This window comes from Desulfovibrio litoralis DSM 11393, from assembly GCF_900143255.1.
Taxonomy (GTDB): Bacteria; Desulfobacterota; Desulfovibrionia; order Desulfovibrionales; family Desulfovibrionaceae; genus Frigididesulfovibrio_A; species Frigididesulfovibrio_A litoralis.
Genome location: NZ_FRDI01000011.1, coordinates 1 through 49,844, shown reverse-complemented (window position 1 = coordinate 49,844; position 49,844 = coordinate 1). Strand labels below are relative to the sequence as shown.

At 37.1% G+C, this 49,844-nt stretch carries 45 protein-coding genes and 3 tRNA genes; 18 read left to right on the top strand and 30 right to left on the bottom strand.

The window, feature by feature from the left end:
• The 4 genes from BT999_RS09870 to BT999_RS09855 all read right to left on the bottom strand — a co-directional run.
• Positions 1 to 629 (bottom strand): flagellar basal body L-ring protein FlgH (locus tag BT999_RS09870; RefSeq protein ID WP_072697629.1); only part of this gene is annotated, 629 nt, incomplete at its 3' end.
• 29 nt (positions 630 to 658) lie between these two features.
• Positions 659 to 1,606, bottom strand: coding sequence for a flagellar basal body P-ring formation chaperone FlgA (gene flgA / locus BT999_RS09865; RefSeq protein ID WP_178139341.1), 948 nt, complete (start codon positions 1,604 to 1,606; stop codon positions 659 to 661).
• Between the two features lie 119 nt (positions 1,607 to 1,725).
• A complete protein-coding gene (gene flgG / locus BT999_RS09860) occupies positions 1,726 to 2,514 on the bottom strand; it encodes a flagellar basal-body rod protein FlgG (protein WP_072697628.1) in 789 nt (262 codons plus the stop codon).
• 78 nt (positions 2,515 to 2,592) lie between these two features.
• Entirely contained in the window at positions 2,593 to 3,405 is an 813-nt protein-coding gene (locus BT999_RS09855) for a flagellar hook-basal body protein (RefSeq protein WP_072697627.1), read from the bottom strand.
• A gap of 366 nt (positions 3,406 to 3,771) precedes the next feature.
• Between BT999_RS09855 and panC the strand changes: the two genes are divergently transcribed.
• Both panC and metK read left to right on the top strand, forming a co-directional pair.
• Complete coding sequence (gene panC, locus BT999_RS09850; RefSeq protein ID WP_072697626.1) at positions 3,772 to 4,620, top strand: pantoate--beta-alanine ligase; 849 nt, start codon at positions 3,772 to 3,774, stop codon at positions 4,618 to 4,620.
• A 58-nt stretch (positions 4,621 to 4,678) separates the two neighbouring features.
• Positions 4,679 to 5,851: a methionine adenosyltransferase gene (gene metK / locus BT999_RS09845; RefSeq protein ID WP_072697625.1), complete on the top strand. Its 1,173-nt coding sequence runs from the start codon at positions 4,679 to 4,681 to the stop codon at positions 5,849 to 5,851.
• Between the two features lie 444 nt (positions 5,852 to 6,295).
• Here the strand turns inward: metK and BT999_RS09840 are convergent, their stop codons facing one another.
• From BT999_RS09840 to BT999_RS09785, 11 genes are all read right to left on the bottom strand, one after another.
• Entirely contained in the window at positions 6,296 to 6,778 is a 483-nt protein-coding gene (locus tag BT999_RS09840) for a DUF2628 domain-containing protein (protein WP_072697624.1), read from the bottom strand.
• A gap of 217 nt (positions 6,779 to 6,995) precedes the next feature.
• Positions 6,996 to 7,490 (bottom strand): DUF2628 domain-containing protein, encoded by a 495-nt coding sequence (locus BT999_RS09835; protein WP_072697623.1) that lies wholly within the window; start codon positions 7,488 to 7,490, stop codon positions 6,996 to 6,998.
• A gap of 84 nt (positions 7,491 to 7,574) precedes the next feature.
• Positions 7,575 to 8,087, bottom strand: a complete 513-nt coding sequence (locus BT999_RS09830; RefSeq protein ID WP_072697622.1) for a DUF2628 domain-containing protein — start codon at positions 8,085 to 8,087, stop codon at positions 7,575 to 7,577.
• Positions 8,088 to 8,166: 79 nt separating this feature from the next.
• Complete coding sequence (locus tag BT999_RS09825; protein ID WP_072697621.1) at positions 8,167 to 8,814, bottom strand: DUF2628 domain-containing protein; 648 nt, start codon at positions 8,812 to 8,814, stop codon at positions 8,167 to 8,169.
• 103 nt (positions 8,815 to 8,917) lie between these two features.
• Complete coding sequence (locus BT999_RS09820; RefSeq protein WP_143145542.1) at positions 8,918 to 9,247, bottom strand: hypothetical protein; 330 nt, start codon at positions 9,245 to 9,247, stop codon at positions 8,918 to 8,920.
• 46 nt (positions 9,248 to 9,293) lie between these two features.
• Positions 9,294 to 9,815 carry a DUF2628 domain-containing protein gene (locus BT999_RS09815; protein ID WP_072697619.1) on the bottom strand — a complete coding sequence of 174 codons (522 nt, stop codon included), beginning with the start codon at positions 9,813 to 9,815 and terminating at the stop codon, positions 9,294 to 9,296.
• 22 nt (positions 9,816 to 9,837) lie between these two features.
• Entirely contained in the window at positions 9,838 to 10,386 is a 549-nt protein-coding gene (locus BT999_RS09810; protein WP_072697618.1) for a hypothetical protein, read from the bottom strand.
• Between the two features lie 40 nt (positions 10,387 to 10,426).
• On the bottom strand, positions 10,427 to 10,669 hold the full coding sequence (locus BT999_RS12425; RefSeq protein WP_143145541.1) for a hypothetical protein: 243 nt from the start codon (positions 10,667 to 10,669) through the stop codon (positions 10,427 to 10,429).
• 221 nt (positions 10,670 to 10,890) lie between these two features.
• Entirely contained in the window at positions 10,891 to 11,244 is a 354-nt protein-coding gene (locus BT999_RS09800; RefSeq protein WP_072697616.1) for a hypothetical protein, read from the bottom strand.
• Positions 11,245 to 11,613: 369 nt separating this feature from the next.
• On the bottom strand, positions 11,614 to 12,540 hold the full coding sequence (locus tag BT999_RS09790) for a pyridoxamine kinase (RefSeq protein ID WP_072697614.1): 927 nt from the start codon (positions 12,538 to 12,540) through the stop codon (positions 11,614 to 11,616).
• 68 nt (positions 12,541 to 12,608) lie between these two features.
• A complete protein-coding gene (locus tag BT999_RS09785; RefSeq protein WP_072697613.1) occupies positions 12,609 to 13,475 on the bottom strand; it encodes a YitT family protein in 867 nt (288 codons plus the stop codon).
• A gap of 217 nt (positions 13,476 to 13,692) precedes the next feature.
• Between BT999_RS09785 and BT999_RS09780 the strand changes: the two genes are divergently transcribed.
• Positions 13,693 to 14,373 carry a CBS and ACT domain-containing protein gene (locus BT999_RS09780; RefSeq protein WP_072697612.1) on the top strand — a complete coding sequence of 227 codons (681 nt, stop codon included), beginning with the start codon at positions 13,693 to 13,695 and terminating at the stop codon, positions 14,371 to 14,373.
• Between the two features lie 351 nt (positions 14,374 to 14,724).
• Complete coding sequence (locus BT999_RS09775) at positions 14,725 to 15,042, top strand: TusE/DsrC/DsvC family sulfur relay protein (protein WP_072697611.1); 318 nt, start codon at positions 14,725 to 14,727, stop codon at positions 15,040 to 15,042.
• A 109-nt stretch (positions 15,043 to 15,151) separates the two neighbouring features.
• On the opposite strand, the gene BT999_RS09770 is transcribed toward BT999_RS09775, so the two are convergent.
• Positions 15,152 to 16,552: a sensor histidine kinase gene (locus BT999_RS09770; RefSeq protein WP_072697610.1), complete on the bottom strand. Its 1,401-nt coding sequence runs from the start codon at positions 16,550 to 16,552 to the stop codon at positions 15,152 to 15,154.
• Between the two features lie 1,169 nt (positions 16,553 to 17,721).
• Here BT999_RS09770 and BT999_RS09765 point away from each other — a divergent pair.
• The 3 genes from BT999_RS09765 to BT999_RS09755 all read left to right on the top strand — a co-directional run bounded on the left by BT999_RS09765 (position 17,722) and on the right by BT999_RS09755 (position 19,931).
• Positions 17,722 to 18,576, top strand: a complete 855-nt coding sequence (locus BT999_RS09765) for a 1,4-dihydroxy-6-naphtoate synthase (protein WP_084650678.1) — start codon at positions 17,722 to 17,724, stop codon at positions 18,574 to 18,576.
• 206 nt (positions 18,577 to 18,782) lie between these two features.
• Positions 18,783 to 19,073 carry a late competence development ComFB family protein gene (locus tag BT999_RS09760; protein WP_072697608.1) on the top strand — a complete coding sequence of 97 codons (291 nt, stop codon included), beginning with the start codon at positions 18,783 to 18,785 and terminating at the stop codon, positions 19,071 to 19,073.
• Positions 19,074 to 19,109: 36 nt separating this feature from the next.
• A complete protein-coding gene (locus BT999_RS09755; protein ID WP_072697607.1) occupies positions 19,110 to 19,931 on the top strand; it encodes a histidinol-phosphatase in 822 nt (273 codons plus the stop codon).
• A 67-nt stretch (positions 19,932 to 19,998) separates the two neighbouring features.
• Here the strand turns inward: BT999_RS09755 and BT999_RS09750 are convergent, their stop codons facing one another.
• From BT999_RS09750 to BT999_RS09720, 7 genes are all read right to left on the bottom strand, one after another.
• The gene (locus tag BT999_RS09750) at positions 19,999 to 20,415 is read right to left on the bottom strand and encodes a sugar 3,4-ketoisomerase (RefSeq protein ID WP_072697606.1); all 417 of its coding nucleotides are present in this window, start codon (positions 20,413 to 20,415) and stop codon (positions 19,999 to 20,001) included.
• Between the two features lie 109 nt (positions 20,416 to 20,524).
• Positions 20,525 to 21,049: a hypothetical protein gene (locus BT999_RS09745; RefSeq protein WP_072697605.1), complete on the bottom strand. Its 525-nt coding sequence runs from the start codon at positions 21,047 to 21,049 to the stop codon at positions 20,525 to 20,527.
• 381 nt (positions 21,050 to 21,430) lie between these two features.
• Positions 21,431 to 23,158 (bottom strand): alginate export family protein, encoded by a 1,728-nt coding sequence (locus tag BT999_RS09740; protein ID WP_072697604.1) that lies wholly within the window; start codon positions 23,156 to 23,158, stop codon positions 21,431 to 21,433.
• Positions 23,159 to 23,476: 318 nt separating this feature from the next.
• The gene (gene greA / locus BT999_RS09735) at positions 23,477 to 23,974 is read right to left on the bottom strand and encodes a transcription elongation factor GreA (protein ID WP_072697603.1); all 498 of its coding nucleotides are present in this window, start codon (positions 23,972 to 23,974) and stop codon (positions 23,477 to 23,479) included.
• 365 nt (positions 23,975 to 24,339) lie between these two features.
• Positions 24,340 to 24,414: transfer RNA gene (locus BT999_RS09730), tRNA-Gly, on the bottom strand.
• Between the two features lie 98 nt (positions 24,415 to 24,512).
• Positions 24,513 to 24,587, bottom strand: a tRNA-Cys gene (locus BT999_RS09725).
• Between the two features lie 12 nt (positions 24,588 to 24,599).
• A tRNA-Gly gene (locus BT999_RS09720) sits at positions 24,600 to 24,674 on the bottom strand.
• A 222-nt stretch (positions 24,675 to 24,896) separates the two neighbouring features.
• Here BT999_RS09720 and BT999_RS09715 point away from each other — a divergent pair.
• Both BT999_RS09715 and pbpC read left to right on the top strand, forming a co-directional pair.
• Complete coding sequence (locus BT999_RS09715) at positions 24,897 to 26,135, top strand: sensor domain-containing diguanylate cyclase (protein WP_072697602.1); 1,239 nt, start codon at positions 24,897 to 24,899, stop codon at positions 26,133 to 26,135.
• Positions 26,136 to 26,165: 30 nt separating this feature from the next.
• Entirely contained in the window at positions 26,166 to 28,586 is a 2,421-nt protein-coding gene (gene pbpC / locus BT999_RS09710) for a penicillin-binding protein 1C (protein ID WP_072697601.1), read from the top strand.
• Between the two features lie 232 nt (positions 28,587 to 28,818).
• On the opposite strand, the gene gdhA is transcribed toward pbpC, so the two are convergent.
• A complete protein-coding gene (gene gdhA / locus BT999_RS09705; RefSeq protein WP_072697600.1) occupies positions 28,819 to 30,174 on the bottom strand; it encodes an NADP-specific glutamate dehydrogenase in 1,356 nt (451 codons plus the stop codon).
• Positions 30,175 to 30,817: 643 nt separating this feature from the next.
• Between gdhA and pyk the strand changes: the two genes are divergently transcribed.
• The 5 genes from pyk to rsmI all read left to right on the top strand — a co-directional run bounded on the left by pyk (position 30,818) and on the right by rsmI (position 35,917).
• Positions 30,818 to 32,269, top strand: a complete 1,452-nt coding sequence (gene pyk / locus BT999_RS09700) for a pyruvate kinase (protein WP_072697599.1) — start codon at positions 30,818 to 30,820, stop codon at positions 32,267 to 32,269.
• A gap of 406 nt (positions 32,270 to 32,675) precedes the next feature.
• Positions 32,676 to 33,701 (top strand): HD-GYP domain-containing protein, encoded by a 1,026-nt coding sequence (locus BT999_RS09690; protein WP_072697656.1) that lies wholly within the window; start codon positions 32,676 to 32,678, stop codon positions 33,699 to 33,701.
• 57 nt (positions 33,702 to 33,758) lie between these two features.
• Positions 33,759 to 34,478, top strand: coding sequence for a ribonuclease HII (locus tag BT999_RS09685; protein WP_072697597.1), 720 nt, complete (start codon positions 33,759 to 33,761; stop codon positions 34,476 to 34,478).
• A 55-nt stretch (positions 34,479 to 34,533) separates the two neighbouring features.
• The gene (locus BT999_RS09680; protein ID WP_072697596.1) at positions 34,534 to 35,133 is read left to right on the top strand and encodes a YraN family protein; all 600 of its coding nucleotides are present in this window, start codon (positions 34,534 to 34,536) and stop codon (positions 35,131 to 35,133) included.
• Positions 35,093 to 35,917: a 16S rRNA (cytidine(1402)-2'-O)-methyltransferase gene (gene rsmI / locus BT999_RS09675; protein ID WP_072697595.1), complete on the top strand. Its 825-nt coding sequence runs from the start codon at positions 35,093 to 35,095 to the stop codon at positions 35,915 to 35,917. The genes BT999_RS09680 and rsmI overlap by 41 nt, the downstream gene beginning before the upstream one ends.
• A 25-nt stretch (positions 35,918 to 35,942) precedes the next feature.
• Here rsmI and dut read toward each other — a convergent pair whose 3' ends face one another.
• Positions 35,943 to 36,434, bottom strand: coding sequence for a dUTP diphosphatase (dut, locus tag BT999_RS09670; RefSeq protein WP_072697594.1), 492 nt, complete (start codon positions 36,432 to 36,434; stop codon positions 35,943 to 35,945).
• Positions 36,435 to 36,698: 264 nt separating this feature from the next.
• Between dut and glgP the strand changes: the two genes are divergently transcribed.
• From glgP to folD, 3 genes are all read left to right on the top strand, one after another.
• Positions 36,699 to 39,269 carry an alpha-glucan family phosphorylase gene (gene glgP / locus BT999_RS09665; protein ID WP_072697593.1) on the top strand — a complete coding sequence of 857 codons (2,571 nt, stop codon included), beginning with the start codon at positions 36,699 to 36,701 and terminating at the stop codon, positions 39,267 to 39,269.
• Positions 39,270 to 39,504: 235 nt separating this feature from the next.
• On the top strand, positions 39,505 to 40,806 hold the full coding sequence (gene eno, locus BT999_RS09660) for a phosphopyruvate hydratase (RefSeq protein WP_072697592.1): 1,302 nt from the start codon (positions 39,505 to 39,507) through the stop codon (positions 40,804 to 40,806).
• Between the two features lie 154 nt (positions 40,807 to 40,960).
• Positions 40,961 to 41,815 carry a bifunctional methylenetetrahydrofolate dehydrogenase/methenyltetrahydrofolate cyclohydrolase FolD gene (folD, locus tag BT999_RS09655; RefSeq protein ID WP_072697591.1) on the top strand — a complete coding sequence of 285 codons (855 nt, stop codon included), beginning with the start codon at positions 40,961 to 40,963 and terminating at the stop codon, positions 41,813 to 41,815.
• A 123-nt stretch (positions 41,816 to 41,938) separates the two neighbouring features.
• On the opposite strand, the gene BT999_RS09650 is transcribed toward folD, so the two are convergent.
• The 4 genes from BT999_RS09650 to BT999_RS09635 form a co-directional block, all read right to left on the bottom strand.
• Positions 41,939 to 42,448: a peptidylprolyl isomerase gene (locus tag BT999_RS09650; protein ID WP_072697590.1), complete on the bottom strand. Its 510-nt coding sequence runs from the start codon at positions 42,446 to 42,448 to the stop codon at positions 41,939 to 41,941.
• Between the two features lie 261 nt (positions 42,449 to 42,709).
• Complete coding sequence (gene ldhH / locus BT999_RS09645) at positions 42,710 to 44,863, bottom strand: L-lactate dehydrogenase (quinone) large subunit LdhH (protein WP_072697589.1); 2,154 nt, start codon at positions 44,861 to 44,863, stop codon at positions 42,710 to 42,712.
• A gap of 3 nt (positions 44,864 to 44,866) precedes the next feature.
• A complete protein-coding gene (locus tag BT999_RS09640; protein ID WP_072697588.1) occupies positions 44,867 to 45,502 on the bottom strand; it encodes a LutC/YkgG family protein in 636 nt (211 codons plus the stop codon).
• A 10-nt stretch (positions 45,503 to 45,512) separates the two neighbouring features.
• The gene (locus tag BT999_RS09635) at positions 45,513 to 46,577 is read right to left on the bottom strand and encodes a DRTGG domain-containing protein (RefSeq protein ID WP_072697587.1); all 1,065 of its coding nucleotides are present in this window, start codon (positions 46,575 to 46,577) and stop codon (positions 45,513 to 45,515) included.
• A 372-nt stretch (positions 46,578 to 46,949) separates the two neighbouring features.
• Between BT999_RS09635 and BT999_RS09630 the strand changes: the two genes are divergently transcribed.
• On the top strand, positions 46,950 to 47,765 hold the full coding sequence (locus BT999_RS09630; protein WP_072697586.1) for a hypothetical protein: 816 nt from the start codon (positions 46,950 to 46,952) through the stop codon (positions 47,763 to 47,765).
• A 183-nt stretch (positions 47,766 to 47,948) separates the two neighbouring features.
• Here the strand turns inward: BT999_RS09630 and BT999_RS09625 are convergent, their stop codons facing one another.
• Complete coding sequence (locus tag BT999_RS09625; RefSeq protein ID WP_072697585.1) at positions 47,949 to 49,007, bottom strand: glycosyltransferase family 4 protein; 1,059 nt, start codon at positions 49,005 to 49,007, stop codon at positions 47,949 to 47,951.
• Positions 49,008 to 49,844 lie beyond the last annotated feature (837 nt).

The following is a 49,844-nucleotide window of genomic DNA, read 5'->3' as shown; positions in this document are numbered from 1 at the left end:
GAGAGAATAGAGTTGTCTGAGGCAACGTCGTTTGATCTTGCCATTCCCGTAACGACCATATATTGAGTTTCGGCGTTAACTTTAACTTCTCTCGCCCCTTCAAGTTGTAATAAGCCGTTTGGCATTACGTTAAGAATACGCACGGCCAAAACAGTAGTTACATAGTTTTCGCTTTTTGTTTCACCGGTGGCACTAAAATCACTAGCAGAATTGGCACTCACCATAGCGTTTGGACCGACACGACCTGAAAAACGGTCGCCTATACTAAAGCCGGGAATAAAGCTCGAAGAACCTGCTCCGAATAAAGCCCCGATACCAAAGTTTGAATCAGATTCTTTATTTGATGAAGTATCTGATTTATTTTTTGCCTTGGTTTGTTCCACTAACTTAACTAGAACAATATCTCCGATTCTGCGGGCTCTGTTGTCGGCAAAAAGACCGTCGCCGCCTGATTCTGAAAACATAGAACCCGGGTTGTTATAACGTTGTTCCGGTTCGGTATAAACCTGAGCCGGTGTAACGGGGGGCATTGGCGTTGGGCTTTGGTGTGCCGCATTACAGCCACAAAGACTAAGTAGCGTAAGCACGCTTAAGCCTTTTGTGAGTTGAGTATGTTTTTTTGTTTTCATGATGTCCTCTTTTGCGGTTAAGATAAAGGTTATCTAACCACTACTGTTTGCCTGTCTTTTACGGTTGCGATTACCTGTTTATTGCTTTGTGTGTTTTTAACGGGGATACTTTCACCCGGAAAACCGTCGCTTAAGGCTTCGCCTCTGATTGAGAGTTCAAACGATTTTCCTTCATACAATAGAGTAATTAACTCACCCTTACGAATAAAAGGAATTTGTGCCACATCGCTTTGATAAATTACTTGGTTGGTTCCAACAGGGCGTATCAATCTTAAAGGGGCGTTTTTTCCGTCCCAAGGTTCTTCTTTTAAGTGTGCTAAATTTTTACGAATAAAAGTAACACGGCTTAAATCGAGAAGCTCTTCTTTGTTTAAAGGTTGACTTGCACAAGGCACTTCCTTCCAAAGATTTAAAAAGACATTACCTGAGATTTTTTTTACAATAGTATTATCAGGTTCTTTTACCAAAAAGCGTAAGATTAAACGTCCGCCACTTAGCTTTTGTGGAATTTCAAGCTCAATTCGTTGTGCGGGGTGGCTTAAAAAAATAAATGACGGAATTTTATAATCTTCAAGTGAACCATCGCTTCCCATACTTGCCAAAAGCGGAGTCAAGGTTTTGACCGTTAGGCTGATAAGATCTTGTTCAAGGATAATAGTTCCACCAAGTTGAAGAGCTAAATTGTTTGGATAAATAAAACTACTTTTTAATTGGGGGAATTTTTTTTCTATTTCTTGTTGCAAACGCTGTTTGTTTATCGCCATGGGCTTATTCGGTGCTGTCGGTGCGTCCCAAAGAGCGGTGTTTGCTATTTGTTCCCAAGCTTTTTGGTCATAACTTCCGATAGGGTAAGCTATTTCACCGAGAAGAACTTGTTGCCCCGAGACTATCGCCGCTTCTACAATCCGAATACGCCCGTTTTGTTCGATATTTGTTTGTTGTGTTTGTGCTGAGACGGTCAAAGGTTTTATTTGCAAAAAAAGACAAAAGAAGAGGCAAAAGATTATTAAACAATCTAAAACACTCTTTTGTTTTTTTTGTATATAAATAAAACTTAATTTACGCATAAGAATCATTGAATTGTTAAAAATTATGGTTAACGTTTAAGCTGAACGGCTGTTTGTAACATGCTGTCAGAAGTTTGAATTGCCTTTGAGTTCATTTCATAAGCTCTTTGTCCAACGATCATGTTAACCATTTCGTCAACAACTTCTACGTTAGACATTTCTAAAAAGCCTTGTGCGATGGTTCCAACGTTATCAACGCCCGGAGTTCCTTCGTTTTCATCACCTGACGCTTGGGTCGTGGCATAAAGGTTACGTCCTTTTGCTTCTAAACCAGCGGGGTTTATAAAGGTAAAAAGAGGAATATCAGCGGCGGCAATTTCGTTTCCGGCGGCGTCTAAAGCCGACATATGACCATTTTCGGTAACAACAAAGTTTTTAGTTTCCGGTGGAACGCTAAACTCAGGCTCTAAAACATAGCCGTTAGATGTTGTTACTGTTCCATCTTGGTTGAGTTTAAAAGCTCCGGCTCTGGTATAAAGTTCTTCGCCGTTGACAGTTACTTTAAAAAATCCGTCGCCTTCAATCGCAAGATCGAACGGGTTTCCCGTATTTTGGTAATCACCTTGAGTAAAAAACTTATGTACGGCAGTCGGGCGAACACCCATACCTACTTGAATTCCAACGGGAAGTCGTTGGTCGCCACCCTCACCGGTAGTAACTCCGGCGATTTTGGTGTTTTGATACATTAAATCTTCAAATTCGGCACGGCTCTTTTTAAAACCGGTTGTGTTTACGTTAGCTAAGTTGTGAGAGATAACGTCAATATTAAGTTGTTGGGCAACCATACCTGTGGCGGCTGTCCAGAGAGAACGCATCATAAATATTTTCTCCTTATTTGTTAATTTGTTAATTTGTTTTTAAAACTTTTTTGTGTAACAATAATAAAACATATAAAATTATGCTCTTTGTCGACCTACTTTTGAAATTGCTTCACGATCTATAGCATCAGTGGTCTGCATTACTTTTTGGTAGGCTTCAAATTGACGCTGAACCTCAATCATGTTGACCATTTCGTAAACTGCATCAACGTTGGCAGCCTCAAGATAGCCTTGAGCGATAAAAGGTCTTTGACCGGGGTCTCCCGGTTCTCCTAGTCCTGCGGTTTCTCCCGGATCCATTCCTTCGCGTACTTTGTAAAGATTGTTTCCTAGTTTTTCTAGGGCGTTAGGGTTTTCTACTCTGAAAACGCCTATTTGTCCGACTTCGGCATTGTCTACTAAAACACGTCCGTCTTCGGCGACGACAACAGGAGAAGAAGTTTGCGGAATTGTGACGGAAGCACCGCCCAGACCGCTAACGGGTAGCCCTTGTTCATTTACGACAACACCTTCTTCGGTTGTTTTAAAATGACCGTTTTTAGTATAAAATTCACCGTCGGGAGTAATGATTTTAAAAAAACCGTCTCCGGCTAAAGCAAAGTCAAATTGTCCACCAGTAAATTGCATTCCGCCCATATTAAAATCAGTATGGCTCATGGCTATTCTTGGTTTGGCTATATTTATAGGATCGGGGAACAGTTTGTCCGCACGAATGTTTGAAACCGGTTCCATTACGACATCATGAGCAAAAGCGGCGAAAGTATCTTTAAAAGAAGTTAAGTCTCGTTTATATGCGGTTGTATTGATGTTTGCCAAATTGTTGGCGATGCTGTTCATTCTAAACTCAGCGCTTAAAGCTCCGAAAAGTGCACTATACATACTATCTTGCATCTTTTTCTCCTTGTTTGGCGAATAGTTGCCAAAGTTTAGACAGCTTTGGCAAAGACATTAATGCAATATGTAAGCCAATATGAATAAATGTTAAATAATTATAGAGGGTAAGCTTAATAATATTGTATTTTATTTTAATTTTTTATGATACTTCGCCATATCTTTGGCATTATTTTTAAGCCATCAGAATAGAGACTCTTGGACAATAGTCTCTAAGTGGCTTCCGCTAGAAAGGTACTAGAAAAAAGCACGCAAAACAGAGTGTTGCAATGGTCTTGAATATGAATAATTTTTATAACTGGACAAAGTATAATAAACTTAGTATGTATTATTTTTTAAATTCAAACTATATTCGTATAACTTGATATGCAGATAATAACCAACCCAAATGAAATGCAAAGCTTGGCTTTAAGCTTAAGGTCTCAAAATAAAAAGATTTCTCTTGTTCCGACTATGGGTTTTTTACATGCCGGACATGCAGAATTAATTAAACAAGGCAGGCAAAAAGGCGATATTTTGATTGTTAGTCTTTTTGTGAACCCGACTCAATTTGGGGTAAACGAAGATTTAAGTGCTTATCCTCAAGATTTAGATAAAGATATGGCGTTGGCAAAAAGTTTGGGTGTTGATATTTTATTTGCCCCCAAGGCTTCTGATGTTTACGCCAATGACCATGCTACTTGGGTTGAAGTGCCTGATTTGGCAAAAAATCTTTGTGCTAAAAGTCGCCCGACTCATTTTAGAGGGGTGGCGACTGTGGTTTGTAAGCTTCTTATGTTGACTCAAGCGAATGTTGCGACCTTTGGCGAGAAAGATTGGCAACAATTGGCGATTATTCGCCGTTTGGTCAGAGACTTAAATATTCCCGTTGAAATTGCTGCTTGTCCGATAGTTAGAGAGGCAGACGGGTTGGCGTTAAGCTCTCGTAATGTTTATCTAAAAACAGAAGAACGCAAACAAGCCCCGGAAATTCAAAAAGCTTTGCTGATGGCTAAGGAGCATATTTTGTCAGGTGAGCGAAATGTTGAAAAACTTAAAGGTGAAATACGCAAACATTGGCAAGATAATTTGACTTTGGGGCAAGAAGATTATTTGGAATTTGTCGAGCCTGATACACTTATTCCCGTTTCAGAGGTTAAAAGCTTTGTTTTAATGGCGGTTGCTGTGCGTTTAGGTAAAGCCCGTTTAATAGATAATATTTTAGTAGCGTTGTAGAATGTTAATTCTTTTAATATAACCAATAACTCATGTATCTAAAAATTAAGGAGTACTTATGATTCCTGTTAAAGGCAAATATTATTTTACTTCAGAATCAGTAACTGAAGGACACCCTGATAAGGTGGCAGACCAAATTTCCGATGCAATTCTTGATAGTTTAATCGGCGAAGACCCTAACTCTCGTGTAGCGTGTGAAACTTTAGTAACCACGGGTATGGCGGTTATTGCCGGCGAAATTACGACTTCAGCTTATGCTGATATGCCGAGTATTGTGCGTAATACCATTAAAGAGATTGGTTATAACAGCTCTGATATGGGTTTTGACTGGCAAACTTGTGCCGTTATTTCTTCTATAGACAAACAATCACCTGATATTGCTCAAGGTGTTGACCGTGAAGCTAACGAAGATCAAGGTGCGGGCGACCAAGGTATGATGTTTGGTTTTGCTTGTGATGATACTCCTACTTTAATGCCTGCTCCTATTTATTGGGCTCATCGCTTGTCCGAGCGTTTAACTTATGTGCGTAAACAAGGTATTGTTGATTTTTTACGCCCAGACGGAAAGACTCAAGTATCTTTTGAATATGTTGACGGAAAGCCACACCGCATTAAAAACGTTGTTGTTTCAAGCCAGCATAAAGACCATGTTTCTCAAGCGGATATAGAAGACGCCATTAGAAACGAAGTTATTTATCCTGTATTGCCTGAAAGTATTTTTAACCCTAAAGATTGCGAAATTTTTATTAATACTACCGGGCGTTTTGTTGTTGGTGGTCCTATGGGCGATTGTGGTTTAACCGGTCGTAAGATTATTCAAGATACCTACGGCGGAATGGGACATCACGGCGGTGGTGCTTTTTCCGGCAAAGACCCATCTAAAGTAGACCGTTCAGCCGCTTATATGGGGCGTTATATCGCTAAAAACGTAGTTGCTTCCGGGCTTGCTCCTAAGTGTGAAGTTCAGGTAGCTTATTGTATCGGTGTTGCCGAGCCTGTTTCCGTGCTTTGTTCTTCTTTAGGAACAGGAGAAGTACCTGATGAAGTTTTAACCAAGGCTGTGCGTTCAGTTTTTGACTTACGCCCTTATCATATCACTAAGCGTCTTGATTTAAAACGTCCTATCTATTTAAAAACATCTTGTTACGGACATTTTGGACGTGAAGATGCTGACTTTAACTGGGAAAAAACAGATGCTGTGGCTGATTTGCGTACAGCGGCAAAAGTTTAATTATTTAAGGAACCGCTCAGTTATTCCGTTTGGCGGCGTTACTTCGCTTTTTTTGAAACAGTCATGGACGGAAGAGTCCACTCCTGCTTCAAAAAAGCTTGTGCCTTGCCAAACGAAATAACTGAGCGGTTCCAGAAAGCCATTTAATCAGTGTATCCTTAAATATGTCGAGACTATTGTACAATAGGCTCAAAAGAGGCTTTCGCGAGAAAGACACTCCAAAAAACACGAATAAGGACACTAGTCTGGCTTTGCCTGCCAGTGGACTTGGGGCTTCGGGGGTATCCCCGAAACAAAGGGAGAATTTAATTTTCCTGTAAAATGAGTGGTTTTTGCAATGGTCTTATGTCAGTTAAAAAATAGTTAATAAAAAAGCACTCTTGTTTTTAAGAGTGCTTTTTTTGTTAACTTGTTGGCAATATTTATATCAAATTGTTTATGATTTTACCACCAGAAGTTGTTTTCACCTTTAATAATAGTACGATAGCGGTCATAAAAAGCGGTTGAGCCATAGATATAAGCTACCATGAAGCCTGCGGCACCGTTTCCGAGTTCACCCATGTCGAACATGCCAAATATTAGGTCAATCAACAGCCCCGCAACGATAGATAAGCCTAAAAAACTTAAGCCCTTACGCCACATACCGGTAAAGAAATAATAAAATGGACCAAAGAAAAAAGCGAGCCAAGAAAACAATTGTAAGTTTTCAGAAAAGGTTCTTTTGTCTTTAGCGTCGGCAGGAGTGTCCATAGACATGCCGAAAGATGTTAACTTATACTTTTCAATCAGTGCAAAAGCACGTTTTAAGCGAAAAGATACACCGAGGTTATCTATATGTGGTGGAAAATCCGTGGTTGTTGAGTTTGCTTGTGTTGCTCCTGCTTGCGGGGCGGCTTGTTCTTGGTTTTGTTCTGTAGGTTCTTGCATGGGTAGCTCCTGTTAACGGGGTTGTCATAGTTTATAGGGTTTAGTAAAAAAACAATATACACCGAAAGTTTTCTATTTCAAAAAAAACAGAAAACTTATTTTAAAACTAAAATAAGATTAAAAATATCTAATTATTTGTATATATTATCTAAATATATTGTGTAAGGATATTACTATTTGTTACGTTACACCATGACAAATATCTTGTCAACGAGGTTTACCACCAAAAGACTTCTTTTTTCACAACTTGTCTATAGCGGTCATAAAAGGCTGTTTTTGCCCAGATAACAGCATTCGTAATAGTGAATGGACTATAAAATGGATCTGGTATCTCTCTGTTGAATAATGTCAAAAATATCATTTCTAAAGCGAACATAAATAAAACAGTTCCAGCTAATATAACTAAACCTTTACGCCACATGCCGGTAAAAATATAATAAAATGGTGTAAAGAAAAAAGTAAGCCATGAAACCATTTTTCTGTTGTCGGAAGCGGGTGGAGCGTTGTTTTTGTCTTGGGGACTCATCATTATTCCGCTTGGAGAATGCATTTTATATTTTTCAATCAACATAAAAGCATTTTTTAAACGAAGTGAAACATCAAGATTAGCTATATGTGGTGGAAATTCGCCATTTGGGTCTTGGTCTGTTTGGCTTGCTTGAGTGTATTGTTGTGTGCTTGGTTCTTGGCTTTGTTCTGTTGGGTTTTGCATGGGTAGTTCCTGTTAATAGGTTTTACATATATGGTAAGGTTTTAATGTAAAAGGGCTATCCGTCTATACTTTGTTAACGTTGTTTTACCACCAAAAAACTTCTTTTTTAACAATAGTACGATAGCGGTCATAAAAAGCGGTTTTTGCCCAAAGAATATTGAAAGCTATACTGATTAGAGCGTAGATGCACGTTGCTATAAAATATTTTTCTACCATATATTTAGATGGAGTAAAACTTTCAAAAGCTATTGCGAGAAAAACACCAACACCCATTATCACTAAGCCCTTACGCCACATACCGGTAAAAAGATAATACCAAAATGTAAAGAAAAGCGTTAACCATGAGAACATTGCCATCTTTTCAGAAAAAGTCGGAGCGTTGTTTTTGTCTTGGGGACTCATCATTATTCCTTCTGGAGAGTGCATCTTATATTTTTCAATTAACATAAAGGCTTTTTGTACACGAAGCGAAACATCAAGATAAGCTATATGTGGTGGAAACTCGCCATTTGGGTTTTGGTCTGTTTGCGTGATTTTTGCCTGTTGCTCCGTTTGTGGGTGAGCTTGTTCTTGGCTTTGTTCTGTTGGGTTTTGCATGGGTAGTTCCTGTTAAGGTTTTACATCTTGTAAGGTTTTAATAGAAAAGGGTTATTTGTCTATGCCTTGTCAATGTGGTTTACCACCAAAAGACTTCTTTTCTAACAATAGTACGATAGCGGTCATAAAAAGCTGTTTTTGCCCAAATAATATTTAAAGCTATGTTGATCACAGCATTAATCAAGTTTGCAAATAAAAGTTCTTCTTCCGTGTACATAGCTGCGGTAAAAATTTCAAAAACTATCGCTATTGCAATGCTAATTCCAAAGATACTCAAACCTTTACGCCACATACCGGTAAAAATATAATACCATGCCGTAAAGAAAAAGGTCAGCCATGAAAACATTTCCATTTTCTCAGAAAAGGTCGGAGCTTTGTTTGTGTCTTGCGGACTCATCATTATTCCGTTTGGAGAATGCATCTTATATTTTTCAATTAATAAAAAAGCTAACTTTAAACGAAAGGGTAAACCGAGGTTGTCAATATGAGGCGGGAAAAAAGCTCGTAGTGTTTGGTTTTGTTGAGCGGAATTGTTTTGCCCTTGGGTATTTTGGTTTGGATCGTTGTTTGGGTAGGGATTATCTGAGTTTTGGGTGTTTTGATTTTGTATGTTTTGGGGTTGAGGCGTTTGTCTTGCTGAAGGTGGAGTTGTGGTAAGGTTAAGCCCACATTGAGGGCAAACTCCGTTTAAGGCGGCAACGTCTTTTTGACACTTTGTGCAATACATAAATGCTCCTTTTTATTGTTTCAATGTTAAAATGTTAAATTAAAAATTTACCGCTCAAAACTTCTTTCTTACAAATTTTAATCGTTGTAATATCTTGTTTTCATTAGTGTTTGTATAAATATTGCAAAATAAAAAATACTGTAACAGATAAAATTATAAAAAGTAAAACAGTTATGCCAGTATGTTTGTTATTGTTTTGAGTTGTTTGAGATTCTGGGGTTGAGGTTGTAAGGTTTTCATGACATTGAGAACAAGCACCATTTGATTCAATCACATATTTTTGGCAATGAGGACAGTATATAGCCTTATTTTTAGGTATTGTCGCTGTTTGATTGATTGGTTTTCTGTTTTTTAATATTGTCAGGTCTTGCCCACATTGAGGGCAAACTCCGTTTAAGGCGGCAACGTCTTTTTGGCACTTTGTGCAGTACATAAATGCTTCTTTTTCTTGTTTCAATGTTAAAATGTAAATTAAAAATCTACCACCAAAAAGCTTCTTTTTTGATAATTGTTCTGTAACGGTCATAAAAGGCGGTTTTTGCAAAGATAATGTGAAGCGTAATAAGGAATGCAATGTTGGTGAAATAAAAGATTTGTATTATTAATAATATGTCAATTCCCATTATTGATAAAATATATATGGTCCATAGTTCGAAAGCACTTCCCAGTATGATGTTAATTGCAAGTAAAACTAATCCCTTACGCCACATTCCGAGAAATAGATAATACAATGGTCCAAAGAAAAAAGTCATCCAAGAAAACAGTTCCATTTTCTCAGAGAAAGTCGGCGCGTTGTTTTTGTCTTGCGGACGCATCATGATCCCTTTTGGGGAATACATCTTATATTTTTCAATCAACAAAAAAGCGTTCTTTAAACGCAAGGACACATCTAAATAAGGAATATATGGTGCAGGTTCTTTTTTAATTTTTTGAGATAGTCCACATTCTGGACAAACTCCGTTAGAGTTAACACTATTGTTTTGACAATTACGGCAGTACACAAAGGCTCCTTAGTTTTTATGTTTACGATTCAACAGTTATCGCAACAAATATTAATAATATGGAAAAAATAATTAGAATAAGATTAAGAATTAAGCCGATTAAAGAGAGTATTCTTCCGTTACTGAATTTGTCTCGCCCGTATAATGCAGGAACTATCCCTATTACCGGTCCGAATATACCTAGAGAGAGATAAGATTGGTAAAAAAACTTGCTCGTAAAGTCGCTACCTTCTATATAAAAAATCCAAAACATCATATCCGGCAATATTTCCATATAGTACAAATGTGCAAAAAGAAGATAACAGCCAAAGATAATTGAAAAAATTCCTAAAAAATAGCCCAGATTACTTTGATTACTTTGATTACTTTGTCTACTTTGGTTACTTTGGTTACTTTCTGTTTTGCCTTTTGCTTTATAGTTTGTTTCAGATACTTCTATAGAACCAGTTGAAATATTGTTTGGTGTAGAATTTGGTATTGCTAAGGTCGGAGCATGGCTAAGATTAACCCCACATTGAGGACAAACTCCGTTTAAGGCTGCAACGTCTTTTTGACATTTTGTGCAATACATAAATATTCCTGAATTTTTATTTTGAAAATATTATGGAGTTCTATTGAACCGGACATTCAAACATTGTCGCAACAAATATTAATAATACGGAAAGAATCATTAGAATAAGATTAAAAATTAAGCCGATTAAAGAGAGTATTCTTCCGTTACTGAATTTGTCTCGCCCGTATAATGCGGGAATTATTCCTATGCTCGGTCCCAATATGCCTAGTGCGAGATAAGATCGCTCAAGAAGGTTGCTTAAAAAAGCGTTGTTATCTATGTAAGAGACCCAAAAAGTCATATTAAGATATAAGTCCGAATAGTAAAGCGTTCGAGCCACTATATAATATAGATGGAGGAATAGTAAATAACACCCGAATATAATTGAAAAAATACCTAAAAAATAAGCTGTGTTGCTTTTTACTCTGACTTTTGCTGGTTTGGTTGGGTTAGACATTTTAACTTGCCCTTGATTGTGATTTTGGTTTAAAAGTTAATGTTATTGTAATTAATAAGTTTATACTAAACGATATGGCTCGTTGAAAGCAAGATTAAAAAGAAGAAACTTGAACCAAAAATAAACATTATTGTATTTAAAACAACAGATAACCCGCTAATCCACCTATATTTTGTATTTATTCTCAAAACAGCGATACTTATAATTAAAACAATAATATTCACCAGATAGGGGTTAATATTAAAAATCGGTAAATCTTGGATATTTGATAAAAGGGGCAGTTGGCGTTCTTTAACAAAAACAATAGCATAAACAAAAAAAGTATAGACTGTCAGTGTGTTGGAAATAAGAGCAAACACACAACTTCTCATAGCGTGTTTTTGTTCTGTGTCTGTCAGTTCTTGGGGGATATTTGTCATTAAAATTAACTCCTGATTGCGGTTTGTTAACGGAATTTTAGGGCTATAGAAAATCCTATTAATGGATAAGTAAATAGCATATATAAATTTAGCCATGTCAGCCATCTATGGGTTTTTAAAATAATAAGACCAGAGATGAATGCCATTATATTTAATATATATGGATTGAAATTAAATATATCCCAGAGTCTTATTTTTGATGCTAACATGCCTAACTCTGTGTGAGTTATGGATAAGATAAGAATACTCCAGGTTATAGTAGCATAGCTTGTTAAAAACAGTGAAACAGCAAGGAAAAGACTGTTTATCCCTTGCTGTTTGTTATTTGTTTTTACTATCGCTTTAATGTTGTTAGGCTGGTGCATCTTACTAAAACAACTCATAATTGCTGTTTGTTACAGGGGTTGAAAGGGCGTGTAAAACTCGTTCGAGCATAATACCATCTCTTGGTGGTGTCCCGTGTCCAAAAGTTGCCCTAATTCCTAAACCCACAAATTGAACAGCTCGTTCAATCGCAAGCGGCAAGTTATCACCTTGCAATAAACTTCCAAGTAAAACACTGGCAAAGGTGTCTCCCGTTCCGGGATAGTGTGCAGGCACATATTTACAAGGTATTTTCCAACCAAGTTTGTTGGCTTTGTCATAAGCGAAAACGAAATCGTGTGCCTGATTATTGTCTTTTAAGCGAGGATTAAAAACGCTGTTTTGTAAAGGCGTACTTGTAATAACGGCGACTCTCGGTCCTAATTCGGTTAGGCGAATAAGCCAGTTTTTTAAAAGGTTTTCATTTATATTTTCTGTATATTCTTCGTTTAAAAGCAAGGCGGCTTCGGTAAAGTTAGGCGTGATAATATCCGCTTTGGTAACAAGCCAACGCATACTTTCCACAATTTCAGGGGTCATTGTCGGATCTAAAACGCCGTTATCGCCCAAAACAGGGTCAACGAGAGCTAAGCCGTCTTGTTTAAGACAATGTTCAAAACATTCGGCAACGGCATTTACTTGGTCGGCCGAGCCTAAAAAACCACTGTAAACGGCTTCAAACTTGAGATTTAAACTACGCCAATGTTTTAAAGATGCGAACATGGTTTCGGTTAAGTCAATAAAGCTAAAGTTTTCAAAACCTGCGGTATGCGTAGATAAAACAGCAGTAGGCAGGGGGCAAACTTGAATGCCCATACTTGCCAAAATAGGTATAACAACGGTTAAAGAAGTGCGTCCAAAGCCGGATAAATCGTGAATGGCGGCTACTCTTGAAATTACATTTTCTTCAGGATTTAAAATAGGTATAAACATAGTATCTTTTTTTAGTATAGTTTTTAGTAAACACTCTTTTTAATAACTATGTTTAAAAGATAATAAAATCAATATTTTTTTACCTTAGAAAAGCCTGTTCCAAGAACGTTAAAAGTATTTTCAATAATTACAAAAGCTTTTTGATCTATTTGAAAAATTAAGCTTTCTATCTGTTTTATTTGATGGTTATGAATTACAACCATTAGTATATCTTTTTTGGCACCGGAAAAGGCGCCGTGTCCTTGAATAAAGGTGGCTCCTCTGTTAAGCTGTTTTAAAACAGCGTCAGCAATGGCGTGGTTGTGTTCTGAGATGATAAAAACCAATTTGCGCTGGTTAAACATAGATAAAACAGAATCAGTTACATAACTTGTAACATAAATAAAAACAACAGAATACATAATCTTATCAAAATCAAGATAAAATAAAGCCAGTGCGAAAATAAATAAATTCATAACAAGGTTTAGCGTACCTATTTTTATTCCATATTTATCATGAACTATACTGGCGATTACCGAAGTTCCGCCGTCGCAACCTTTAGAGTGAAAAATTATTCCAAGCCCAACCCCACAGATACAACCGGCGGTTATAGCCGAAATTAAAGGGTCTTTAAGGGGCATAACATAAGTAATATACTCTGCGGCGACTGTTGTTATCGCCATTCCGTAAAGGCTATAGAAAAAAAACCTGCGACTTAAAAAAGCCCAACCGGCAATAAAAAGTGGAATATTTAACAAGCCATATAAAATAGCGGGGCTTAAAATTCCGGAAGCATAATAGATTAACATACCAAGTCCGAAAATTCCGCCACTGATGAATTCTTGAGGTACGAGTATACTCTTAACGCCAAAGGCATAAATAGAACAACCAACAGTTAATAATGTAATTTGTAATAAAACGTCTCGGCTATTTACAAAAAATGTATCTTTTGTCATATTAGAGTCCTACTTAGTATTGTATATACATATAGAAAATTATGTTTCAAGGGGTTATATATCGCTTTAAAGTTGTTGCAATAGAATAATTTTTTTGAAATATTAAAAATTGCTGTTTCCTTATAACAATTGTTGTATGATTTTACTATAATTTTTTGTGAGTTTGTAAAATAATTCTTTTTAACTTTTTTATCTTGTTTATGAAGAGGTGCTGACAATGCTTATTAAAGAGTGGATGACAACAGATGTAATAACTGTTACCCCCGATACCTCAATGATGAAAGCCAAGCGTTTAATGCAGGAAAAAAACGTTGGGCGTTTGCCTGTTATTGATGAAGCTTCGCGTAAAGTTGTCGGAATTATTTCAGACAGGGATATTAAACAAGCATCGCCGTCTAAAGCAACAACCCTTGATATGCACGAGTTGCATTATTTGTTGTCTGAGTTAAAAATTAAAGATATTATGACCAAAAAGCCTTTTTGTGTGCGGGCTGAGGACTCTGTTGAGATGGTTGCCCTTAAACTTGTTGAGCTTAATATCGGCGGAATGCCCGTTGTTGATGATTTAGGGCGAATAGAGGGAATAATTACAGACAGCGACCTATTTAAAGTTTTTATTGCCATTACCGGAATTCAACAAGGCGGTCTGCAATTGGCTTTTGATTTGGAAAATGCCCCGGGAACTTTAAAGCCGATAGTCGACTTGTTAAGAAGTAAGGGGGCAAGAATCGTTTCTATTTTGACGTCTATCGAAGCAGAAGACGCACCTGTTCGCAGGGTTTATATTCGCATAAGAGATATAACTTGCGAAGCGGAAATAATAGAAGAAGTTAAAGCTAATTTCCCTTTGGTTTATGCCCAAAAATCAAGCGTTGTAACGAACGCCTTTAAGTCGTAATTTTATTGATAAATATCCTTCATCATTAACTTGTTGGTTTGATTTATCTATTTAATCTTATCTCTTTTTTGAAACTGACTTGATTTAATTTTTATTTTGTGGCATTATCTTAAACGAGATAGTTGATTTGTTTTATGTCTTTTGCTTTTAAAAAAATTGACAAAAATAAATATTCCGTTTAAGAAAATATTTCTAATTTCACAACAAAGTTTTTTTATAATATCGTTTGATGTAGTCAGGCAGTTTATATGTCTATTAGTTAAGGCTTTTTAGCGTAAACCAATTTTTAATATAAACAAATCTGTGTTAGGTTGTTTAAATAAAAAACATTGAGTCCAAGGAGGACGAATTATGGCAAGTATTACTTATAAAGGTCATGAGTTTGAAGTTGACGAAGATGGTTTCCTCTTACGTTTTGATGATTGGAACCCAGATTGGATGGAGTATGTAAAAGACTCAGAAGGTATCACCGACATTACTCCTGATCACCAAAAGATTCTTGACTTCTTGCAAGATTACTACAGAAAGAATGGTATCGCTCCTATGGTTCGTATTCTTTCTAAAAACACCGGTTTCAAATTGAAAGAAGTTTATGAATTGTTCCCTTCAGGTCCTGGTAAAGGTGCCTGTAAAATGAGTGGATTACCTAAACCAACAGGTTGTGTATAATACTCTTTTGGCTGTCGGTTAAAACCACAGATGTTTAAAGACGGGCTTTTTGCCCGTCTTTTTTTTATGGTGTTTTCTTTATGATAAAGTAGTTTTTAGTCGTTTTGTATTATAAATCTGCGGTGCATGTTGTTGTAGAACAAGGCAAAATAAAATAGAATGAATTTGAGTTATCTATAACTTCATACCCGATTTCGCCACTGTGTTGTGCAATCATTTCTTTTACAAAATGCAATCCGTGTCCGGTTCCGTTTTCATTTTTTGAGTTTGAGGCTCGAAAGTTATCTTCAAAAAGATGGACTGCATCTTCTTGGTCAATTAAAGGACCGCTTGAGATAAGCGAAACCTTAACACCGCTTTCTTGATCTTTAAAGTGGTTGGGTAAAATTTCGACAGTGCAACGTACTTTTTTTACGTTTGAAGTTGGTGTTGGTTGAGTATATTTTACTGCGTTAGATAAAAAATTTGCCATAACTTGGCTTAAAAGACCAATATCAGCAGAGACTATAATGTCTTGATCCGTTGCAAGATCATATTCGGGTAAGGTCAAAAGAATATTTCTTTCTTTCATGCGAGAGGTATAGCGTTCGAGTTGGGGCAGAATAATTTTTTCCATTAAACTGACTTGGCTACAGTTTAAGACATAACGTCCTTGATCAAAATGGCTTTGGCGCAACAAGGCTTCTAAGAACAAGCTGGTTTGTTGAAAGTGGTGATATATTTCGGTATATTGTTCTTCCAAACTTTGATGTAAGGCGTGTATATCGCCTGTTATTTCATCATACGAAGGTTTTTCTCGCAGTATGGAATATTTTAAGTGAGAAAGGTTTTCTATTTTGCTGTATAGTTGTTGAATTAAGAGTTTGAAATACATATTAGGCACAATAACGTTATGCCCAATATCGTGGACGAGTTTTTTGACAAAGCTGATGTGCATCAAGTTTTGAGTTGATAAAATCCTGTTGTGAAGCTGAACACCGACTCTGTTTGTATATTTTTCACAATAAAGTTTGTTTAGCTTGTCTGTGTTATTTTTAGGTTTAAAGGCAAAGATACCAATTTTTGCCTCACAACTTGTTTTGTCTGAGCTTCCTTCGATACAGTTTTTTCCGATTATTGGGCAACAAAAATATTCTTTAAACCAATTTGGTTTTTGGTGCATGAGTTCGATTAGCTCATCAGCTTTTAAATCATCGGAATTTTGGGTTACTGTAGAGGCTTTTAGAATTAAAGAGGGTGTTGTGGTTGTGCCTATATTGTGTTGAAAAATTGAGTCAAGCACAAAAAGTTGAGATTCAAGATCGAAAAAAATATCGGCGACCAAAACGGCTAAGGTGTAAAGCCTGTCTGTAGAATTAAATTCTTGGGCTAAATCGAAAAAAATATTGAGAGCATAAGATTGTTCTTTAGAAAACGCATAATTATTAAAATCATTTATTTTATCTTTAATGCGTAAAGAGACAAATTCTTCATCTACCAATAGTTTTTCTTTTACTTTATCGGTCTTCATAAAAGCCCCCGCTTATTTCAAAGCGATAAGAAACACTGAATTTTTGTTTACCCGTTAAACAGAAAAAAGATATTTTAGTTTAACTAGCTGTGATAATTCACTCAGATAAAAGTTTAATGTGTGCCTTGCTTGATTGTATAGCTTTTTGTTTTTTAGACGTAATCGTTTTACAAATACATTGATTTTAAATTATTATCCAGTAAAAAAGTTAAATATTACTTTTTTATGTATATTTTTATAGTGTGAACGGTTTTATCGCTTTATAATTTAATCTCAAAGTGCAAGCGTTTTGCACTTTGAATATTTATGTGCATTTTTTTGCAGTTTTGCACAAAATATATTTTGCACTTTTCTTATAATGTCTTGTTTTAATTGTATGTTTTATTTGGCATGGTCTATGCTTATACTAAATTAACAAAGAGATGAAGTTCTTAATTTATATAAATTTAGAACACTTTTATTAAGTTGCCTTGTTCTTTCCTCAGGTCTGTTCAGACTTTCTTCCTCTTAATCATCAGGTTACAGAGTAAGATTAACAAGGCAACTTGTAAAAATATATAAAGATACAAAATTCAATTAATTTGGTGCGGCAACACCAAACTTAAACACTTTAACCCCTTCGCTTTAGTCCTTTTTTAGTTTAGCAACACCAAAAAAACACACACAAACACACACAGGTTTAAGACCTTATGATAAGATAACTTAAATATTTCCTCCTTGTTGAGTTATTTTATCAAAAAATATACCCGCTATAACAATTGTTAAGGCGGGTTTATTTGTTTTTATAACAGATATTTTTTCGTCTTTATATAACAAGAATTTGTAAAAATAAGAAAACAAAAGATATTTTTACTTTTTTTGTTGCTTGAAACAAATATAAAAACAACTTATTGTGTTGATTCAGGAATGTTGATTTGAGACTATTGTGCAATAGGCTCAAAGTGGCTTTCATTAGAAAGACACTCCAAATCACGAATAAGGAAAATTTAATTTCCCTGTAAAATTAGTGGTTTTTGTGTCTTAAAACGTTTTATGTTATGTGCATACAGAGCATCAAACGATAATAAAAGCACGCAAAACAGAGTTTTGCAATGATCTTGATGTTATTTTTCTTGATTTTTACGTTCGTTTTTTAGGTTATAAAACTTACTTCTTTGTGTGGTGTGTTGATGCAGAGCTTAACTGTTGGAATTTCTCCTTGTCCGAATGATACTTATATCTTTCATGCTCTAATTAAAAATTTAGTTGCTTCTCCCGCTTCCTGTCGTTGGTTTTTGGAAGATGTAGAAACTTTAAATTTGGCTTTGATTAATAAAGATTTTATTGCCGATTTTGATGTGTGTAAGGTATCTATCGGAGCTTTACCCTATATTTTAGATGAATATGTTGTTTTGCGATCAGGTGGTGCTTTAGGTTTGGGCTGTGGTCCTGTTCTTTTAGCTGAAAAAGGTACAACGCTTGAAGCGTTAAAAGATATTTCTTTAGCTGTTCCCGGTTTATATACAACGGCAAACAACCTGTTGTCTGTATATGGACGTATGAACAATACTTTTTATGGCGAGAGAGTTCCTTTGCGTTTTGATTTAATCATGCCGGCTATTCAAGAAAAGCGTTTTAAGGCGGGCGTTGTGATTCACGAGGGGCGTTTTACTTATCAAGACTATGGCTTGGAATGTTTGCTCGATTTAGGTCAATGGTGGGAAGGGACGTTTAATTTACCTCTGCCTTTAGGGGTGATTGTTGCGAAAAGAAGTTTAGGATACAAGAACCTTTTAGCTTTGGAAGAAGCGATTCGCCGGAGTATAAAATATGCCGAGGCTAATCCGCTTGTAACCCTTTCATATATAAAAGAACATGCACAAGAACTGAATGATGCTGTTATTGCCTCACATATCAACACTTTTGTTACAAAGTGGAGCTATAATTATGATAAAAGCGGTGAAGAGGCGATTTTAACTTTTTTAAAGCACCACTCAAACTCAGAAAATAAAAAAATTGATTTTCATACTGTTTTTGTTGAATAATCGAGAGTTGTGTTTTTTTATGTAATTGTATTAAGAATATGAAAATTTTGTCGAAAAGTATTTGAAATTTACTGGTTTATCTATTTGCATATAGTTCTAAATGGTTATAGTAAATATTTTGTTGCGTTAGAGATGTGATTGGTGTAGTTATATAAGAGTTCTTTTAGGTTTTCAAACCCTTTGTTCTTGTGTTGTAGGAGGCTTGAGTGTCAAAAAACCGTGATAAATATGAATTTGGTGATGCCAATTTATACGATATTAGAAATCGTAATGAATTGCGAGTAATTAAAGCTATTGAAGAATACCTGCAAGACAACCAGTTTTTAGGTTTTAACGCAAAAGATATTCAAGACATTTATGCTTTGGCTCTTAATAACCTTCCGGCACGTTATACTCAAGTTGGAACTATTGTTTTAAGAGATCCGGTTAAAGATTATGAGGTCTCCGAAGCAGTTGAGCGTTCGGCTCTTCAGGTTCAAAAAGTTCCTAAACATTAATTGCTTGTTTGATAGAATATCTTTTAGGAGACTTTTTTGATTACTGTTGACCTACACTCACACACAAAATATTCGCACGCTCAGGCAAGCTCTCAAGAAATGTATAACGCCGCTTTAATAAAAGGGCTTAAAATATTTGGATTTTCAGAACATTCACCACGCCCTTCGGCTTATATTTATCCTCAGGATTATCAAGAACGTTTAAACGCAAATTTTAAAAATTATCATAACGAAGTAAAAGCGTTACAAAATAACTCTGATGGAATTTTGGTTCTCCATGGTTTAGAGCTTGATTATATTAGAGAAGAAGAGTCTTATGTCAAAACTTTGTGTCAGGCAGAGGCTTATGATTATGTCATTGCCGGGTTACATTTTTTAGGTAAGTGGGGCTTTGACTCTTCGGCAAAAGATTGGGAAGTTCTTAGTGAAGAACAAGCCTTTAAATATTATGAAGAATATTATAACGATCTTTATCGCCTAACTCAAACTGGCTTATTTAATATTGTCGCTCACCCTGATTTGATTAAGATCTTTTCTGTACATATTTTCAAACGCTGGCTTAATATGCCAAGCTCACAAGCTCTTGTTTATAAAGCCTTAAAAGGTATAAAAGAGAGTGGAATGGCTATGGAAATTTCTTCTGCGGGCTTACGCAAACCTTGTAATGAAATTTACCCTTGCGATGTGTTAATGCAGATGGCTGCCGAATTAAAGTTGCCGATTAGCTTTGGCTCTGATGCTCATTGTGTGAATACGGTGGCTTTTGGTTTTGATTTACTTGAAACTTATGCGAAAAAATTTGGCTTTACCCAAAGCGTTTACTTTAAAGAAAGAAAGATGATTAGCCAAGCGTTTTAAAAAGCTAACTTTTTATATTATTCTGTGAGCTGTTTTGGGTTTTGTTAATATAAAAGTTTATTCATATTTATTTAGACGATGAAGAGTTTTCAAGTTCTTGTAAAAAAACATCATAATCTCTGATATAATCGCTTTCGTCATAGTGTTCTGAGGCTAAAACCATTACAACACAATCAGGGCTGAAATTTGTGAATTCACGCCAAATATTATGTTTAATATATAAGCCTTGTGTGGGAGAATTGAGATGAACGGTTACTTTTTCTTTCCCATTATCCAAAATAAAATCGCACGAACCAGATGTACAGATTATAGCTTGCTCTAGTTTGCGATGTGCATGTTTGCCACGCACGGCATTGGCGGCTGTTCCCCAGATATAATAAACTCTTTTGATCTCAAAAGGGAAATGTTTTCCTTTTTCTAAGGCGATAAGGTTACCCGTGTGGTCGCCTGCTACCTGAAAGTTTAAGAGAGAATAATCTACCATGTTGTCAATTCCTGTTTTTTGGGGTTTTATAGAAAAGAGGTTGCGATTATTAGTCGTAACCTCTTTAAGTTTTTACCTAATTATTTAGGTAAATAAAAACGGCAGGTTTTTAAAGATAATCGCCACGATTAAATTTAAAACGTTCTGTTGTTGCCAAGACATCAAGTTCGTTCAAAATATTTTCCATACTTGGATTTTTGGTTGAAAGGTTTTGAGTGTCAAGGCGTAGAGTTTTAACTCCGTTAGACAGGTCTTGCAATAGTGAGTGTGCGTTTTTTAAGCTTTCTGAGTTGTTGTTTAAGCTGTTAGTATAGCGTTCAAAGCCGTCAATAAGGTCGTTTACACCTTTTGTCATATTGCTTAATAAAAGCTTTTCTTGTTCAGCCTCAGCATCAACCGGTGAAAGTGTTTTTAACACAGCCTCTGTTTGCAGGGGAATTCCGGACGCATCAGTTGCAAGCCCTAATCCTGAACCCGGTGGCGGAGCTAACAAAGTAGAAGCTTTAGTATTTTTAACATCTAATTTAGACGCCAATAAATTGCTAAATTCTTCGCTCTGTTGAAGAACAGGCTTCTTTTGTGTGTCTGCCTGACCTGCTTGAATAATTTGTATTTGTTCTAGACTAATACTCATAGCGCCCCCAAAATGACTATTGTGAACTATTTATTTAATTCACATTAAAACTAAAGCAAAAAGCGTGCCTGTTGATTTGTTTATATAAGTCGTTGTTTTATTTGTGTTTTTTTATAATTGTTCAAGAAAAAATTGCCTCGTTGTTTTAAACGTATTTATAAAGGCAAAAAATTCCCAAGTTTTTTTTAATTCTTGTGTTTTATTTTCAAGGTTAATTATATCTGAAAATTATTTTTATGCAACTTGAGATTATTGGAGGCTTTGGCGACTATTGTACAATGGTTTTCATTTTGGTTTTACAAGATAAATTTTATATAAAAAAAGACCCCTAAGAAAATCTCAGGGGTCTTTATATTAATTAAACTAATTTAACTTTTAAGACTAGAAGTCGTACTTAAATCCAACTTGAGCCTTCCAAGCGTCTTCTACGTTAGAACCGCTAACTGAAGTGAAACGAGTGTTAGGAGCTGCAACACCATCAGTATAGTTAACGTTACGAGCTGAACTTAAATCAAGATTGATATAAGCTAAGTCAACCATGAAAGTTAAGTTTTCATAGATTTTGTAGCTGTGGTCAAAGTTAACTTCCCAAGCGCCTTCGCCTTCTACTAAGTAGAGGTCATCAGGATTTCCGCCCATTGAACCTTGTACAGGAACAGCACCGGAAAAGCTTCTACGTAAATCTCTGATTATGCCTTTGTCGTTAGTACCACCGTAGTAGTAAACGCCTAAGCTGTGCTTGAGGTCTTCGATAAAGCTTACGTCTTTAACATAGAGACCAACTCCCCACATACCAATACCGGAAGTAGTTAACTGAGTATCAGTCATAACACCGCTTTGTGATCTATCAGTACCGAAAGAACCTACGCCGTAGCTAGCAGAAACTGTAGGCATACGACCCATTTCGCCTTTACGCCAGTCGCTACGATCATCACCGGTTGAGTACCAACCCATGATTCCAGGAGTACCCCACTCAGCTTTGTAATCAACAGAAAGGTCTACTAACCAACCTTTTGTTTTAAAATCGCTGATGCTAGTAGTATAAGTGTCGGTTGCAGCATGATAGTTGTAACGACGAACAGCATTGTCAGTAGAAGAAGAACCATACATGATGTCAGCTTTTACTACGAATGGGTCAAAAAGATCCATTTCAAATGCAGTTCCTACCCACCATGCATCAGTGCCACCAATGCTTGGATCAAGACGATTGTCGATAGGGTTAGCCTGACCAGGAACAGCCATATCAAAGAAGCTGTATCCATGTGCATAAGGGTTACGTACGAACCAATCACCAGCAGGTTGTAATCCACCATTGTTATTCAAGATACGACGATTGTCAATAGAACCATCAGCTCTTAAGTTTGCAGGAAATAAGAAGTTGGTTTCTGGATCTTGTAAGGCTGGAGTATCAGCACCGGCTGTCAAGTAAGAAGCCCAAGGAGTGATTTTAAAACCATCAAGGGTAACAGGAGCGATCAAAGCAAACATATCCATTTCATCAGATTCGTCAGCACCCCAACCGTCTCTTTCTTGACCGTCCCAAGGACGAGCCCAAAGAGCGGTAAGAGCGAAGTTATCGTTTACTTTATAAGAAGTAACGAAAGCAGCACCGTCGTCATCTAATACAGGAGATCCTGCAACAGCACCAGGCAACAAGAGACCTTGAAGACCGATACGGAAGTTAAGTTTTTGATCAGTACCAGGAGCATACCAGTCAATATAAGCACGACGAGTTTCGATGTTAACACCGTCAGTACCTAAAGCACCACCACTGTTAGCACCGCTTCTGTCAGCAGCACCGCCAAACGCAGAACCGTTACCTTGACCCCAGTCAATATCGCCGATTTCAAAGAATAAAACACCTTTGAGTGATTCAGAAGCGATAATATCGATTTGGGTGCGGAAGCGTTGGATAGCTTTAAAGTTATCAGAATCAGCTTCTTGATAAAAAGACTCGCCTCTAAAATCAGTTGAACCTTTGGCAGCTTGTACTTGCCAACCAAAAGCCATGTCATAGTTACCGGAAGCTTTGATTTCTACTGCTGAAGCAGAAGTAGCACAACCTAAGCCTAACAATCCGGCAAGAACTAATGAAGTAATACGTTTCATTGTTACCTTCCTTTTAAAAAGTCTTAAATTTATAAGATGTTTAGAACACTTCGTTTACTCTTGTAAACAAACTATGGCTTCGTTATATAGTAGTTTAAAAAATTTGACAAGCTTTTTTTTTAAAAAATGTAAAAAAAATTAAACTTTTTATAAAAAATCTATAATTTGTCTAGAATAATTCTAAAATAGTCATAAAAATTATAACCTTATATAATTCAGCCTGTAAAAAATATTTTTAATTTTTTTTCGCCTATATATAAGGTTATAGTTTTTATTTTTTAAAAAAGCGTTTTTTCGCCCGCTCATTTATTATACGGCTTAGTCTAAGTCTTTAAATTTAGGAACGCCGTTATAAGCTAAAGAGATAATCTCATAGTTAATACGTCCGCGAGGGGCATCAACAATAACCTCGTCGCCTTCATATTTTCCTAAAAGAGCTAAACCAACGGGGGAAAATACAGAAATAGAACCCGAAACATAATCGGTTTCATCAGGGCCTAAAAGTAAATATTCTTTGACTTCGCCCGAGTCTAAGTCTTCGATCTTAATCGTTGCACCGTAAATAACCTGATCGCTTTGGATATTGGCAAGGTCAAGAACATTAAACTGGGGCATGCGAGATTCGATATAACGAATTTTTGCTTCCAGCATACCCTGACGCTCTCTGGCGGCGTCATATCCTGCGTTTTCGCTAAGGTCGCCTTCTTCTTTGGCTTCTTTAATTGCCTGAATAACGCCGGGGCGTTCGGCTTTAAGGCGTTCAAGCTCAATTTTGGTACGCTCAAAGCCTTGAATTGAAATAGGAATAGAACTCATAATCTTCACCTCTGAAAATAAATAAAAAATGTGTTAACATTATATAATAAAAAAACGCTAACTCGCTTTAGTTTAAATGTGAGTTAAACGTGGAATATGAAAATTAAACAATATTATTTTTATAAAACAACAAAATATATTAAAAAATTTACTAAGTTTGAAAGTTGTAAAAATAAAAACTGTCCGCATAAAGTATCGGCTTGATATTTATACGGGCAGTGATTTTTTTCAGGATAGTTTTATTTATATATACGCTTACAATTGTTTTGGCAAGCAGTAAAAAAAACTTAGCCTTATATTAGCTAAATGATTAAAATAGAGAAAAGCTGAACGTTGACATTCAGCTTAAATTTAATAAATTTTATTGGAGCGGGAGACGGGATTTGAACCCGCGACTTCAACCTTGGCAAGGTTGCACTCTACCGCTGAGTTACTCCCGCGGTATTTGAAAAGCAATTTTTTTTTAAATAATTTATGAAAATAAATCAAGCAATATTTTACAATATTCCGATTTTATAAAGAGATTTTTATTGAAAACTGGAGGCGGCATCCAGATTTGAACTGGAGGATAAAGGTTTTGCAGACCTCTGCCTTACCACTTGGCTATGCCGCCTAAGAAACAATTTGGAGCGGGAGACGGGATTTGAACCCGCGACTTCAACCTTGGCAAGGTTGCACTCTACCGCTGAGTTACTCCCGCTCAACGAGTTTTTGTTTTTATACAATTGACGATAAACTGTCAAGTTATTTGTTTTGAGAAAATAAGAGATTTTTTAATATTTGTCTTTTATATTTTGGGAAAAACGTTTATTGTCAGTTTAGATAGAACAATAAAATATTTTTTGGGTTCAAAATAATTTGTTTCAATTAATAAATTAGCGTGATTTTCTTTAACTTTCTTAAGGTAGGAAACCTTTAAATAATGTCAAATGTTTTAGATGAAAGTACCGTACAGGCAATAGAACTGGTTAAAAATGTTCAAACCATTATGAATACCGGTTTTTTTGAAGGCTTTTTCTACGGAACCGTGTTTGTAATGCTTTTAATTTTACGCTTTTTTATAAAGTTTAAACATAAAACCATTGCTGACCTTTATTTTTTTATTTATATATTCATGCTTTGTTTTTTAAGTCTGGTCTCGGCCGGAGAGTGGCGCTTAGAAGCGTTTAACTCTGTTGAGTATCCGTCTCTTGCTCTTAGTTTTTCGATATTAACGGTTTTTTCCGCTTATATGCTTGGCGTAAAAGAACTTTTAAAACGCTATGTATTGCCTTTTTTTAATAGTTTTTTTGAAGTTGCGATTTTGATTGTCGGGCTGGTTTTGTTTATTCCGCCTTTAGTTAAAATTAATATTGCATATATTAACTATTATATCATTATATTTCAAAACCTTTTTGTTATCTCAATTACTTTGTTTTTGTGGAATAAAAAAATATTTATTCGAAAAGAAGTTTTGTTAAGTCGCTTGGTTCTTATTGTTTGGAGTGTTTTAATTTTATTTGGCGACCCGACAAACCTTGCGGTAACGCCTTATAGAGCAGATGTGCTTTATAAAGGGATTTTATTGTTTGAACTTGTTTTTATGCTTTGGATAGGAAACAAGTTTATTCTTCAACTTTCAAGAGAACATATTGAACTTACGGTTGCTAAAGAAAATTTAGAGGCTTTATCTTATTCTGATGGTTTAACATCTTTATATAACAGGCGTTTTTTTGATGAAACTTTAAGTACGGTTTTAACCCGAATGAATAAAACACATCAAGACGGTGTTTGTCTGATTATGCTTGATGTTGATCATTTTAAAAATTTTAACGATACTTACGGACACCCGGCTGGTGATGTTGCCCTTATTGATTTAGCAAACACAATTAAAGAAAATATCCGTTTAGCTAGTGATTTTCCTTGTCGTTATGGCGGTGAAGAGTTTATTATTATCTTTAGCGGTCCTTTAAGTGCCGCTTTAAGAGTTTCGGAAAAAATCCGTGTTATGTATTCTCAAAAGGCTCAAAAAGTTAATGATCAAGAAGTATTTATTACTGTTTCTTTGGGTGTGGCTTTGGCCCGTGAGAACGAAGAGTCAAAAGAATTAATCGCCAGAGTCGATGCGGCGTTATATAATGCTAAACAAAGCGGGCGAAATCGTGTTTGTGTTGCAAATTAGTCTTGAGAGTGAGAGTTTGTTGATTTTTTTATGATTCACAAAATAAGTTTTTTTAACCCGTTGTTTAAAATATTTTTGTTGTTGTTTTCGGCTTTGGCTGTTTGGTTTGCCTATCTTTTTTTACTTTTGTTTTTATTGCCGTCTCAGCGTGAGTTGGTTGAAGATTTTTATATTTCACCAACGGTATATGACCGCAATAATACTTTGTTTGCTGCCAGATTATCGGTAAAAGAAGAGTGGCTTTTTCCAATTCCTTTAAAAGATATGGGAAAATGGCTTCCGAAAATTTGTATTGCTGTTGAAGACAGGCGTTTTTATGAACATAACGGGGTTGACCCTTTGGCTTTGTTGCGTGCTATTGGGCAAAATATAAAGGCAAAACGAGTTATTTCCGGGGCTTCGACTGTTTCCTCACAACTTATTCGTCTTTCTCACCCAAGAGAAAGAAATTTAAAGTCAAAACTATTTGAGTTTATACAGGCTGTTAAGTTAGAGCTTGAATTGAGCAAAGATGAAATTTTAGAACTTTATCTAAACAGGGCACCTTTTGGCGGAACTTTAAGAGGGGTTGAAGCGGCGTCGAGACAATATTTTGGTAAAAGAGCCAAAGAGTTATCGCTTTCAGAATCAGCTATGCTGATCGCTTTATTGAGAGGTCCGACTTATTATCGCCCTGATAGAAATGAAACTGCCTTAAGAGAACGTCGAGATCAAATTTTAAATTTGTTGTTTCAAAAAGGCATTATTTCAGAAGCTGATTTTAATTTGGCAAAAGAAGAAACTATTCCTCTTTCTAAGTATCAAATGCCTGCCGAGGCGAGACATTATTTCGACTTGTTGCTTGAAACTTTGTCGAAAGAGGAATTTAAGTGGTTTAGAAATAAAGAACGGTTTGGAATAATAAGTTCTTTGGATTTAAAGAAACAAAAACAGGTTGAAGCTTTTTTAAAAAATTATTTGGCTTCTTATAGCCCTGATTTAACGGCGTCTTTAATTGCTTTGGATAATCACAGCGGTGAAATTTTGGTTTATGTCGGTAATGCGCGCTATGAACACGGAACGGATAAAAACTGGGTTGATTGTGTGCGTGCAAGGCGTTCTCCCGGGTCTATTTTAAAACCTTTTCTTTATTTAACGGCTTTTGAGCGTGGTTTTTTTATTCCAAAATCTTTGATAGCAGACAGTCCCTTGGCTTTTTCCGGCATTGCCCCAAGAAACTTTGATGAAAAATATCGAGGGCCGGTAACGGTTGGATTTGCTTTGTCAGAGTCTTTAAACGCCCCTGCGATCAGGGTATTAAGGCGTATTGGTTATGAAGACAGCTTAATTGCGTTAAGGCGTTTGGGCTTTTCTTTTTTAACCCAAAAAAGTGGTTTTTATGGCGACTCCTTAATTTTGGGCGGTTGCGAAGTGAACGCATTGCAAGTGGCGAATGCTTATTCCGTTTTGGCTCGTTTGGGTATTCCAAAGCCAATGAGTTTAGTGAAACAGCAAGGTTTAAATAAAAATACGGAAAAAGCAGACGAAAGCCTTAAGCTTTTTGTAAAAGGTAGTGAACTGGGAAAAGATCCGCTTTTTTCAGAGAGTGCGGCGTGGTTTGTTGCCGATACTTTAAACAACAGGCGTAAAGTGGCTTCTCTTGTGAGTGGAACAGGTAACGAAATTTTGCCGAATATTGCTTTTAAAACCGGAACTTCGTTTGGTTTGCGTGATGCGTGGTGTGCCGCATATACTCCAAGGTATACGGTTGTTACTTGGGTGGGAAATATGAACGGAACTTCCGACAAAGATTTGGTCGGTTTACGCATTGCGGCACCGATAGCTTTAAGAATTTTAAATGACTTTATGAAAACTTATATGGGAACAAGAAGCTCAGATCTCAATAAATATTGGTATAAGATGCCTGATGATATTGAAGAATTTCAAGCTTGTTCGGTTTCTGGACAAGGCCTTACGCCGCAGTGTCCTTCGAGCATTCCCGCTTTACGCATTAAAAATGTCAGCAGTACAAAACCTTGCAGTTTGCATAAATCAGTTGGCTCAGTGGTGCAAACTATTTGGCCGTCTGAGTTGGCAGATTTTGCTCTTAAATTTAAGGCACAGGTAAGACACTCGCCAAAAATCCAGATTACCTCACCTTTACCAAAAAGTAAGATATTTATTCGACAAAATGTAAAAGATCAAAAAATATCTTTAGTTAGTGAGGGCGGAGCAGGTAAAATTTATTGGTATATCGACAAAACCTTTTTTGCCGTTCAACAGTCAGGCGAACAATTATTGTGGGAAATGAGCGAAGGTCGACACAGTATCAGCGTTGTAGATGAAGCAGGTAAGACAGATAAAATCGAAATAAATATTTTTGGAATAGGAAGCAAGGCCGCCCCCTCGAGTTTATTACCTGTTTTGAATCTTGAGCTGAACACTACTAACAGCACAACTCAGTCTAATTAAGGGCATTGTAAAATTTGGTTTTGCGTAGTTTTTTCATCGTGTTATGCTTTGTATGCATATATGAATAAAAGAATAAACACTCATTTTACAGAAAAATTTAATTTTTCTTTGTTTCGGTGATGTTTGGAGTATCTTTCTGGCGAAAGGCTCTTCTTTGTTTTTTAGACAGACTATAAAAAAATAACCGTCATATCCAAAGACATAACGGTTATTTTAATTATTTCAGTATATTTTAATAAACGCCAAGGTCTATCATAGCATCGGCAACTTTACGGAAACCGGCGATATTTCCGCCGAGAACCAAGTTGTGTGGCTCGCCAAATTCTTTGGCTGTGCGACTTGCGCCATCAAAAATTCCACTCATAATGCCTTTGAGTTTTGCGTCTACTTCATCAAAGCTCCACTGCATCATGACTGCGTTTTGAGACATTTCCAATAAAGAGGTGGAAACTCCGCCCGCATTGGAACACTTAGCCGGAGCATAAGAGATTTTTGCGGCTAAAAATGCGTTAACAGCATCAGCTGTGCTTGGCATGTTTGCACCTTCGGAAACGCAGATACAACCATTTTTCAATAGTTCTGTAGCGTCTTCAAGGTTTAATTCGTTTTGGGTCGCACTCGGAAATGCAGCCTGACAAGGAACCGACCAAACAGCGTTACGCCCTTTAGGGTAAGCAGATACGGGAGTAAACACGGCATCTGGGCAAAGTTCGGCATAACGAGAGATTCTGGCTTGTTCTTTCTCTTTTACTTGTTTTAAAACATCAAGTTTTATACCTGATTTGTGGTAAATCATACCGCTTGAGTCAGAAACGGTAACAGGGGTTGCACCGAGTTGATATAATTTTTCAATGGTATAGATAGCTACGTTACCTGAACCTGAAACGGTACAAATTTTACCTTCGAGGCCTTGGTTGCGACTTTTTAACATTTCGTCGGCAAAGTATACAGAACCATAGCCTGTTGCTTCTTTACGAGCCAAAGAACCGCCCCAAAGCAGACCCTTTCCGGTAAGAACGCCTTCGTGAGCATGAGTAAGACGTTTATATTGACCATACATATAGCCGATTTCTCTTGCTCCTACGCCAATATCTCCGGCAGGAACGTCAATGGTCGGCCCTAAATGACGATAGAGTTCGGTCATAAAGGCTTGACAAAAACGCATTATTTCGTTGTCTGACTTGCCTTTAGGGTCAAAGTTTGCACCGCCCTTTGCTCCGCCGATGGCAAGACCTGAAAGGGAGTTTTTGAGAATTTGTTCAAACCCGAGAAATTTGATAATTCCGCTATATACGCTTGGGTGAAAGCGTATTCCGCCTTTATAAGGCCCGATTGCGGAGTTATATTGAACACGGAACCCGCGGTTAACTTGAACTTCGCCTTTATCGTCAATCCAAGCGACTCTAAAAATAATTTGACGCTCAGGTTCAACCAAGCGTTCAACTATTTTATGTTTTTGATATTTGGGTTCTTTATTGAAAAGAGGAGCAAGAGAGTGAAGAACTTCTTCAACTGCTTGATAAAACTCAGGCTCACCCGGGTTATTTTTTCTGACTTTTTCAGAAACTTCTTGTAAATACTGGGACACTGTAATTCTCCTAAGATTTAAAAAAATAATAATATTCCTTGCAGTTATGATAAATACAGGGAAAGGAGCCAACTAAAACGTGATTTAATTTAACTTGTAGCCTTGTTCTTGTCTATTTTTTTTTATAAAAAATCAAAAAAATTTGATAATTCTATTGGTTGCAAGAAAAAAGTAAATTATTTAAGATACCTTTTGTTTGTCTTAACCTCTTTTTTTTCTTAGTTAGAGACTATTACACAATAGTCTCAAAGTGGCTTTCGCCATAAAGACAGTCCGGAAAGACACTCCAAAAACCACGAATAAAGCCAATAGGCTGGCTTTGCCTGCCAGTGGACTTAAAACTCTTGCGGGGTGTTTCGGGGGTATCCCTCGAAACAAAGGGGAAATTTAATTTTCCTGTAAAATGAGTGGTTTTTGTGGCTTAATACGTTTTATGATATGTGTATACAGAACATAAAACGATGATAAAAGCACGCAAAACGAAGTTTTGCAATGGTCTTAGTTAATAAGTAGAGTTGTAAATGACAAAATAAAATATATAATGTATAAAAAGACATATGACGCTAGAAGCTTGTTAAAGATTGCGTTTCTTAATATAAAAAATATGTTTTATTTAACTACCTTATAATTTTCAGGAGACAAAATGAGAACTAAAATAATCGCAACAATCGGGCCGGCTTCAAGTTCGCCGGAAGTTTTATCAAAGCTTATTCAAGCCGGCGTAAGAATTTTTCGTTTAAATTTTTCGCATGGTGATGCCTCAATGTTTGTTGAGCTGATTGACAATATCAGAAAACAAGAAATGAAACACAATATTCCAATTACCATTATGCAGGATTTATCAGGTCCAAAAGTGCGTATCGGCAATCTTGATGTCCCTTCAATTACTTTTAGTGCCGGATCTAAGGCTTATTTAGGTTTAAAAAAACCGGAAAATGCCGATTTGCCTTTTATGCCTTTTGACAATCATATGATGCTTGCCGACCTTGACGTTAAAGATCATATTGTTTTAAGCGACGGTGGGTTACAGTTTGATGTTGTTAAAAAAATAAATAACGAGCTTGTTGTATTGCAGGCGAATAATAGCGGCATAGTAACGTCTCGTAAGGGTCTTGCCATGCCGGGTAAGTCGTTTAAAGTTCCGGCTTTGACTGAAAAAGATAAAAAAGATTTAGCTGATGGCTTACGACTTGGAGTTGATGCGGTTGCTTTATCTTTTGTGCAAACTCCCGAAGATATTTTGGAAGCTAAAGCGATTATTATAAGCCATGGACGTAAAGTCCCTGTGGTTGCCAAGCTTGAAAGACAAAATGCCGTTGATCGTCTTGATGAAATTTTGGCGGTAACCGATGTTGTTATGGTTGCACGAGGCGATTTGGGAATAGAGTGTCCTTTGCCTAAGTTGCCGACTATGCAAAAACGTATTATCGCAGCTTGCAACAGGGCGGCTAAACCGGTTATTGTCGCAACCCAGATGTTGCTTTCAATGGTTAATAACCCTGTTCCAACTCGGGCTGAAACAACTGACGTTGCCAACGCCGTTATTGACGGGGCTGATTGTGTTATGCTTTCCGAAGAAACGGCGATGGGTGCATATCCTGTTGAAGCTGTTAAATTTATGGCACAAATTACCGAAGAGGCAGAGGCCGTTTTACATGAGCGCCAACCTGTAAGTAATGTCAGTAGAGAACATCTTTTATTTAAAAAACATTATACGGCGGCTCAAAAAGAGGCAACTCCGTCGGAATTTTTAACTTTGGCGGCTTGTCAGTTAGCGGAAGTTTCTCACGCCAGAGCCTTGGTTTGTCATAGTGTAAGCGGTTCATCAGGTCGCCAAACCGCCTCTTATCGCCCGAAACAAGAACTTTATGTTTTAACCCCTGATCATGTTTCGCTTAAGAGCTTAAATTTTTCTTGGGGGGTTAACCCGATCTTGGTTGATGAAAATATGCCGGGACATTTAGAAAGAGCGGAATATTTTATTGACACCAATAAAGAGTTTTCCGCAGGAGACCGAATAGTCATTACTGCCGGACAAACAAATAACGTTGCGGCAAATAAAGGTACTAACTTGGTTAAAATTTATGCAAAATAACTGAATAAAGACCATTCAAAACTTTGGTTTGCGTGCTTTTTTTATCGTTTTATGCTCTGTAACACATAACATAAAAAGTCTTAAACCACAAAAACCACTAATTTTACAGAACAATTAAATTTTCCCTGTACTTTCGAGGGTTTCACCCCCGAAGCCCCCAAGCCCACTGGCAGGCAAAGCCAGCCTAGCGTTCTTTATTTTCGAGGGTTTCACCCCCGAAGCTCTCCGCAAGAGCTTTAAGCCCACTGGCAGGCAAAGCCAGCCTAGTGTGATTATTCGTGGTTTTTGGAGTATCTTTTTGGCGAAAGCTGCTAGGATACTATTGTACAATAGTCTCTAATAACTTATTGTTAAGGTCTGATATTAATTACCTGCATATTTTAACCGGCTTAATCATGGAGTGTTTATTTTGAGTAAGGCAAAAAATAGAACAACGATACCCGATAATATCAATGAAGAATATTACCAAATTGGCTTGGCGATTATTGAAAGTTTTCCAAAATATCGCCCCCCTGTCGATTTGTTTGTTTTTAAAGAAGAGCTTGGAGTTTTAGAGCCACTTTTCCGTAAAGGTTCTCGCTTAAGTAATGAAGAGGTTGAGCTTGTCAATAAGCTTTGTTCCGAAGGTGATTTATTTGTTTCAAGAACAGACCACCCGATTTATTCACAACATATCGTAAAACAACTCGATCTTGTTTTAGTTGATAAAAACTTAAAAGAAGGCGAAGTCGCCGATATTATTCAACGTGCGTTGGCTTTGCGTCTAAATGATTTTCTTGAACAACCGGTAAAAATTCTTTTTGATCCTTTATATGTTGATTTAATGGTTTTAACCGAATATTTGAATGAAGATAATCATCGCATTAAGCTTTTTATGCGTAGATTATCAACGGAATATAGTTTGGTTAACCACTCAACCAATACACTTTGGGTCGGGTTGTGGCTTTTGTTTAACGTTAAAACAAGCGAAGAACTTACTCGAAAAAGTATTGACAATACGGCGTTAGCTTTACTCTTGCACGATATAGGCATGAGCAAAGTTCCGCCTTTTATTCTTACTAAAAGTACGGCCTTAAAAATTGAAGAAAAAGACAAAATTTTGCCTCACCCTGTTGTTGGCTTTAAAATAGCTCAAAAGCTCGAATTAGTGGCTGATGAAGTCAGACAGGCAATTGTTGAACACCATGAACGTCTTGACGGTTCGGGTTATCCGCAAAAAGCAAAAGCGAACCAACTAAGTCGCCTTGGACGTATTGCGGCGGTTGCCGATTCTTTTTGTGCAATGATTACCAAACGTCCTTATGCCGGTGCTAAAGCTCCATTGGCGGCTGCTCAAGAACTTATGGCAGACAAAGCTCGTTATGATTCGGCGTTTGCATCTGCTTTGGCGGGGGCTTATGTTATGGAAGCTTTTGGAAAAAACAAAGCTTAACTTGCGTTTGACTTATTTTTAATATTTAATTTGGTGAGTTCCGGTAGCTTTTAAATCATGTCTATAAAAAAAACAGCACAAACCGTGCAATTTAGCCTTCCCGGCTTTTCTTCCGGTCTTGTACCTTCTGAACCTTACATCGGAATAGATGAAGCGGGGCGTGGTTGTCTTGCCGGTCCTGTTGTTTCGGCGGCGGTTTGGTTACCTCAAGGGGCTTTGTCTGAAACCTTGAGTAATCTAACAGATTCTAAACTCTTAAAAGCAGAAGAAAGAACAGCTCTTGTGCCTTTAATCAAAAAAGAAGCCATTGCTTTCGGTCTTGGTTTAAGTTGGCAACAAGAGGTTGATGCTTACAATGTTTTAAAAGCGACCCATATTTCCATGTTGCGGGCTATAATTGCTTTAAAGATTAATTTTGACAAAAAAAATAAGGCAAAAACTGCGGGGCTTGAGTCTTTACCTCTTCTTTTGGTTGATGGAAACAGGCGTATTCCCGACGCTCTTTTTATGGATAAAGCATTTTTGGGAAATCAAACCTGTAAATATCCCCCGCGTCAACGCACCTTGGTCAAAGGGGATTTATTGGCTTCGTCTATTTCTGCGGCTTCTGTTTTGGCAAAAACTTTTCGAGACGATTTAATGGAAGCTTATGAATTGCGTTATCCGAATTATGGTTTTTATTTTCATAAAGGTTATGCAACACAGGCACACAGAGATGCAATTTTAAAATATGGTGCTTGTCGTTTACATCGTAAGAGTTTCGCCGGAGTACGTTAATTTTTTCAGTTGTCCTAACTAACTATAAAATCTATAGAAAATTTCGAGGCGTGGTGTGTCGCAAAAAATATACCCACAAAGTCATCAGAATAAAGCGAAACATCTAGAGCTGGGTGACGCCGGAGAAGCTTTTATTTTAAAGCAGTTTGACCTTTTGGATTTAAAATTATTAGCAAAAAATTGGCGACCGGATATTTTATCCATTAAAAACGAAGCTCAATATCGTGGGGTTGAACTAGATTTTGTCGCACTTGATCAAACGATTGAGTCTCAGCTTGTTTTTATAGAAGTGCGGACACGTACAATAAAAATAGATAAAAAAACTTTAGAGTTATTTCTGGCTGATCCCCAAAAAGCTGATGAACACATAGAGTATAGCGTAGATTGGAACAATATTTTTTCATCGGCGAAACAAAAAAAACTAATAAGGGCGGCAAAGGCTTGGCTTCAGCTAAAAAATATGTGGCACTGTGCCTGTCGTTTTGATTTGTTTTATGTTGTCAGGTATGTGGAAAATATTTCGCCCGTGCATAAAAAAATAAATGATCAAAGTCTTGTTTTGTTAACTTCGCCTTTTTTCTTTAAGCATTACAGTAACGTATTGGAGGATTATCATGTTATGGATAGTTGCAACGCCGCTTGGCAACCCCGCTGATCTTTCCTTTAGAGCCAAAGAAACTCTGACTCAAGCCGATTTAATCTTAGCCGAAGATACACGCAGAGCCGGGCTGATTTGTCAACGTTGTGGTGTTGTTCCCAAGGCTTTTTTAAGTTTTCATGAACACAACGAAGTGGAAAGACAGGAACAAATTTTAAACGAGCTTAAACAAGGTAAAAATTTGGCGTTGATTTCCGATGCGGGAACTCCGCTTATGGCTGACCCCGGCTATCGTCTTGTGCGGGCTTGTCGTCAAGAGGGGCTTGAGGTTTCTCCGATTCCCGGGGCTTCTGCTCCGATTGTGGCGTTGTCGGCGAGCGGTTTACCGCCTCAGCCTTTTACTTTTTTTGGTTTTTTACCTCGTAAGCAATCTGAAAAAGAAAAGATATTTCAACAGTTTGTTAGCTTTAAAAGCACGCTTGTTTTTTTTGAACGTAAAGACAGAGTTAAAGAAAGTTTAGAGTTGGCGTTTAAAGTTTTGGGAAAGCGTGAGTTTTGTATTGCGAGGGAACTTACTAAAACTTATGAAGAGTTTATTTTGTCTACTTTGGATAAGTGGGAAGATTTGTCCGAAGAACTTTTAGGAGAGTTAACAATTATTATTGCACCAAGTGGCAGTAGTGGAACGGCAGAACGCACAGACCTTGAAACTTTAAAAAAGTTGGTGGAAAAAGGACTTACTCAACAGCTAAAAGTAAAAGAATTGGCAAAACTTCTCAAAACCCAAACCGAAGGTTGGAGTTTAAAAGAACTTTATGCCTTTATTGAAGCTCAAAAGTAAAAAAAACGACAAAGAATTGTGTGCGTTAAAAGCGTCCGCTGTGTCCAAACCCGCCGCTGTCTCTTTGACTTAGCGAAAGCTCGTTAACTTCTTCAAAGCTTGGACGAATAAATGGCTGAAAGACCGCTTGAGCGATTCTTTCTCCGTGTAAAATTTCTTTGTCTTTTTCGCTTGTGTTTAAAATATAGATAAAAATTTCTCCCCTATAATCCGGGTCTATGATTCCGACCCCTTGGGCGACACAAAGCCCTTCTTTTGCCCCAAGACCACTACGTGAATAAATAAAGGCGGCAATATTTTCAGCGATTGGTTCAAACGCTAGACCAACAGCTATTTTTTTTCGTTCACCTTTTTTTATTATTAATGATTTTTGATCTTCTAAACAGGCTCTTAAATCTAAACCAACGGCTTGGTCTGTTGCATAAAAGTTATTGTAACAGGCTGATTCATTTGTAAAAACGTTATATAGTTTTTTGGCATCTCTAAAAAACTTTATTTTTATTTTTTGACTGTTCATTTGAGTTCCTTAACTTTTTTATATTTATATTAAGATGATTGGTGTAAATGTTTTTTAATTAAGCTGTTATTTAAAAGTATATGAAAAAACTCTGTAAAAAGTATAGTAATTTTTCAATATTAACAAATACAATAACGTATACACAATTTGCAGTATAAAATATTTTAATTTCTTGTCTATTTTTAAAATTTGCGTTATCAAATAAGAATATAAGCAAAAATGTATTAAGTCGCCGTTTATTTGTTATTTTACTCCGGAGGTATTATGAAACCTATTAAAATTATTAACGTTATTCCGTTATTGCCCACAGAGTTAGAACCTATCTGGCACTTGGCATATAACCATTGGTTTACTTGGAATCATAATATCGAGACTTTATTTGCTCAGATTGACCCCCTTTTGTGGAATCAAAGCTATAAAAATCCGGTTTGGTTTTTAAATCATGTTTCTCAAACCAGGCTTAAAGAATTGGCAAACGATACTTTATTTAAAGAGCGTTTAAATGAAGCGGTTGAACAACTTCGCCTTTATACCTCAAAGCCCTCTCCGCATAATTTTGAAGACGTAAAAAGCGGTGATCCCGTTATTGCATATTTTAGCTTGGAGTTTGGGGTAAGCCAGTGTTTACCTATTTATTCAGGTGGGCTTGGAATTCTTGCCGGCGATCACCTTAAAAGTGCAAGCGACCTTAATGTTCCACTTATCGGTATGGGACTTGCCTATCAACAGGGATATTTTCGCCAATATATGAACATAGAAGGTTGGCAACAAGAGCGTTATCCCAACTATGATTTTGACCAAATGCCAATGCGTCATGTGCTTGATCAAGACGGAAATATTTGTAAAGTTCACTTAAATATAGGCGACCGCCCTTTGGTAGCATCTATCTGGGTAACCGAAGTAGGGCGAATTTCGCTGTATTTATTAGACACAAATCTTCCGGAAAACCCTCCTGAATTTCGTCCTATTACCTCTCGCTTGTATTTTGGCGATAATGAAATGCGTTTATGGCAGGAAATGCTCCTTGGTATTGGCGGTATAAAAGCTTTAAAAGTAATTGGCGTAGACCCTAAGGTTATTCATATGAACGAAGGGCACTCCGCTTTTGCCGGGCTTGAACGAGTAAGAGAGTTTATGAAAGGACATAATCTTAGCTTTGAAGCGGCGGTTGAGGTCGCGGCTTCCGGCTCTATCTTTACGACTCATACTCCCGTGCCTGCCGGAAATGATCGCTTCCCGCCTGATTTAATGCAAAAATATTTTGAAGGTTATGCACGGGATATGGGGCTTGCCTTTAAGGTCTTTATGGCTTTGGGGCGTGAAAATCCGCATGATGATGCCGAACATTTTTGTATGCCGGTTTTGGCTTTGCGTTTGTCTCGTTTTAATAACGGAGTTTCCACTTTGCATGGGCATGTTTCACGGAATATGTGGAAACAAGTTTGGAATCAGTTCCCTGTCGACGATATGCCGATTGGTTCGGTAACAAACGGAATTCACGCTCCGACTTGGGTTTCTTCTGATATTGGAACTCTTTTTGACCGTTACCTTGGTTTAAACTGGCGAGAAGAACCCGATACTCATAAAGTTTGGTCGCAATCAAATAATATTTCCGATTCTGAATTATGGCGAACTCATGAACGTTTAAGGGCTCGTTTGGTTGATTTTGCCAGAGAGCGTTTACAAAAACAATTGATTGCACAAGGGGCATCAAGTGATGAAATCAGAGGGGCAGAAGATGTTCTTAACCCTGATGCTTTAACTATTGGTTTTGCTCGTCGTTTTGCTACCTATAAAAGAGCAACATTGCTCTTGCAAGATAAAGAGGCGTTGTTGCGTATAGTCAGCAATAAAGAACGCCCAGTGCAATTTATTTTTGCCGGTAAGGCACACCCGCAGGACAACGGCGGTAAAAAACTTATGCAAGATGTTATTGCCCTTTGTCGTACTCCTGAATTTCGTGGAAAATTAGTGTTTTTAGAAGATTATGATATGGAAATAGCTTCGTATCTTGTTTCAGGTTGTGATATTTGGCTTAATAACCCTCGCCGTCCGCTTGAAGCTTGTGGAACAAGCGGTATGAAAGCTATGTTTAACGGCGTGTTGCAATTTAGCACGCTTGACGGTTGGTGGGACGAAGCTTGGAAAGATGATAATAGCGTAGGTTGGGCAATCGGAGGGCGAGATGATTATGATGACCCTGATTATCAAGATTGTGTAGAAATCAAAACTTTATACAATATGCTTGAAAACGAAATTATCTCAACCTTTTACGAACGAGGGCGAGGCGGTTTACCACGCTCTTGGGTGCAAAAGATGAAACTTGCCTTTAAAGAGCTTTGTGGACAATATAGTTCACACCGTATGGTAAACGACTATTTAAAAGATGCTTATATGCCGGCATATAAGAACTTTAACAGCCTTTGTAAAGAAGATTATCGTGCGGCAAGAGAGTTGGCGGAGTGGCGTACTTCGATTATGACCCAGTGGGGCAATGTTAATATCACAGACGTAACCGTGAATGGCGAAAATTCTATGTTTATCGGCGACCCAATAAAAGTTGAAGCCAAAGTATTTATGGGCAATTTAGACTCAAACCAATTGTTGGTTGAAGTTTGTTCGGGAACTTTAAGCCAAAACGGTGATTTTGTAGAGCGTAAGATTGTAGAAATGAAACCGGTTACAGATAGACAAGAAGGCGGTTGGAGATTATATCAAGGCGAGATAGAGCCGAAAGAAGCCGGACGCTACGGTGTAACGGTAAGGGCAATGCCGCATCACGCCTTACTTTCTGATGCACGCTTTTTGGGTTTAATTCGTTGGGCTCAGTCTTAATAACTTTAAAAAAAATATGATTTAAAAGGAGGCGTTAACCCTCCTTTTTTATTTGTATGTTTGTTTTCGAGATTCGGCTTGTGAAATTATTATTGCTCTTTTTTAAATATTTATCTTTTTAACTTTACCTTAATGCAAAAAAGTCTTATTTTAATCTAATGATTTTTTTTGATAACAACTTGTTTATCTTTTATTATATATAGCCTGGATTTTCCAGTAATTAAGGAGCCATCATATGAGTACTATCGTTTCTGTTTGGAGTAGAGAGATTCTTGACTCTCGCGGTAATCCAACGGTTGAAGTTGAGGTTGGTCTTGATTCCGGCATTATCGGCAGGGCCGCTGTTCCTTCCGGTGCTTCTACCGGAACTCGCGAAGCTTTAGAATTAAGAGACGGTGATAAATCTCGTTATAAAGGAAAAGGCGTTTTGCGTGCGGTTGATAATGTTAATGGTGAAATAGCCGAAAACTTAGTCGGTCTTGACGCCCTTAAACAAGTCAGCATCGATATGACCATGATCGACCTTGACGGTACTGATAACAAAGAAAGACTTGGTGCAAACGCCATGCTCGGTGTTTCTATGGCGACGGCTCGTGCGGCGGCAACTTTTCTTGGACTTCCGTTATATCAATATCTTGGCGGGTTAAACGCTAAAATTTTACCCGTTCCTTTAATGAATATTATCAATGGTGGAGCGCATGCTCCAAATAATCTTGATATTCAAGAGTTTATGATTATGCCTATGGGTGCATATACTTTCCAAGATGCTTTGCGTATGGGTGCTGAAATTTTCCATACACTTAAAGTGATCTTAGCCACCGATGGTCATGTTACCAGCGTCGGAGACGAAGGTGGTTTTGCTCCTAACTTAAAGAGCCATGATGTTGCTTTTAAATATGTTATTAAAGCTATCGAAGAAGCCGGCTATCGCCCCGGAGACGAAGTCGCTTTGGCGGTTGATTGTGCTGCTTCTGAGTTTTATAAAAATGGAAAATATGTATTGGCGGGCGAAAACAAAACTTTAAGTTCTGCTGAAATGGTTGATTATCTCTCTGAATTTACCGCTAAATATCCTTTAATCTCAATCGAAGACGGTTTGGCAGAAGGCGACTGGGACGGTTGGGGACGTTTAACCATGGAACTTGGCGATAGAATACAACTGGTTGGTGATGATATTTTTGTAACCAATCCGAGTATTTTGGCTGAGGGAATAGAAAGAGGAATCGGAAACTCGATTTTAATTAAATTAAACCAAATCGGAACGGTTACGGAAACTCTTGATACTATTGAAATGGCTAAACAAGCAGCTTATTCAACAGTTATTTCTCACCGCTCCGGCGAAACAGAAGACAGCTTTATCGCTGATTTAGCTGTTGGTGTAAACGCAGGACAAATCAAAACCGGTTCTTTATGCCGTAGCGACCGCTTAGCTAAATATAACCAGCTTTTACGCATTGAAGAAGAGCTTGAAGATACGGCTTCTTATTATGGTCCTATTATGGGGTCTCACTTTGGTTTTGACAGCGATAACGAATAAGAACCGTTTATATTTTAGATAAGGTTGGTTTATTTAAGCTTGTAAAATAAGCTTAAAATAAGTATACTTTTAAAGAACCACTGCAAAGCATCTGCGTTTGTGGTGGTTCTGTTTTTAAAATATTATTTTTGCAAATTAATTTAAGGATATATTTATGATTTTGTTAGACGGTAAAGGAACAGCCGCAACTTTACGCATGGGTTTGGCAGTAGAAGTTCAAAATTTATCTCGCCAAATTGCACGCACCCCCGGGTTGGCGGTTGTACTAGTTGGTAATGACCCGGCTTCTCAGGTTTATGTTAGAGCGAAAGAAAAAGCCGCACTCGAGGCGGGTTTAAATTCTATGGTTTATCGTTTGGAAATTGAAACAAGCCAAAAAGAGCTTGAGGCTCTGATTGACAAGTTAAATGCCGATGATAATGTTGATGGAATTTTATTGCAACTTCCACTCCCCGGTCATTTAGATTCTCAGGCTTGCCTTGAACGTATCTTGCCTGAAAAAGATGTTGACGGTTTTCACCCGATCAATATGGGGCGTTTGGCTTTGGGTTTACCCGGTTTACGTCCCTGTACTCCGTCCGGTTCTTTGCGTTTATTGGCTCATTATGGTCTTAACCCTGCGGGTAAGAAGGCTGTTGTAGTCGGACGCAGTAATATTGTCGGAAAACCATTGGCAATGATGTTGGCGGCTCCGACAATTAACGCAACCGTAACGGTTTGTCATAGTGGAACAAAAGACCTTGGGGCTGAGTGTCGTGAAGCTGATTTTTTATTTTTGGCACTTGGTAAACCACGCTTTATTAAAAAAGATATGATCAAAGAAGGTGCGGTAGTTATAGATATTGGAATTAATCGTACAACCTCGGGGCTTTGTGGCGATTGTGATTTTGAAGATGTAAAAGATAAGGTGAGTGCGATTACTCCCGTTCCCGGCGGAATAGGTCCAATGACGATTGCCGAACTTTTGTTTAGTACAATTCAAGCTTGTAAATGGCGTAATCAATTATAATTAATATAGTTTTGTATAAATCAGTCAAAAAATTAAAGTCGATAAACCTTAAAACTCCACAGTTTCTTTAAATAAAAGCGACTGTGGAGTTTTTCTTAAACTTTTTTTGTAAATAACGATTAATTAAACTTCAAAACGTGAAACATTGGTGATAAGCACAGATTCCGTCGGAACATCATCATGCATACCTTGTGGTTTTGTTTTTAATTTTTGAATTTTGTTCACATTATCTATTCCGTCAATTACTTTTCCGAATACACAATAACCATATTCTGAATCTGCCGTGCTACGATGATCTAAAAAGGCATTATCGGCGACATTGATGTAAAATTGAGCGGTTGCACTGTGAGGTGCGGCGGTTCTTGCCATGGCAATTGTTCCGGTAAGATTTTTTTCACCGTTATCGGCTTCGTTTTTTATTGGAGCTTTTGTGGTTTTTTCTTCAAGACGCATGGAATAACCGCCACCTTGAATCATAAAGTTTTTGATTACACGGTGAAAAATTGTATTGCTGTAAAAGCCTTCGTCCACATAAGATAAAAAGTTTTTTACGGTTTCCGGGGCTTTGTCTTCAAAGAGTTCAATTAATATGTCGCCTGAGCTGGTTTCCATTAATACTACGGGGTTAGACATGAGTTCTCCTTATTGTTTTTAATAGGTAAAGTATATTGATTAAAATAATAAATTCAAGGTCTCTTTATCGGTTTTATTGAAATTTTTTTCTGTAAAATGAGCAAGGTTTATAATTTAAAATGTTTTATTCTTTGCACGAACAGAATTTAAAATGATGAAAAAACTATGCAAAATGTCTTTTTACAAGTTTTATGTTTAAAGAAAAACACGAAGGAGTAAACGCCCCCTTCGTGTTTTTTTGTTGTGGTTTGATTTAGTTTGTTATTTCAAGTTTTTTGCAAGTAATTCGGCAATATGTTTTACTTCAATCCGATTACCTCGTTTTACTTCTCCGCCTCTAAGTTGTAAAACACAACCGGGACAATCGGTAACAAGCGTTGTTGCACCGGCGGCTTCATATTGGTTGAGTTTACGCTCGAGGTTGGCGGCGGATATCTCAGGGAATTTAACGGAATAGCTTCCGCCAAACCCGCAACAAACTTCTTCTTCAGCGGTGGGAACATAGCTTGCCCCGCTGTCTTTTATCATGTTTCGAGGTGCTTCATGCACGTCTAAGCCACGACAAAGGTGGCAAGGGGCGTGGTAGGCAACGGTATCGCTTGATGCGTTAAAGCTTTCTTTTTTAATACCGAGTACGTCATGCACCAGAGAGCTGAAATCTATTACTTTTGAAGTAAAAGCATTGACTTTTGGTGCTAACTTGGTTTTTTCACAGATATGTGGGTAATTGTTTTTCAAGTGAGAGGCACAAGAAGCACACATGGTTACGATATAATCATATTGCGTATCGTCAAAAGCTTTAATATTTTGTTCGGCAACAGCAAAAGCCGCATCTTTTTCACCCATTGTTAAAACAGGTAAACCGCAACAAGTTTGATCCATTGGGAAGAAAAGTTCTACGTTTTTGCTGGCGATAACTTCCATTGCCGCTTTAACTTGTTCGGGATAAACAAAGTCTTGGACACAACCTGAGAAGATAGCAACCTTTAGGCTTGGTGTTCCTTTTACTTGCGGGCGAATTTCTTCCCACATATCACGAAACGGTTTGTCGGCGATAGCGGGAAGGGCTTTAAAACCTTGACCTTTCATAAATAAATCAGGCAAGTGTCTTAAATATGGAGTTCCGCCGGTAACCGGTTTTTGAGCCCATTTGGCAAAACGCAATAATGAATGAAATAATTTACGATTTTTTAATACTTTATTTAATAAAGTCCCTTCAAAGGTATGACCGGTTTCGTCTAAAATTCTGGCTCTAACTTCAAGAATAACTCTTGGAAGGTCTATTCCGGCGGCACAAACATTTTTACAAGCTTCACAGTTGATACAGTTTTGAACCAAATTTTTAGCAGTATCAGCTCCGTTGAAGAAATAAGTTAAAATTAAACCTATCGCTCCAATATAAATATAGCTCATTTTGTGTCCGCCAACCAATCGATAAACCGGACAAACGTTAGCGCAAGCACCACAACGCACACAACGCAATACCGTTGCAAACAGAGGGTCTTTTGCCATTTCTGAACGACCGTTGTCCAAAAATACAATGTGCATTTCTTTTTTACCGTTAGGTCCGGTTGCACACTCATTGGCTCCGGTAATCATGGTAACATAAGAAGTAATATTTTGGCAGGTAGCGTTTTTAGGCAAGATTCTTACAATTTGTAAGGCTTCATGCAGCGTTGGAACTAGTTTTTCTATTCCGATCAAAGCAACATGGACTTTAGGTAGGGTTGTGGTTAAACGAGCGTTTCCTTCGTTTGTACATAGACCTATAGTGCCTGTTTCGGCGATTGCAAAGTTTGCACCCGAAATTCCCATATCTGCCCCGACAAACTTTTCTCTAAGTTCACGTCTGGCGACTTTAACCAGTTTTTGAATGTCGGAATCTTGTTGCTTTTTGGTTACGTTGGTAAATAAGTCTTTAACTTGGTAACGAGAAAGGTGAATAGCCGGCATAACCATGTGGGAAGGACCTTCTTTTCTTAATTGAATGATCCATTCGCCAAGGTCTGTTTCGGTTACTTTCATGCCTTGTTCTTCAAGGGCGTGGTTTAAAAGAGTTTCTTCGGCAGTCATTGATTTAGATTTGATTGCCGTTTTGCAATTATTGTCTTTTGCTATTTTTGCAATAATCTCGTTAGCTTCTTTAGCGTTTTTAGCAAAGTGTACTTTAACGCCGTTTTTTTCTGCCATTTCCGTAAATTGTTTAAGTAATTTGGCGTTGTCTTGAATAGCTTTGTCTTTTGATTCTATTATGTCGTCGATCATTTCTTTAATATCAACGTTTTGCAAAAGAGCCTGGCGAGCCGATCTATAAGCCACGGCGTAGTTATCCATACTTTTTCTTAAAAACTGGTCATCTAAAGATTCTTGTATTTCTTTATGATATTCTTTTAAATTTTTTATATCTGTCTGCATGGTTTAGTCCTCCAATAAAATAATGTGAACTTCAAGTGGTCCGTGAACGCCGATTGCCAAAACTCTTTCTATATCAGCCGTGCGACTTGGCCCTGAGATAAAGCTGATGTAGCGAGGACCCTCTTTCATCAGTTTAGTTAGTTCAGGTTCGAGTTCAAAAGAATCAGCGTAAATATTAGACTTTGGTAACAAGACAATATGAATTTCACAGAGCATAGTGGCTATTCTTTCATCTTCGCTTGAATAATCACAGACTATTGAACCTGTTTCGGCTATTGCCATATTGCCCAAGCTTACTGTTATATCAAAACCGCTAAGATGTTTTCTTAAGCCATTGTTAATTACGTTGAAGTTATTTTCACTGCCTGTTTGTTGAAGTTTTTCATAAATATCTTGAGGTAGGTTAACTCCGGCAATTATTTTAACATTTTGAGACGCAACATCACAAGAATTTTGAGCTTTTTCTGAAAGTTCATGTTCACAACCCGAAAGTAATAACTGACAGGCTTCTTTTTTGTGGCATACGTCCATTGCATAAGCCAAAGCGGCATCTATATTGGCGGCTTCAGTTACTGTGGCGTTAACTGCTGTGGCTTTTTCTTTAAATAAAGCGACTTTTTCTATTTTTGTTTTTGTCATTTTTTCTTCCTTACATGGCAAGATGTTTACTTATTTTATCTATATCTACATGTTGCATAATTAAATCTACGGCTATTTTTATTTTATTCAAATCTTCCAGTTTTTGTCCTTTTAGAATTCTTTCCATATTGCGTGCGACTGTATAAGTATCTTCTTTCACTACAATAATTGGAATTCCTGTTTTATCGGCTTTGGTTCTGACGAGTTCTGATGGAGTCATATTACCCGTTAAAACCAAACAAGAGCAGTTCCCTTGCAGTGCCATAATTTGTATATCGGTTCTGTCTCCGCCGGCAATAACGGCAATATTGTTTTGTTTTGCAAGGTGAGACATAAAGTTGTCTACTTGCATTGTTCCGATTAAAAAGCCTTTTACTTTACTTGCCATATTGGCATTACCGGCCACAAGTTGACCTTTTAAGCCTTTAACAAGTTCTGTTGCTTTTATTGAGGCGAGTTCGGGTTCGTGGGGAACACAACCTAAGATATTAATTCCTCTTTTGTTTAAAAAAGGGATTAAAAGTTCGTTTGTGTCTCTGTAAACATTTTCTTTAAGGTCGTTTAAAATAACCCCGATCAGCGAATCTTTTAAAAGATATTTGGCATATAAGATCGCATCATAGTTTGGAGTTTGCCCTACTTTTTCTACTAAAATAACTTTCAGATTTAGTGAATTAACCAAAGAAATCGCATCTGACCCACAAAAAAAGCCGGAGGCGGGAAAGCTTCCGTAACCTTCAACCAAGGTCATGTCGTTATCTTTAGCGATTTCTTGATAAGCTTTTTGAATTTTTTCTTGAGTTGTTTTAGAGTCAAGTCCAAAAGGAGTGGCTCTTAAATTTGATGAAATCACCACAGGACTTAAAATATCGGCATTAATGTTTTGTCCTAAAACCTCTTGGGTTAAAAGGGCATCGCTATCGCCAAGTTTTTCGTCTGTGAGGGTTGGGATATCGCCGATTGGTTTAAAATATCCGAGTTTTGTTCCTTGACGCTGTAAGATTACTCCAAGGGCAAGGGTAATTAAATTTTTTCCCGTTTTGGTGGTTGTTGAGGCGATATAGAGACTTTGCATATAATATCCGAGCTTTTAAGGCTATTAGTATAAAGTTTTTAATTCGTCTTTTTTGTTATTATGTCATAAAGAGTTAAAACGTGCAACAATAGATAAAAACCTCAAAGAGTAAGGGTTTTAAGACTTTTTATTGTGAAATTAATGGTTTTTTTGATAGTTTTAAGCGGAATAAAAATAAAATATACCTAAAGAAAAAAATAGATGTTGACGATATTCTTTTTTGACTCAGTTGAAGAACTGATAAAGTTATAAAGTTATTTGTTGTTGAAGAAAAGTGTGTAATTGTAAATTATTATGGTTGTTTCCTTATAAAGAGGCAACAGTTAACTTTTTGTTAATGACTTCCAGACCTCACACCACAAGGATAGTGAAATGAGGAAAATATTTTCTCGCCGTAAACATGGTGTAATCGCCCGTGTTGTAAATTTTGTTTTGGTTCCCGTACTCATTTTATTATTGAGTGCTTTATTTTTGGCGGGTTGCTCGACTTTTGTCGAGGCTTCGGATACCCCGCGCGGTTTTGACCGCCCTATTGGAACTTTGGCAGACAGCGGAAGCAATATCGCAAACGTTGGACGTTGGCATGTTGTTGCGGCTGATATTGCTAGTTCCGTGCGTAGGGCTCTCGAATATCGCCCCGAGCTTATGGCAAAACCTTTGTGTTTGCCTACTCCTCAAAACAGGGCTTTCCCTAAAGCGTTTTTCAATTTGTTAAAAACCGAGTTGGTTTCTCGTGGTTTACAAGTATCTGAACAACCTGAATTTGATAGTGTAAGCCTAACCTTTTCCGTATATAGGTTAAATATTCCTTCTCGTCAGGGAATTGAAGTGATGATTACGGCTCGCATGGTTTATAATAACCGTTATGTTATGCAAAAATCAGGTACTTATTTTGCCGGAAACGAAGATGCTTTTTTGTTTCAAAATACTGATAACGGATTTGTAGGTGGAAATGGCGGAACGGGGACAGCCGAGTCGTTGTGGGAACATTACGCAATTCGCAATAATGCTTTTAAACCTAAAGAACCAGAGACTATGCCGATTAATCGCGGTGTTTTGATGAGTTCTGCCAGAACTTCCGAAGAAATAGATAGAATAGTTGATGCACAAATTAGAGCCGGTGGCGGCGTGCGTATTGATCCAAACGCACCACCGACAAAACTTTCTTCTACTCGTCATAGACGGTAGCAGACAATGGGGTAGGGAAGAGGACAGGTTTTTGCCTGTCCTTTTTTCATTTTATAAAAGGATACTTGCATAATAGTCTCATAGTGATCATTGAGAGAAAGACACTATATAAAACGATGAAAAAAGTATGCAAAACAGAGTATTATAATAGTCTTAAATGGGAATGATTTATCAATCTTGTTTTTATTTTAAGCGTGAAATTAAATTTTGATAAATCTTTTCCAATGACTTTGCTCTTGTCTTTATATCAAAACGTTCTCTTAACTCCTTGCTACGTTGTGCAAATTTTGCACACAGTTCCGGATCATTACGCAAAGTAATAAGAGCTTTTGCTAAGGCGCTAGTATCTTCTATAGGTGTAATCAAGCCGTTTCCATCAATAATTTCAGGAACTCCGCCAACACTGCAAGCCACTATCGGAAGTCCCATGCAAATGGCTTCGAGCAAAGTGTTTGGGCTTGAATCCATACCTCTTGACGGAAAAATAAACGCATCGCTTACTTGAAGATAGTTACTGACGTTTTCTTGATGCCCTACAAAAATACATTTGTCTTCAATCTCTAATTTTTGAGCGATGGGTAAATATTTCTCTCGTGAAAAGCCAATTAAGATGAGCTTTGTGTTTGCTAATTTTGCTTTGGCAAAGGCTTCTAAGAGAATATCTCCACCCTTAACAGGTGTGTTGTTTCCGATAGAACAAAATAAAAACTCCGACGGCTTAATTGCAAACTCTGTCTTTATTTCCTCAATAGATTTTGAAGGGGTTAGACGTTCAAGCGGAATACCATTTTGCACAAAGTGTATTTTATTTTTTGGACAATGCCAATTTAACTTTTTCACACAGGCTAGCGAATTTGGAATAACCATGGCAAGCCCAGGCGATAAATAAGGCAAGGGGTTGTTTGGGCGAAAGATTACGCCACGATGCGAAACACAAATCACTTTTTTCTTTCGCCAAAAAAGCCCCCACCAAGACGCTAGCTTAACGGCTTTATTATGAAATGCGTGTACAATTGCAGGCTCATTGTCTGGAAAGTAAGACTCGATTACATTACGCCATTTTTTAGGGTCGGTCGGTAGCTTTTTCCAATAAGTTTCGCCGGTTTCGTTCCACATTTGAGAAGTTTCAGGAATTAAAAAAACAACATTATGTCCAAGTTCCGTGAGAGCCTTGGCTTGATATGCGGCTTGGCGGGTTCCGCCACTTCTATTTGTTGATGAACTAAAAATAATGATGTGCATATGTTACCTTTAATTGTTTGTATAAAACTTAAGTTTAGTCTTAATTTTTTCATACAACTTGTCAACAGCTAATCTTCTTCTGTAGAGTATCAATTTTTTTTAGAAATTGTTTTAAAAGTGTTTTGTAGTTAAGTTGTTTAAATAACAAGTTAAATTTCTACAAACCTTTCTTTTTCCTAAAAGTTTCAAACATTTTTCTCAAAAAAAATAAAAAAAAGATTAAAAAAGTGCTTGACGTTTTTTGATAAAACACATAGAAGCATTTCTCGCACTGACGAAGAATGAGTTCGGCGTTGGTGCGAATTTCAAAAATGTTCTTTGTTATCAAATTATTAGAGTATATTTTAAAGATTAGATTTTTTTAAGATGCAAATAGGTTTGCTTTTAATTATCTTAGCGATATATTGAAGCAGGTTTATTTGTTTTTTTATGTAACTAATTTGATTTATTGAGATATATGTTTTTTAGATAAAGAATATGATTTTGGTCTAGCTTTTTTATGTTAAGTGATTAGTTTGTTTTTCTGGCTTTGAAAGCTTTGAAAAAAAGATTAAAAAAAAATAAAAAAGATGTTGACAAGTTTCAATAAGTTTGGCAAAAAGAACTTTCGCGTTTCACGAAAAGTTGGAGCGGAAAGAGAGATTAAGTTTTTATGTTGAGTTCGTAATTATTTAAGATAATTAGGTTTTAACGTTTTAATTTAGAATTAGTTCTTTGACAATTAAATAGCGAGTTGGGAAAATAGTTTTTTAACTTCGGTTAGAAAACATTCTAAAAAAAATAGTTTAAGAGTTTTAGTCAGTCGATTCAATTAGTTGATTCGAACTGTACAGTTAT

Excerpts from the sequence above, each read along its gene's own strand:
- BT999_RS09835 (WP_072697623.1), bottom strand. The coding sequence starts at position 7,490 with ATGCAAAACCCAACAGAACAAAGCCAAGAACCAAGCACACAACAATAC.
- BT999_RS09630 (WP_072697586.1), top strand. The coding sequence starts at position 46,950 with ATGAGGAAAATATTTTCTCGCCGTAAACATGGTGTAATCGCCCGTGTT.
- BT999_RS09745 (WP_072697605.1), bottom strand. The coding sequence starts at position 21,049 with ATGAGTATTAGTCTAGAACAAATACAAATTATTCAAGCAGGTCAGGCA.
- metK (WP_072697625.1), top strand. The coding sequence starts at position 4,679 with ATGATTCCTGTTAAAGGCAAATATTATTTTACTTCAGAATCAGTAACT.
- BT999_RS09685 (WP_072697597.1), top strand. The coding sequence starts at position 33,759 with ATGTCTATAAAAAAAACAGCACAAACCGTGCAATTTAGCCTTCCCGGC.
- BT999_RS09840 (WP_072697624.1), bottom strand. The coding sequence starts at position 6,778 with ATGCAAGAACCTACAGAACAAAACCAAGAACAAGCCGCCCCGCAAGCA.
- BT999_RS09825 (WP_072697621.1), bottom strand. The coding sequence starts at position 8,814 with ATGTATTGCACAAAGTGTCAAAAAGACGTTGCCGCCTTAAACGGAGTT.
- BT999_RS09775 (WP_072697611.1), top strand. The coding sequence starts at position 14,725 with ATGGCAAGTATTACTTATAAAGGTCATGAGTTTGAAGTTGACGAAGAT.
- BT999_RS09790 (WP_072697614.1), bottom strand. The coding sequence starts at position 12,540 with ATGTTTATACCTATTTTAAATCCTGAAGAAAATGTAATTTCAAGAGTA.
- BT999_RS09635 (WP_072697587.1), bottom strand. The coding sequence starts at position 46,577 with ATGCAAAGTCTCTATATCGCCTCAACAACCACCAAAACGGGAAAAAAT.
- BT999_RS09800 (WP_072697616.1), bottom strand. The coding sequence starts at position 11,244 with ATGACAAATATCCCCCAAGAACTGACAGACACAGAACAAAAACACGCT.
- BT999_RS09625 (WP_072697585.1), bottom strand. The coding sequence starts at position 49,007 with ATGCACATCATTATTTTTAGTTCATCAACAAATAGAAGTGGCGGAACC.
- flgG (WP_072697628.1), bottom strand. The coding sequence starts at position 2,514 with ATGATGCGTTCTCTCTGGACAGCCGCCACAGGTATGGTTGCCCAACAA.
- BT999_RS09765 (WP_084650678.1), top strand. The coding sequence starts at position 17,722 with ATGCAGAGCTTAACTGTTGGAATTTCTCCTTGTCCGAATGATACTTAT.
- BT999_RS09640 (WP_072697588.1), bottom strand. The coding sequence starts at position 45,502 with ATGACAAAAACAAAAATAGAAAAAGTCGCTTTATTTAAAGAAAAAGCC.
- folD (WP_072697591.1), top strand. The coding sequence starts at position 40,961 with ATGATTTTGTTAGACGGTAAAGGAACAGCCGCAACTTTACGCATGGGT.
- BT999_RS09820 (WP_143145542.1), bottom strand. The coding sequence starts at position 9,247 with ATGTACTGCACAAAGTGCCAAAAAGACGTTGCCGCCTTAAACGGAGTT.
- BT999_RS09785 (WP_072697613.1), bottom strand. The coding sequence starts at position 13,475 with ATGACAAAAGATACATTTTTTGTAAATAGCCGAGACGTTTTATTACAA.
- BT999_RS09750 (WP_072697606.1), bottom strand. The coding sequence starts at position 20,415 with ATGGTAGATTATTCTCTCTTAAACTTTCAGGTAGCAGGCGACCACACG.
- BT999_RS09780 (WP_072697612.1), top strand. The coding sequence starts at position 13,693 with ATGCTTATTAAAGAGTGGATGACAACAGATGTAATAACTGTTACCCCC.
- pyk (WP_072697599.1), top strand. The coding sequence starts at position 30,818 with ATGAGAACTAAAATAATCGCAACAATCGGGCCGGCTTCAAGTTCGCCG.
- BT999_RS09715 (WP_072697602.1), top strand. The coding sequence starts at position 24,897 with ATGTCAAATGTTTTAGATGAAAGTACCGTACAGGCAATAGAACTGGTT.
- BT999_RS12425 (WP_143145541.1), bottom strand. The coding sequence starts at position 10,669 with ATGACTTTTTGGGTCTCTTACATAGATAACAACGCTTTTTTAAGCAAC.
- pbpC (WP_072697601.1), top strand. The coding sequence starts at position 26,166 with ATGATTCACAAAATAAGTTTTTTTAACCCGTTGTTTAAAATATTTTTG.
- dut (WP_072697594.1), bottom strand. The coding sequence starts at position 36,434 with ATGAACAGTCAAAAAATAAAAATAAAGTTTTTTAGAGATGCCAAAAAA.
- BT999_RS09830 (WP_072697622.1), bottom strand. The coding sequence starts at position 8,087 with ATGCAAAACCCAACAGAACAAAGCCAAGAACAAGCTCACCCACAAACG.
- greA (WP_072697603.1), bottom strand. The coding sequence starts at position 23,974 with ATGAGTTCTATTCCTATTTCAATTCAAGGCTTTGAGCGTACCAAAATT.
- eno (WP_072697592.1), top strand. The coding sequence starts at position 39,505 with ATGAGTACTATCGTTTCTGTTTGGAGTAGAGAGATTCTTGACTCTCGC.
- BT999_RS09740 (WP_072697604.1), bottom strand. The coding sequence starts at position 23,158 with ATGAAACGTATTACTTCATTAGTTCTTGCCGGATTGTTAGGCTTAGGT.
- BT999_RS09650 (WP_072697590.1), bottom strand. The coding sequence starts at position 42,448 with ATGTCTAACCCCGTAGTATTAATGGAAACCAGCTCAGGCGACATATTA.
- BT999_RS09855 (WP_072697627.1), bottom strand. The coding sequence starts at position 3,405 with ATGCAAGATAGTATGTATAGTGCACTTTTCGGAGCTTTAAGCGCTGAG.
- rsmI (WP_072697595.1), top strand. The coding sequence starts at position 35,093 with ATGTTATGGATAGTTGCAACGCCGCTTGGCAACCCCGCTGATCTTTCC.
- glgP (WP_072697593.1), top strand. The coding sequence starts at position 36,699 with ATGAAACCTATTAAAATTATTAACGTTATTCCGTTATTGCCCACAGAG.
- ldhH (WP_072697589.1), bottom strand. The coding sequence starts at position 44,863 with ATGCAGACAGATATAAAAAATTTAAAAGAATATCATAAAGAAATACAA.
- BT999_RS09810 (WP_072697618.1), bottom strand. The coding sequence starts at position 10,386 with ATGTATTGCACAAAATGTCAAAAAGACGTTGCAGCCTTAAACGGAGTT.
- panC (WP_072697626.1), top strand. The coding sequence starts at position 3,772 with ATGCAGATAATAACCAACCCAAATGAAATGCAAAGCTTGGCTTTAAGC.
- BT999_RS09770 (WP_072697610.1), bottom strand. The coding sequence starts at position 16,552 with ATGAAGACCGATAAAGTAAAAGAAAAACTATTGGTAGATGAAGAATTT.